General features: G+C 62.3%; 59 protein-coding genes, 1 tRNA gene and 1 pseudogene (1 of these 61 only partly in view). 34 read left to right on the top strand and 27 right to left on the bottom strand.

Going from position 1 to position 54,931, the window contains the following annotated elements:
- Positions 1 to 38: 38 nt before the first annotated feature.
- The 6 genes from EHF33_RS04145 to rho all read right to left on the bottom strand — a co-directional run bounded on the left by EHF33_RS04145 (position 39) and on the right by rho (position 6,332).
- Complete coding sequence (locus tag EHF33_RS04145; protein WP_124868150.1) at positions 39 to 821, bottom strand: alpha/beta fold hydrolase; 783 nt, start codon at positions 819 to 821, stop codon at positions 39 to 41.
- Positions 818 to 1,549: an alpha/beta fold hydrolase gene (locus EHF33_RS04140; protein WP_241191249.1), complete on the bottom strand. Its 732-nt coding sequence runs from the start codon at positions 1,547 to 1,549 to the stop codon at positions 818 to 820. Before EHF33_RS04140 ends, EHF33_RS04145 begins: the two co-directional genes overlap by 4 nt.
- An 84-nt stretch (positions 1,550 to 1,633) precedes the next feature.
- Complete coding sequence (pdxT, locus tag EHF33_RS04135) at positions 1,634 to 2,251, bottom strand: pyridoxal 5'-phosphate synthase glutaminase subunit PdxT (RefSeq protein WP_124868148.1); 618 nt, start codon at positions 2,249 to 2,251, stop codon at positions 1,634 to 1,636.
- Between the two features lie 128 nt (positions 2,252 to 2,379).
- On the bottom strand, positions 2,380 to 3,297 hold the full coding sequence (gene pdxS / locus EHF33_RS04130; protein WP_124868146.1) for a pyridoxal 5'-phosphate synthase lyase subunit PdxS: 918 nt from the start codon (positions 3,295 to 3,297) through the stop codon (positions 2,380 to 2,382).
- Between the two features lie 89 nt (positions 3,298 to 3,386).
- Positions 3,387 to 4,949, bottom strand: a complete 1,563-nt coding sequence (locus tag EHF33_RS04125) for a peptidoglycan DD-metalloendopeptidase family protein (RefSeq protein WP_124868144.1) — start codon at positions 4,947 to 4,949, stop codon at positions 3,387 to 3,389.
- A gap of 102 nt (positions 4,950 to 5,051) precedes the next feature.
- Positions 5,052 to 6,332, bottom strand: coding sequence for a transcription termination factor Rho (gene rho / locus EHF33_RS04120; RefSeq protein ID WP_124868142.1), 1,281 nt, complete (start codon positions 6,330 to 6,332; stop codon positions 5,052 to 5,054).
- Between the two features lie 363 nt (positions 6,333 to 6,695).
- Here rho and EHF33_RS04115 point away from each other — a divergent pair, with 363 nt between their 5' ends.
- From EHF33_RS04115 to EHF33_RS04095, 5 genes are all read left to right on the top strand, one after another.
- Positions 6,696 to 7,205, top strand: a complete 510-nt coding sequence (locus EHF33_RS04115) for an HD domain-containing protein (protein WP_124868140.1) — start codon at positions 6,696 to 6,698, stop codon at positions 7,203 to 7,205.
- 78 nt (positions 7,206 to 7,283) lie between these two features.
- The gene (locus EHF33_RS04110) at positions 7,284 to 7,760 is read left to right on the top strand and encodes a universal stress protein (protein ID WP_124868138.1); all 477 of its coding nucleotides are present in this window, start codon (positions 7,284 to 7,286) and stop codon (positions 7,758 to 7,760) included.
- A gap of 65 nt (positions 7,761 to 7,825) precedes the next feature.
- A tRNA-Glu gene (locus tag EHF33_RS04105) sits at positions 7,826 to 7,900 on the top strand.
- Between the two features lie 78 nt (positions 7,901 to 7,978).
- The gene (deoC, locus tag EHF33_RS04100; protein WP_124868136.1) at positions 7,979 to 8,656 is read left to right on the top strand and encodes a deoxyribose-phosphate aldolase; all 678 of its coding nucleotides are present in this window, start codon (positions 7,979 to 7,981) and stop codon (positions 8,654 to 8,656) included.
- A gap of 2 nt (positions 8,657 to 8,658) precedes the next feature.
- Positions 8,659 to 9,243: a Maf family protein gene (locus EHF33_RS04095; RefSeq protein WP_241191248.1), complete on the top strand. Its 585-nt coding sequence runs from the start codon at positions 8,659 to 8,661 to the stop codon at positions 9,241 to 9,243.
- Positions 9,244 to 9,428: 185 nt separating this feature from the next.
- Here the strand turns inward: EHF33_RS04095 and rpmF are convergent, their stop codons facing one another.
- The 4 genes from rpmF to EHF33_RS04075 form a co-directional block, all read right to left on the bottom strand.
- Entirely contained in the window at positions 9,429 to 9,611 is a 183-nt protein-coding gene (gene rpmF / locus EHF33_RS04090) for a 50S ribosomal protein L32 (RefSeq protein ID WP_124868134.1), read from the bottom strand.
- Positions 9,612 to 9,923: 312 nt separating this feature from the next.
- The gene (locus tag EHF33_RS04085) at positions 9,924 to 10,520 is read right to left on the bottom strand and encodes a TetR/AcrR family transcriptional regulator (protein ID WP_164473402.1); all 597 of its coding nucleotides are present in this window, start codon (positions 10,518 to 10,520) and stop codon (positions 9,924 to 9,926) included.
- A 258-nt stretch (positions 10,521 to 10,778) separates the two neighbouring features.
- Positions 10,779 to 11,234 (bottom strand): OsmC family protein, encoded by a 456-nt coding sequence (locus tag EHF33_RS04080; protein WP_124868130.1) that lies wholly within the window; start codon positions 11,232 to 11,234, stop codon positions 10,779 to 10,781.
- Between the two features lie 28 nt (positions 11,235 to 11,262).
- On the bottom strand, positions 11,263 to 12,582 hold the full coding sequence (locus EHF33_RS04075) for a hybrid sensor histidine kinase/response regulator (protein WP_124868128.1): 1,320 nt from the start codon (positions 12,580 to 12,582) through the stop codon (positions 11,263 to 11,265).
- Between the two features lie 230 nt (positions 12,583 to 12,812).
- Here EHF33_RS04075 and EHF33_RS04070 point away from each other — a divergent pair, with 230 nt between their 5' ends.
- The 8 genes from EHF33_RS04070 (at position 12,813) to EHF33_RS04035 (ending at position 20,386) form a co-directional block, all read left to right on the top strand.
- Positions 12,813 to 14,399 (top strand): ABC transporter substrate-binding protein, encoded by a 1,587-nt coding sequence (locus tag EHF33_RS04070; protein ID WP_124868126.1) that lies wholly within the window; start codon positions 12,813 to 12,815, stop codon positions 14,397 to 14,399.
- A 300-nt stretch (positions 14,400 to 14,699) separates the two neighbouring features.
- Positions 14,700 to 15,707 (top strand): ABC transporter permease, encoded by a 1,008-nt coding sequence (locus EHF33_RS04065; RefSeq protein ID WP_124868124.1) that lies wholly within the window; start codon positions 14,700 to 14,702, stop codon positions 15,705 to 15,707.
- On the top strand, positions 15,704 to 16,561 hold the full coding sequence (nikC, locus tag EHF33_RS04060) for a nickel transporter permease (RefSeq protein WP_124868122.1): 858 nt from the start codon (positions 15,704 to 15,706) through the stop codon (positions 16,559 to 16,561). The genes EHF33_RS04065 and nikC overlap by 4 nt, the downstream gene beginning before the upstream one ends.
- Before the next feature lie 170 nt (positions 16,562 to 16,731).
- Positions 16,732 to 17,253, top strand: coding sequence for an SHOCT domain-containing protein (locus EHF33_RS04055; protein WP_124868120.1), 522 nt, complete (start codon positions 16,732 to 16,734; stop codon positions 17,251 to 17,253).
- 71 nt (positions 17,254 to 17,324) lie between these two features.
- Positions 17,325 to 17,996 carry a response regulator gene (locus EHF33_RS04050; protein ID WP_124868118.1) on the top strand — a complete coding sequence of 224 codons (672 nt, stop codon included), beginning with the start codon at positions 17,325 to 17,327 and terminating at the stop codon, positions 17,994 to 17,996.
- A gap of 137 nt (positions 17,997 to 18,133) precedes the next feature.
- On the top strand, positions 18,134 to 19,294 hold the full coding sequence (locus tag EHF33_RS04045) for a sensor histidine kinase (protein WP_241191247.1): 1,161 nt from the start codon (positions 18,134 to 18,136) through the stop codon (positions 19,292 to 19,294).
- Positions 19,295 to 19,418: 124 nt separating this feature from the next.
- Entirely contained in the window at positions 19,419 to 19,709 is a 291-nt protein-coding gene (locus EHF33_RS04040) for an autorepressor SdpR family transcription factor (RefSeq protein WP_124868114.1), read from the top strand.
- Positions 19,706 to 20,386 (top strand): DUF1648 domain-containing protein, encoded by a 681-nt coding sequence (locus tag EHF33_RS04035; RefSeq protein ID WP_124868112.1) that lies wholly within the window; start codon positions 19,706 to 19,708, stop codon positions 20,384 to 20,386. Before EHF33_RS04040 ends, EHF33_RS04035 begins: the two co-directional genes overlap by 4 nt.
- A gap of 61 nt (positions 20,387 to 20,447) precedes the next feature.
- Here EHF33_RS04035 and EHF33_RS04030 read toward each other — a convergent pair whose 3' ends face one another.
- The 3 genes from EHF33_RS04030 to rocF form a co-directional block, all read right to left on the bottom strand.
- On the bottom strand, positions 20,448 to 21,977 hold the full coding sequence (locus tag EHF33_RS04030) for a B12-binding domain-containing radical SAM protein (RefSeq protein ID WP_164473401.1): 1,530 nt from the start codon (positions 21,975 to 21,977) through the stop codon (positions 20,448 to 20,450).
- Positions 21,978 to 22,104: 127 nt separating this feature from the next.
- On the bottom strand, positions 22,105 to 22,968 hold the full coding sequence (locus EHF33_RS04025) for an MDR/zinc-dependent alcohol dehydrogenase-like family protein (protein ID WP_241191246.1): 864 nt from the start codon (positions 22,966 to 22,968) through the stop codon (positions 22,105 to 22,107).
- A 41-nt stretch (positions 22,969 to 23,009) separates the two neighbouring features.
- Positions 23,010 to 23,894: an arginase gene (gene rocF, locus EHF33_RS04020; RefSeq protein WP_124868108.1), complete on the bottom strand. Its 885-nt coding sequence runs from the start codon at positions 23,892 to 23,894 to the stop codon at positions 23,010 to 23,012.
- A 132-nt stretch (positions 23,895 to 24,026) separates the two neighbouring features.
- Between rocF and EHF33_RS04015 the strand changes: the two genes are divergently transcribed.
- Positions 24,027 to 24,641 (top strand): DUF177 domain-containing protein, encoded by a 615-nt coding sequence (locus EHF33_RS04015; protein ID WP_124868106.1) that lies wholly within the window; start codon positions 24,027 to 24,029, stop codon positions 24,639 to 24,641.
- Positions 24,642 to 24,734: 93 nt separating this feature from the next.
- Positions 24,735 to 25,172 carry a cyclic pyranopterin monophosphate synthase MoaC gene (gene moaC, locus EHF33_RS04010; RefSeq protein ID WP_124872800.1) on the top strand — a complete coding sequence of 146 codons (438 nt, stop codon included), beginning with the start codon at positions 24,735 to 24,737 and terminating at the stop codon, positions 25,170 to 25,172.
- Positions 25,173 to 25,179: 7 nt separating this feature from the next.
- Here moaC and EHF33_RS04005 read toward each other — a convergent pair whose 3' ends face one another.
- Positions 25,180 to 25,605 carry an SCP2 sterol-binding domain-containing protein gene (locus EHF33_RS04005; RefSeq protein ID WP_164473400.1) on the bottom strand — a complete coding sequence of 142 codons (426 nt, stop codon included), beginning with the start codon at positions 25,603 to 25,605 and terminating at the stop codon, positions 25,180 to 25,182.
- Between the two features lie 163 nt (positions 25,606 to 25,768).
- Between EHF33_RS04005 and EHF33_RS04000 the strand changes: the two genes are divergently transcribed.
- The 5 genes from EHF33_RS04000 (at position 25,769) to EHF33_RS03980 (ending at position 29,365) form a co-directional block, all read left to right on the top strand.
- A complete protein-coding gene (locus EHF33_RS04000) occupies positions 25,769 to 26,065 on the top strand; it encodes a hypothetical protein (RefSeq protein WP_124868102.1) in 297 nt (98 codons plus the stop codon).
- A gap of 127 nt (positions 26,066 to 26,192) precedes the next feature.
- Positions 26,193 to 26,525, top strand: coding sequence for a DUF2087 domain-containing protein (locus EHF33_RS03995; RefSeq protein ID WP_124868100.1), 333 nt, complete (start codon positions 26,193 to 26,195; stop codon positions 26,523 to 26,525).
- Positions 26,526 to 26,529: 4 nt separating this feature from the next.
- The gene (radA, locus tag EHF33_RS03990; RefSeq protein WP_124868098.1) at positions 26,530 to 27,921 is read left to right on the top strand and encodes a DNA repair protein RadA; all 1,392 of its coding nucleotides are present in this window, start codon (positions 26,530 to 26,532) and stop codon (positions 27,919 to 27,921) included.
- 12 nt (positions 27,922 to 27,933) lie between these two features.
- Complete coding sequence (locus EHF33_RS03985; RefSeq protein ID WP_124868096.1) at positions 27,934 to 28,980, top strand: PIN/TRAM domain-containing protein; 1,047 nt, start codon at positions 27,934 to 27,936, stop codon at positions 28,978 to 28,980.
- A gap of 136 nt (positions 28,981 to 29,116) precedes the next feature.
- The gene (locus tag EHF33_RS03980) at positions 29,117 to 29,365 is read left to right on the top strand and encodes a CopZ family metallochaperone (RefSeq protein WP_277425531.1); all 249 of its coding nucleotides are present in this window, start codon (positions 29,117 to 29,119) and stop codon (positions 29,363 to 29,365) included.
- Positions 29,366 to 29,389: 24 nt separating this feature from the next.
- Here the strand turns inward: EHF33_RS03980 and EHF33_RS03975 are convergent, their stop codons facing one another.
- The 8 genes from EHF33_RS03975 to EHF33_RS03945 form a co-directional block, all read right to left on the bottom strand.
- A complete protein-coding gene (locus tag EHF33_RS03975; protein ID WP_124868094.1) occupies positions 29,390 to 30,820 on the bottom strand; it encodes a WGR domain-containing protein in 1,431 nt (476 codons plus the stop codon).
- Positions 30,821 to 30,990: 170 nt separating this feature from the next.
- On the bottom strand, positions 30,991 to 31,221 hold the full coding sequence (locus EHF33_RS03970; protein WP_124868092.1) for a DUF1206 domain-containing protein: 231 nt from the start codon (positions 31,219 to 31,221) through the stop codon (positions 30,991 to 30,993).
- Positions 31,222 to 31,363: 142 nt separating this feature from the next.
- On the bottom strand, positions 31,364 to 31,495 hold the full coding sequence (locus EHF33_RS21730; protein ID WP_277425530.1) for a hypothetical protein: 132 nt from the start codon (positions 31,493 to 31,495) through the stop codon (positions 31,364 to 31,366).
- Between the two features lie 3 nt (positions 31,496 to 31,498).
- Positions 31,499 to 31,543, bottom strand: a complete 45-nt coding sequence (locus tag EHF33_RS21855) for a hypothetical protein (RefSeq protein WP_420889955.1) — start codon at positions 31,541 to 31,543, stop codon at positions 31,499 to 31,501.
- 291 nt (positions 31,544 to 31,834) lie between these two features.
- Complete coding sequence (locus EHF33_RS03960; RefSeq protein ID WP_124868090.1) at positions 31,835 to 33,385, bottom strand: S8 family peptidase; 1,551 nt, start codon at positions 33,383 to 33,385, stop codon at positions 31,835 to 31,837.
- Between the two features lie 129 nt (positions 33,386 to 33,514).
- Entirely contained in the window at positions 33,515 to 34,408 is an 894-nt protein-coding gene (locus EHF33_RS03955) for a DUF4384 domain-containing protein (protein ID WP_124868088.1), read from the bottom strand.
- A 604-nt stretch (positions 34,409 to 35,012) separates the two neighbouring features.
- On the bottom strand, positions 35,013 to 36,050 hold the full coding sequence (locus EHF33_RS03950; protein WP_164473493.1) for a PQQ-dependent sugar dehydrogenase: 1,038 nt from the start codon (positions 36,048 to 36,050) through the stop codon (positions 35,013 to 35,015).
- Positions 36,051 to 36,253: 203 nt separating this feature from the next.
- Complete coding sequence (locus EHF33_RS03945; protein ID WP_124872796.1) at positions 36,254 to 37,381, bottom strand: 3-deoxy-7-phosphoheptulonate synthase; 1,128 nt, start codon at positions 37,379 to 37,381, stop codon at positions 36,254 to 36,256.
- A 135-nt stretch (positions 37,382 to 37,516) separates the two neighbouring features.
- Here EHF33_RS03945 and EHF33_RS03940 point away from each other — a divergent pair, with 135 nt between their 5' ends.
- Genes EHF33_RS03940 through EHF33_RS03920 form a run of 5 tightly spaced genes read left to right on the top strand, consistent with a single transcriptional unit; the run spans position 37,517 to position 41,066 of the window.
- Positions 37,517 to 38,644, top strand: coding sequence for an Ig domain-containing protein (locus EHF33_RS03940; protein ID WP_124868084.1), 1,128 nt, complete (start codon positions 37,517 to 37,519; stop codon positions 38,642 to 38,644).
- Positions 38,641 to 39,735 (top strand): hypothetical protein, encoded by a 1,095-nt coding sequence (locus tag EHF33_RS03935; protein ID WP_124868082.1) that lies wholly within the window; start codon positions 38,641 to 38,643, stop codon positions 39,733 to 39,735. The genes EHF33_RS03940 and EHF33_RS03935 overlap by 4 nt, the downstream gene beginning before the upstream one ends.
- Before the next feature lie 29 nt (positions 39,736 to 39,764).
- Positions 39,765 to 40,289 (top strand): dockerin type I domain-containing protein, encoded by a 525-nt coding sequence (locus EHF33_RS21030; RefSeq protein WP_241191244.1) that lies wholly within the window; start codon positions 39,765 to 39,767, stop codon positions 40,287 to 40,289.
- Positions 40,290 to 40,312: 23 nt separating this feature from the next.
- Positions 40,313 to 40,531, top strand: coding sequence for an RNA-binding S4 domain-containing protein (locus EHF33_RS03925; protein ID WP_164473398.1), 219 nt, complete (start codon positions 40,313 to 40,315; stop codon positions 40,529 to 40,531).
- Positions 40,532 to 40,544: 13 nt separating this feature from the next.
- Positions 40,545 to 41,066, top strand: coding sequence for a DUF1684 domain-containing protein (locus EHF33_RS03920; protein WP_124868078.1), 522 nt, complete (start codon positions 40,545 to 40,547; stop codon positions 41,064 to 41,066).
- A 7-nt stretch (positions 41,067 to 41,073) separates the two neighbouring features.
- Here the strand turns inward: EHF33_RS03920 and EHF33_RS03915 are convergent, their stop codons facing one another.
- The gene (locus EHF33_RS03915) at positions 41,074 to 41,721 is read right to left on the bottom strand and encodes a ComF family protein (protein ID WP_124868076.1); all 648 of its coding nucleotides are present in this window, start codon (positions 41,719 to 41,721) and stop codon (positions 41,074 to 41,076) included.
- Complete coding sequence (locus tag EHF33_RS03910) at positions 41,721 to 42,269, bottom strand: hypothetical protein (protein ID WP_241191243.1); 549 nt, start codon at positions 42,267 to 42,269, stop codon at positions 41,721 to 41,723. Before EHF33_RS03910 ends, EHF33_RS03915 begins: the two co-directional genes overlap by 1 nt.
- Positions 42,270 to 42,556: 287 nt before the next feature.
- On the opposite strand from EHF33_RS03910, the gene pdxR reads away from it, so the two are divergent.
- The 4 genes and pseudogenes from pdxR to EHF33_RS03890 form a co-directional block, all read left to right on the top strand.
- The gene (pdxR, locus tag EHF33_RS03905; RefSeq protein WP_241191242.1) at positions 42,557 to 44,011 is read left to right on the top strand and encodes a MocR-like pyridoxine biosynthesis transcription factor PdxR; all 1,455 of its coding nucleotides are present in this window, start codon (positions 42,557 to 42,559) and stop codon (positions 44,009 to 44,011) included.
- A 252-nt stretch (positions 44,012 to 44,263) separates the two neighbouring features.
- On the top strand, positions 44,264 to 45,382 hold the full coding sequence (locus EHF33_RS03900; protein ID WP_124868072.1) for a BMP family lipoprotein: 1,119 nt from the start codon (positions 44,264 to 44,266) through the stop codon (positions 45,380 to 45,382).
- Between the two features lie 65 nt (positions 45,383 to 45,447).
- Entirely contained in the window at positions 45,448 to 45,918 is a 471-nt protein-coding gene (locus EHF33_RS03895; RefSeq protein ID WP_124868070.1) for a helix-turn-helix domain-containing protein, read from the top strand.
- An 8-nt stretch (positions 45,919 to 45,926) separates the two neighbouring features.
- Positions 45,927 to 46,532 (top strand): annotated as a pseudogene (locus EHF33_RS03890) (IS630 family transposase); the annotation flags it as partial.
- A 90-nt stretch (positions 46,533 to 46,622) separates the two neighbouring features.
- Here the strand turns inward: EHF33_RS03890 and EHF33_RS03885 are convergent.
- The gene (locus tag EHF33_RS03885) at positions 46,623 to 46,931 is read right to left on the bottom strand and encodes a hypothetical protein (RefSeq protein WP_124868066.1); all 309 of its coding nucleotides are present in this window, start codon (positions 46,929 to 46,931) and stop codon (positions 46,623 to 46,625) included.
- A gap of 82 nt (positions 46,932 to 47,013) precedes the next feature.
- On the opposite strand from EHF33_RS03885, the gene EHF33_RS03880 reads away from it, so the two are divergent.
- On the top strand, positions 47,014 to 47,973 hold the full coding sequence (locus EHF33_RS03880) for a LysR family transcriptional regulator (RefSeq protein ID WP_241191241.1): 960 nt from the start codon (positions 47,014 to 47,016) through the stop codon (positions 47,971 to 47,973).
- On the opposite strand, the gene EHF33_RS03875 is transcribed toward EHF33_RS03880, so the two are convergent.
- Positions 47,970 to 48,593, bottom strand: a complete 624-nt coding sequence (locus EHF33_RS03875; protein WP_124868064.1) for a hypothetical protein — start codon at positions 48,591 to 48,593, stop codon at positions 47,970 to 47,972. The two genes, EHF33_RS03880 and EHF33_RS03875, sit on opposite strands and share 4 nt — an antisense overlap.
- Positions 48,594 to 48,795: 202 nt before the next feature.
- A complete protein-coding gene (locus EHF33_RS03870; RefSeq protein WP_124868062.1) occupies positions 48,796 to 50,091 on the bottom strand; it encodes a collagen-like triple helix repeat-containing protein in 1,296 nt (431 codons plus the stop codon).
- 369 nt (positions 50,092 to 50,460) lie between these two features.
- Between EHF33_RS03870 and EHF33_RS03865 the strand changes: the two genes are divergently transcribed.
- From EHF33_RS03865 to EHF33_RS03850, 4 genes are all read left to right on the top strand, one after another.
- Entirely contained in the window at positions 50,461 to 51,252 is a 792-nt protein-coding gene (locus tag EHF33_RS03865; protein ID WP_124868060.1) for an enoyl-CoA hydratase/isomerase family protein, read from the top strand.
- A gap of 131 nt (positions 51,253 to 51,383) precedes the next feature.
- Entirely contained in the window at positions 51,384 to 52,412 is a 1,029-nt protein-coding gene (locus EHF33_RS03860) for a phosphohydrolase (protein ID WP_124868058.1), read from the top strand.
- Positions 52,413 to 52,414: 2 nt separating this feature from the next.
- Positions 52,415 to 53,056, top strand: a complete 642-nt coding sequence (locus EHF33_RS03855) for a ribonuclease HII (RefSeq protein ID WP_124868056.1) — start codon at positions 52,415 to 52,417, stop codon at positions 53,054 to 53,056.
- 384 nt (positions 53,057 to 53,440) lie between these two features.
- A protein-coding gene (locus tag EHF33_RS03850) for a gamma-glutamyltransferase family protein (RefSeq protein ID WP_241191240.1) crosses the window boundary here: on the top strand, positions 53,441 to 54,931 show its 5' portion. The gene runs 99 nt beyond the window's last position; 1,491 of the gene's 1,590 nt are visible here — the first part of the coding sequence; the start codon lies at positions 53,441 to 53,443; its stop codon lies off the right edge, out of view.

The following is a 54,931-nucleotide window of genomic DNA, read 5'->3' as shown; positions in this document are numbered from 1 at the left end:
GACGGCTGTTGGCCTTCAACAGCTCCCCCCACCTTGACCTAGCGTCCTGCCAAGTCTTCCAAAAAGTCGAGCGTGTGCATGGCCACTTCGATCGGGCGCGAGTCGGTCAGGGCGTGGGTGCCGCCTGCGACTTCCACCGTGCGGGCACCGGGAATGCTGCGGGCCATTTCGAGGAGCGTCCACAGCCGAATCACCGGGTCGGCGGTGCCATTGATCACCAAAACAGGCGACTTGACCAGCGGCAACAGTGGGCCGGTGTCATGGTTGTACTGATCTTGGGCCAATTGATAAAAGCGCAGCGGGCCGGTGCGGACATACGAGGCCAAGCCGTAAGGCCACAGGCCCACCCGCTCACGCGGCAAGTCTAGAGTCAGCCGAATAATCTGCGCCGCCACGTTGGGGTTTTCAGGAATGCCGGTCGGAGCGCAGGCGATCAGCGGGCCGGCCAACTGCGGATAGCGCACCGCCAGATCAATGATGACCTCGCCGCCCAGCGAGTGCCCCAGCAGCGGCGAACCCGCCAGCCGGTTGGCCTGTATCCACAACGCCAGATGATCGGTGAGCTGCCCGATGTGTGCCGGATAAGCCAGCGTCCCCGCAGAGAAGCCGTGCCCCGGCGGGTCATACACCCAGACCTGCCGCCAGCGCGACAAGGTGCGGGCGATGCGGCGGTACATCCACGCCGCGCAGCCGAGTCCGGGAATCACCACTATGGCTTCTTTGTGGCCGTCTCCGTAGACGCGGGCGTGGGTGCGCAGACCGCGAATGGTGGTGAAATGAGAACGGCCTTTTTGGGTGGGGTCCTGAGCCGTATCGTTCATGTCTCTCCGGCCAGTGGCTGAGCCAGGAAGCCGATCACGGCGCGGTTAAAGGCGGCAGGCTGATCGACCATCACCACATGTCCGGCGTGGGCAATTTCGGTGTACCGGGCATTAGGCAGGCGCTGGGCCAGCAACTGGCCGAGGTGCGGCGGTACCAGCGGATCACGCGAGCCCCAGATGACCAAGGTGGGCACCTGAATGGTTGGCAGCAGCGCTTCCACATCGTCGCGCAGCAAATCGCGGGCTGAGCGGTAGAGATTGGGCAGGCCGGTTCTGAGTGAATCGCGCAGCACCACCGGCATAAAGCGGGGACGACCTGAAAAGCCCGCACGCGGCAAGTTGAGCGCCACTTTCCACCAAGCCGCGTGAAGAAGACCGCTGGCGCAGGCCAAAATCAGGCGACTGACCCGCTGGGGTGAGGCCGCTGCCACGTACAGCGCAATTTGGCCGCCCATGCTATGTCCCAGTACGGCACACGGCGGCAAATCGAGCTGCTCCATCCACGCGCCGATCAGCCGGGCCGCTTCCTGCACGCCGACTCCGCCGAGCAGTTCTAAAGTCAGGACTTCGTGGGAGGCGGCCAGCGCAGGTGCATTGAAGCGCCACCAGCGCCCCGAACCGCTCAGACCATGAATGAGAATGATCGGCGGCCCCGCGCCCTGACGGGTGTAGCGGAGAGTGCGCGTCCCTGAGCTGAACGTTTCGGTGATGATGGGAGGCGGGCGCACACCCAGGAAGATAGCGCAGCGGCGAGGCGCGAATACCGCTAATATGCCCGCTCCCCCAGTTCTTGAATGTTGCGTGTAGGTGCTCTAAAGTCCGCTCCCCACCGCTTGAGCGCTCCGGTTCATGTTCAAAAACAGTTCATGGATGCGGGCGTCTCCGGTCAGTTCGGGGTGAAAGCTTCCGGCCAGCAAATTGCCTTGGCGGGCCAGCACGATCTGGTCTTGGTGACGGGCCAGCACTTCGACGCCCTCTCCCACCGCCGCGATGACGGGAGCGCGGATAAAGACGGCGGGAAACGGCGTTTCAAACCCCGAGACGTCCAGAGGAGTGCGGAACGAATCCACCTGACGGCCAAAGGCGTTGCGCTGCACGGTGATGTCCATCAAATCGAGGCTGGGCTGCTCTCCAAACTGCGGCGGCGTGCCGTGAATGGTGCGGGCCAGCAAAATGGCTCCCGCGCAGGTGCCGAAGATGGCTCCGCCCGCCGCGTGAAACTCCTGAATAGCGCTGATAAGGCCGTATTCCACCATCAAATTGCCGATGGTGGTGCTTTCGCCGCCCGGTAAAATCAGACCAGACAGCCCCCCGAGTTGATGCGGCAGCCGGACTTCGGTGACGTGTGCGCCGAAGGTCTGGAGCAGGCGCTTGTGTTCGCGGAAAGCCCCCTGAAGGGCCAGGACGCCGACGGTGGGTGGTGAGTTCATTCAGGCTCCAGAGTAATTGCTGTTCGGGTGTGGCTGCTGGTTCATAGCTGAGATCAAGCTCAATGAAGAAACTGGGAGCAAGGCGCGGCGGCCTGCCCCCAACAGTCATACTCGGTAGAAACGAGGTCTTACCAACCCCGGCTGGCCAGTCTTTCTTCGGGAATCAGCGAATCGATATTGATGCCGGTCATCGGCAAGCCCAGATTCTCGCTGACCTCGGCCAGAATATCGGGGTTGTCGAAGTGGGTTACAGCCTTGACGATGGCGCGGGCACGCTTTTCAATTTGGGCGAGGTCTCCGCCGCCGCTCTTGAAGATGCCGCTGCCGACGAATACCCCGTCTAAGCCGAGCTGCATCATCAGCGCCGCGTCGGCAGGCGTCGCGATACCGCCCGCCGCGAAGTTGACCACCGGCAGCTTGCCGTACTGGTGGACATACTGCACCAAGTGGTAAGGCGCTTGGAGGTCGCGGGCCACCGACATCAGTTCCTCGCTGGGGCGGGCCTGAATGCCGCGAATCTCGCCTAAGATATTTCGGGCGTGCCGCACCGCTTCCACCACGTTGCCGGTACCGGCTTCGCCTTTGGTGCGGATCATGCTGGCTCCCTCACCGATTCGTCTGAGCGCTTCGCCCAAGTTTTTGGCTCCGCAGACAAACGGCACGTTGAATTTGCTTTTTTCAATGTGGTAGCTCTCGTCGGCGGGGGTCAGCACTTCGGATTCGTCGATGAAATCCACCCCGAGCGACTGCAAAATCTGGGCTTCCACAAAGTGCCCGATGCGGGCTTTGGCCATCACCGGAATGGTCACCGCGGCGATGATCTCTTTGATCATGCTGGGATCGCTCATGCGGGCCACGCCGCCGTCCTTGCGGATGTCGGCGGGCACGCGCTCAAGGGCCATCACGGCGGTGGCTCCGGCAGCTTCGGCGATGCGGGCGTGCTCGGGCGTCACCACGTCCATGATCACGCCGCCTTTGAACATCTCAGCGAAGCCGAACTTGATTTCAGGGGTGCCTTGCTGCGTCTGTGAATGTTGGTCAGTCATGGCACGAGCATAGTCCCAAACTGGCTCCCTCGCTAGGGCCAGAAGGCAGGCAGTGGGGGAGCCAGTTTGGGCACTTTTTGACCAGTAGGTTAAGGCAAAAATGCCAGCGGATCAACCGGCGTGCCGCCCAGTCGCAGCTCGAAGTGCAGGTGCGGCCCGGTGCATTCGCCGGTGCAGCCCACGTAGCCGATGAGGTCACCCTGCTTGACGCTCTGCCCAATCTCCACCGCTGTCTGATTGAGGTGGCCGTAGATGATGGTGAGGTTGAGATCAGCGTCGACGGTGTAAACATTGATGCCGTAAGCGCCCTCGCCACTTTTGGTGACTTCACCGGCTTGGGCGGCATAAATCGGCGTGCCGGTGGGTTCGACCATGTCGAGGCCGCCGTGAAACTGCTCGACGTGAAACTCAATGTCTTCCTCACCGAAGCGGCTGGTCAGGCGTGGGTGTTCGAGCGGCCAGCGGAGATGCAAATCGGGAGCATTTTGCTCGGCACTCAGCGCGGCCTGCATCTGCGGGCGCGGATCGCTGCTGGCCAAATCAAGCATCTGGGTTTTGATCTGCTGTGTTCTGGTCGCGTCCTCGGCGGCTTGCTGAGCGAGGAAGGCTTGGTACTCGGCTTCTTTGGCTGCCGCCTCAGCGGCTTGCTGGGCCGTCCAAGCGTCGTACTGGGCTTGGCGCTGGTACTTGGCGATCAGCGCGAGGCGCTCAGGACTTTTCAGCCACGCTTGGTAAGCGTCAAATCGGCGCTGGCGCTCGGCCAAGCGGGCAGCCTTCCACGCTTCGAACTGCTGATACTGGGCCAGCAGTACGGCGGCTTTGGCCTGCTGAATGGCCCTCAGGCGGCGGGCGAGCAGCTCTTCGTGCAGTGAGTCGGCGTAAATGCCCGGCAGCAGCAGCTCGTCACCGACGCTGAGTTCGGTGGGCAGTTTGATGGCGTTGGCGCGGGCTACGGCCAGCGGCGCGGCGTGGTAAGCCGCAATCAAATCCGCCGCCGTCTGGCCGGGCTTGATGCGGATCAGCAGGCCCGTCTCGGCGGTGGGAATGTTGAGCCGGGTTCCGACGGCCAGTTTATCGAGGCTGCCGAGTTCGAGGTTGGCACTGATCAGTTCGCGCTCCGAGAGATTGGAGCGCTGCATCAAATGGCTGAGGGTGTCTCCGTAAGCCACCGTCACCGTTTTGATGCTGCTGGGCCGGCGGCTCACGGGCAAGGTGGGCGGCAAGGCCACCCGCACCACTTGACCGGCACGGAGCGGCAGGCCTGAGGGCGTTTGCTCAGCGCCGCCTCTGAGCACCTTGAGGGCGCTCATGCCTACCCCGTAGCGCTCAGCGATCTGCCCCGGCCGCTCACGAGACTGGGCGATCACAAGAGCGCTGCTGGGGCCAGTGGGCAGGGCGGCCCGTCTCGGGGTCAAGAACGCCAGCGGCACGTGTGTCCCTTTGAGCTGCGTCAAATTCAGCGGATCGGCCAGCGGCGCACCAGCAAGGAAGGGAAACGGCGGTTTGGCCGCTTGAGCCGCTCCCAACAAAGCTAAGCCCAGCAGCGCCGCCTTGAGCTGGGTTTTGGTTTGTCGAACTGGAACGGCGTGCCGCAATGCGCCCCCAAAGACCTTGACGTGAGCAAAACATTTGAAATAACCGAACAAAATCAAGATAGAGCCAGTTTAACAGCACCCGTTTAAATCATTCAAGATCAAAAGAGTCAAAGTTCACAGCATGCTGAGTGGACTGAGGAGCTCAGGTGCTCGATTCGCTCAGCCGCCGCCCAACGTTGCCAAGAATTCCTGATTGTTGCGGGTTTTTCCCATCCGTGAGAGCAGCATTTCCATGGCGTCGGCGGGATCCATATCCGAAATGACTTTTCGCAGCAGCCACATTTTGTTGAGCACGGCGGGGTCGAGCAGCAGCTCGTCGCGGCGGGTGGACGACTTGGTGATGTCCATGGCCGGAAAAATGCGGCGCTCTTCCAAACGGCGGCTGAGCACCAGTTCGGCGTTGCCGGTGCCTTTGAATTCTTCAAAAATCACGTCGTCCATGCGTGAGCCGGTTTCGACCAACGCCGTAGCCAAAATGGTGAGGCTGCCGCCTTCGCGGATGTTGCGGGCCGCGCCCAGAAACCGCTTGGGCCAGTGCAGAGCGTTGGAATCCAGGCCGCCTGAGAGCGTGCGTCCGGTGGGCGGCGTGACCAGGTTGTTGGCGCGGGCGAGGCGGGTAATCGAGTCGAGCAAGATCACCACGTGGCCGCCGTCTTCCACCAAGCGGCGGGCGCGTTCATGCACGAACTCGGCCACCCGGATGTGGTGCTGCGGCGGCTCATCAAACGTCGAGGCGATCACCTGTGCGCCCTGCACACTCTCGCGGAAGTCGGTGACTTCTTCGGGGCGCTCGTCGACCAGCAGCACGATTACCGTGACATCAGGGTAATTGCGGGTAATCGAGTTGGCGATTTTTTTGAGCAGGGTGGTCTTGCCCGCTTTGGGCGGCGCGACGATGAGTGCCCGCTGGCCGCGCCCAATCGGCACCAGCAAATCCACCACCCGCAAGCTGACGCTGTCGGCCACGCCGGGTTCTTCCAAGACCAGTTGCTGGTCGGGAAACGTCGGAGTCAAGTCGTCAAAACGCGGGCGCAGCTTGGCGGTCTCGGGCGAGAGATTGTTGACGGCTTCGACCTGAATCAGCGAGCCGTAGCGCTCGTTTTCGCGGGGGCGGCGGGCGCGGCCAATCACCTCGTCGCCGCTGCGCAGCAGAAACTGCTTGATGATGCCCGCCGTAATCAGCACCGTGCGTGAGGAGGGATCGAGCAAGTCGCCCTGCAAAAAGCCGTAGCCGTCGGGACTGATCTCGAGGTAGCCGCGTGCCAGTGTCTGGCCCTCGCGCTCGGCTTGGCGCTCCATGATGGCCAGCGACAGCGCGTCTTTTTTGAGTTTGCGGTAATTTTCAATGCCCGCCTGAGCAGCAATCAAGTGCAGTTCTGGCAAGATCTTTTGTTGAAGTTCGTGGAAGGGCAAAGTTTCGGTGCCCAGATGGTCATTCACAGTGTGGCCTCGGCGTGCAGGTCGCCCGCAAGGGGGCGGAAGAATAAAGAGTAGGGGGAGTAGCTTAGCGCTTAGTTTAGCTGCACAGAAGCTGAGCAAGCAAAGGGGCGGCTCAACGCTGCTTAAAAGTATTCCCCAACGGCCTGAAGAATTTGACTCGAACAGGGTGGAGCGGGCAGGCCCCATACGGGTGCCGTTCTGCCCAAGAAGCGAGTAGACGTCCTGATAAGCGTATCGTCGGGAGCAGCACCCGTATGGGGCTACTCCTCCCGCTTTGCCCAAGACGCAGGCAGGCCCGGCAGCCACTCACTACTTGGTTTGCTGGACAAGATAAGGAGTGGCAAAGCCGCTAAACTGCTCGGCGTGTCCACGCGTTTTTTCGGCAAAATCAGCAGCAAGCTCGGCAAATTGCCCGGCAAAGTCAAGCGGCTCTCGCGCAGCCTGACCGCCAGCCAAGCCCAGCCGAACGATGCTTGGGCGCTGAGCTTGCTGACCCCGCCTGAAGCGCGGCTGTACCTCAGCATGGACGCCCGTGACCGCGAACATGCTTGCCGCGTCACGGGAGCGCTGCTGGCCGCCTATCCTGACAGCAGTCCTGAACTCAGCGCGGCGGCCCTGCTCCACGACAGCGGCAAATTGCTGCGGCCCTACCGCGTGCATGAGCGCGTTCTGGTGGGCTTGGTGCCCGGACGGGCCGCCCAGCAGTTGCCGTTTGGAGCACTTTATCTGCGCGGTCAGCATCCGGCCATCGGAGGCGAGTTGCTGCGCCGCACCGGGGGCCGGGAGCGGGTGGCCGAACTGGTCGAGCGTCACCACTCTCCCAAAGGCGACGCCGAAGCCGCGCTGCTCCACCAATTTGACGACTTGGAGTGAATTCAAGCCAGCTGAATCTTTTCTTCATCTTTGTATTCACTTCACGCTGCACTCTGTAAGGCCAGTTACGCTTAAGTCATGACCACTCCGATGCCAGCTTCTACACCCACGCCGCAACCGTTTGCCCGCGTCGCCATCGGCATTGACTTTTCAGCGAGTTCGGACGGCGCACTGCTGCTGGCCCGCTCCCGCTTTCCCGGCGCTGAGCGGCTGCTGATTCATGTGGTGGACGTCCGCGCCGCCGCCACGCCTGATATTTCGGGCGCGGGTCTGGTGCCGATGATGGCCTCGCCCGACTTGATCAATACCCTGACCCAAGTGGACAAGTCGCGCCTCGATAAGCTCACTGAAGTCGGCGAGTCGCATGAGATCGTCAGCGGCGACCCCGCCTCGGCACTGGTGGAAGCCGCGCAAGCTTGGGGAGCGGATTTGATCGTGGTGGGCAGCCATCAGCAGGGCACCATCGAGCATTTCTTTGTCGGTTCGGTGGCTGAGCAAGTTCTGAAAAAATCGCGGTTGCCGGTGTTGGTCATCAAAGTGGGCGGCCATTCCTGACATCCAAGAGCGCCGCAGATTGACAAGCCCTGCCCGCTGACTTAGACTAAGCGGCCTTCCTCTGTGGCCCCATCGTCTAGCGGTCAGGATGGTACCCTCTCACGGTATAGACACGGGTTCGAGTCCCGTTGGGGTCACCACAACAAAAGCCGCCACTTGCCAGTCCGGAAGTGGCGGCTTTTGTTTCGCCTTTCGGGGCCAGCCGCTATGCTCAGGGCATGACTGACGCTCCGCTCGATCTCGCGCCGTACATCGACCACACCTTGCTCAAGGCCACCGCCACGCCCGCCGACCTCGTTCAGCTCTGCGCCGAGGCGCGGCAGCACCACTTCAAGGCCGTCTGCGTCAACCCTCAGCACATTGCGCTGTGCGCGGGAGAACTCAGGGGCAGCGGTGTAAAGATCGCTACTGTGTGCGGCTTTCCGCTGGGAGCCACCACCAGCCAGCAAAAGGCCGAGGAAGCCCGCCTGAGCGTCTCGGCTGGGGCCGACGAAGTGGATATGGTCATCAGCATCGGCTCGGCCATCGCGGGTGACTGGGAGTATGTGCAGGCCGACATCGCCGCCGTGCGGGCGGCCACCGGCAGCAAGGTGCTGAAAGTCATCATCGAGACGTGTTACCTCAGTGACGAGCAAAAGGAGAGGGCCACCGAAGCTGCCGTTCAAGCTGGAGCCGATTTCGTCAAGACCAGCACTGGCTTTGGCACCGGCGGGGCCACGCTCGACGACGTGCGCTTAATGGCCCGCGTGATCGCTGGGCGGGCGCAGATCAAAGCGGCGGGCGGCGTGCGCAGCCCTGCCGACGCGGCGGCCATGATTGAAGCCGGAGCCACGCGGCTGGGCACCTCGGGCGGAGTGGGTTTGGTGTCAGGCGAGCAAAACAAAGCGGGGTACTGAGCGTGGCTCCCAGTCAACCAAGCATTATTTTGGCGTCCGGCAGCCCGCGCCGCCGTGAACTGCTGACCTCGCTGGGGGTCAACTTCACGGTGGAGGCCGCCGACTTGGATGAACACAGCGACCACACCGACCCGCTGGAAGTCGCCCGCGATCTGGCGCTGCAAAAGGGCCGGGCCGTCTTTACCCTGCACCCGGACGCCCTGGTGATCGCCTCGGATACGGTGGTGGCGCTGGGCTCAAAGCAACTGGCCAAGCCCGCCACCGCTGCCGAAAATGCTGAATTTATCGCCGAGCTGAGCGGCCAAGTCCACCACGTCTATACCGGCGTGGCCGTGCTGTCGCCGCAGGGCGAAGACGCTGAAGTGTCGGACACCCGCGTGTTTTTTCGGACGCTGACCCCCTCGGAAGTGCAGTGGTACGCCCAAACTGGCGAAGGATTGGACAAAGCGGGCGGCTACGGCATTCAGGGTCTGGGCGCGGCACTGATAGAGCGCATTGAGGGCGAATACAGCGGCGTGGTGGGTTTTCCGCTGAGCGTGGTGCTTGGCCTGCTGCGGCGACATGGGGTGAAGGTGCTGGGGGACTGAGGAGTGCAGGGTGAGGAAATCGGGGGCCAGCCGAGGTGCATTTTTATGAACGGCTGCTTCACCTCACCCCCGCCCAACCTCTCGGCTCGAGGGGGGCAGAAACTCAACCCACTCACGTCTTTTCTGCCTACTTCTCAAAACAAAAACAGCGCCCCATAGGACGCCGCTTTCGTTCTAAAATTGGTTCAGACGCTGATAATCTGGCGACCTGCGTAAAAACCGCAGCTCGGGCAGACATGGTGCTGCAACTTCTTGTTGTGGCAGTTGGGGCAGGGCACCAAGTTGGGCACCGTGAGGGCGTGGTGGCTGCGGCGCATATCGCGCTTGCTCTTGCTGGTTTTCTTCTTGGGAACGGGGTGCTTGGCCATGGTAATTTCTCCTGAGTCTTCGCCTGCGCCTGAGCACACTCGCTTTCGGCGGCGGAGTGCAAGTTGCGGCTGGTTGCAATTTCTCGCCTGCTTTTTACCCTTCGGGCAAGCTTAAAAGCAAGGCAACAGGGGGGAGTATAGCACGTCGGTGCTGGGTTGGGGAATGCCCGAACCTCATCAAATCACACAAGATTCGCCGCGCCTAAATGAGCATCCAGATTCCTTGAGCGCACTTAACGTCCTTGAAGGCGCTCCCTGACGACAACGACTCTATTTCGTGAGGCTGTTCCCAAACCTCGGGATGACCAAAATTTATTTTCCCGCGCCGTCCAAAAACAAACTCACCAACGCCTGCGCTGTGCCTTCGGGATCGGGGCTGGGCGCTCCACTGACCAGCGGGTAGAGCAGGCCCAGCAGCGCCCGCGTCAGCACCGCGCTGGGCAAGTCGGCCCGCACCTCACCGCGCTCGGCAGCGGTGCTCATCAGCTCACTCAGGCCGCCCATCCACAACTTGCGGTAACGCTGCTCAAAGTCGGCGCGGCGCTCGGCGGAGACGTGTTTGAGTTCGCCGGCCAGTTGCAGGCCCACCCGCTGCTGCGGAGCGCTGATGAGTAAGGCGTGGATCAGCGCGTAAAGCTGGGCACGCAGCCCGACTTGCTGCTTCGAGACCTCGGTAACGCCCGCCAAACCTGCCAAAGCGCCGTTGAGAATCGCCAAAAACAGGCCTTCCTTGTCGGCGTAGTGGTGGTAGAGGGCCGGTTTGGTCACGCCAACTGCCGCCGCCACCTCGCGCATACTGACGCCGTGATAGCCCCGCGCCACAAAAAGCTGCGCTCCTTCAGAGAGGATGCGCTCACGGGTACTGGCAGGTAAGGCGGCGCTGCTGGCGACACTCTCCAGCGTGCTCAAGCGCAGGCCGCCAGCGGAGCGGCTCTGAGGTGAAGCGCAGGACTTTTCAGCGCTGCGCCGAAACCAACTTTGAACGTCATTTGTAGAATTAGGCCGACCACGCAGCCCAGTAGAATCGGCAGCCGTTGGAGCTTCGCCAGCGATGCAAAAACGCGCCCAGCGGTGGTGTGGATAGCTGAGAGCGGTGCCAGCCAGCAGGTGAGGGTGTGAAGGGTCAGCAGTTCCATTGCAACAGAGTTTAGCTCAGCTGGAGCAAACTCAGGTTGTTTCGCTGCTTTCCAGCCGAGTTTCCACCACGATCTCGCTGTTTAAGCTGGCGGCCACCGAGCAGTATTTTTCGTGGCTGAGCTTGGCGGCGCGTTCGAACTGCTCGGCGCTCACGCCTTTGCCAGCGGCAATGTGGCGCAGGGTGATGGTGGTGTAGCGCTTGGGATCGCTCTGCGCCCGCTCGCCCTCCACTTCGATGCGGTAGCGGGCCAGAGGGGTGCGGCGCTTGTTCATCACTTCCACCACGTCGTAGGCGGTGCAGGTCGCCAGCGCCCCCAGCAGCGCTTCCATCGGGCTGACGCCGATCTTGGTGGCGCTGTTGTCGATCAGCAGTTGGTGGCCCGACGCCGAGACGCCGAGGTAGCGCTGCTCACCGAGCCAAGTCACCTGCATGGTTTTCGTGCTGACGGGTTGGACGTCCGGGGCGGCAGAATCGGCTAAGGTCATGCCAGTAGCTTACCCCGATGGCCGCTTTTTAATCAGGCGCTGAATTGCCGTCCAGAGACAGCACCTGGTCTTCGGCCTCGTCCCACGTCACGTCGGCGCTCACCTCGGCCCAGGTGCCGTCCCATTCCTCTTCGTCGTCGAGCGAAGGCAAGCACACTTCAAAAGTGGCTCCGCCGCCGGGGGTGTCCAGCACCTTGATCTGGCCGCCGTGCGCGGTGATGACCTGCTGCGCGATGGTCAGGCCCAGTCCCGCCGACCCCGCCTCCTTGCCCCGGTAAAATTTATCGAAGATGCGCGGCTTGACGTCGTCGGGGATGCCGGGGCCGTGATCGATGACGCAGATTTTGACTTGCCCGCCTTCTTCAAAAGCTTGCAGCTCGACGTGGTCGGCTCCGCCGCTGACCCGCACCGCATTGCTCACCAGATTGACGAAGACCTGAGTCAGCCGCCCCGGATCGCCCACGATTTCGAGTTCGGGCGTGCGGACGCTGACGCCGTAATCGCGCCCCACCGCCCGCAACAGTTCAGCGAGTTGCACAAAATGCGGCTCGATGCTCTGCACCAATTCGCCGCGTGAAAGCTGCAAGAGGTCGTTGACCAAGCGCGTCATGTTTTCGGCCACCCGCTGAGCGTCGTGCAGGGTCTGACTTGGCGCAGCGCCCGCCGCCGCGAATTCGCGCTCGACCCGCCGCAGATAGCCGAGGAGGGCGGTGAGCGGAGTGCGGAGTTCGTGGCTGGTTTCAGCCAGAAACGTCTTTTGGAGGTTGAGAGATTCTTCGAGCTGCTGAGCGGTTTGTTCGAGTTTGAGGCGGCCTTCCTCGGCGACTTTGCCCAGCCGCTCCACTTCACCCAGCCGCACCTGCAAAGCGGCGTTGAGTGCCCGGATTTCACCCTCGGCCAGTTCGCGCCGCGAGCGCTCGGCGGCTTCGGCAATGGCGCGGCGCACCGCCGGCGCGAGGCGCTCTAAGCGCTGCTTGAGGACATAATCGGTGACGCCGCGCCGCAGGGTATCGACGGCCACTTCCTCGCCCATCGCGCCGGTCACGATGATAAAAGGGAGGTAGGGTTTGGCCTGCCGGGCCGCTTCAAACGCCGACAAACCGTCGTAGCCCGGCAGTGAGAAATCCGAGAGCACCAGATGCGGCGAGAACTCCTTGAGGGCCTCCAGGTAGCTCTCGGCGCTCTCGACTTGCCGCAGCACCGGAATCCATGGCAGATCAGCACCTTCTAAAGTGATGGCGACGAGTTCTTGATCCAGCACATTGTCTTCGAGGTGCAGTACGCGCAGCTCACCGCCGGGCAGCGGGAAACTCAGCGCGGGCGGGTAAGTGTGGGCAGGCTGAGACATTGCCGTGCATTTTACGCTGGCAAGCTGACCGGCAAGTGTAGTGCCAGTCTGTGCCGCCAAGCCAGCCGGGGCAAGTTGGTGAGGTCAAACCGGCGCGTTCAGGTCAGCGCAGTGAAGCGTTTACGGCGGCGCGGTCGTTGTGTCACACTAACTGCTATCCGGGCCTCCTTGGTCGGGTGCATTTTGTTTTTGGGTCATTGTTCAAGGTTTTTGTTCAAGGAGGACACCCCATGCACCGAACCACACACCGCCTGAGAAGTACCCTCGCGCTCGCCCTCGCTCTGAGTTTGCCGCTGGCCGCCGCGCAGTCGGGCCGCGAAAGTACGCTGGTGCTGGGCGGCGACTTTTCCGATCTGATCACGCTCGATCCGGGCGTCTCGTATGAGTTTACCGGCTCGCTGCTGGCGGGCAACCTCTACGACACCCTGGTGGCCTACGAAGGCAACAACCTGACCACCCTGCGCCCGCGTCTGGCCAGCAGTTGGAAGGTCGCGCCCACCGCCACCGGCTCCCGCATCACCTTCACGCTGCGCGACGCCAAGTTCAGCACAGGCAGGCCCGTCACGGCGGCCGACGTGGTGTACTCGCTCAACCGCGTCATCTCGCTCAAAACGCCGTCAAGCTTTTTGCTGACCGACGTGGCCAACATCAAAATCGGTTCGGTGACAGCCCCCGACGCCAAGACGCTGGTGATGGACATTCCCAAAACTGCCAATCCCAACATCGTGCTGGCGCTCCTGACTTTCAATGTGGGCGGCGTGATCGACAGCGCGGAGGCCAAATCCCACGAGCAAAACGGCGACTTCGGCACGGCTTGGCTCAAAGACCACTCGGCAGGCTCGGGGCCGTTTGCCCTCAACCGCTGGGACAGAAGCGCTCAGGTGGCGCTGGACATCAACCCCAATGCCTTTCGCAAGTCGCCCAACATCAAGCGGGTGATTTTGCGCTACATGCAGGAATCCGCCGTGCAGCAGTCGGCGCTCAACTCCGGCGAAATCGACGTGGCCTGGGACTACACTCCCGACGCCTTTAATGCCGCGCTGAAAAATTCCAAGCTGAAGGCCCTGAAAACCGGCACCTTTCAGCTTCAGTATCTGGGCATGAACTCCGGCAAGGGCGCAGCGTTCGAAGACGCCCGCGTGCGCCAAGCGGTGCGCTACGCCACCGACCAAGACGGCATTATCAAGAGCTTGTTGCAGGGGCTGGGCCGCAAAACCCAGACCATCATTCCGATTGGACTGGCCGGATCCAACAGCGCTTTGCCGTACACCTACAACGTGGCCAAAGCCAAAGAACTGATGGCGGCGGCGGGCAAGAGCGGCGGCTTCAGCGTGGATTTCTCGATTCCCACCGGCTCGTGCGCGGGTGGCGTGCCGTGCCAAGACCTGGCCGCCAAGGTGCAGTCGGACTTGGCCAAAATCGGCATCAAGGCCAACATCAAGCAGATGGTGAGTGCTGACCTCTACACCATGTACCGCGCCCAAAAAGCCGAACTGATCTTGGCTCCGTGGAGTCCTGACTACGCCGACGCGGACGGCAACGGCACCCCGCTGGCCGACTTCAACGCCAAGTCGCTGGCCTGGCGCAACGTGTGGCAAAACGACCAAGCCAGCAAACTGGCCCAAGCCGCCGCCATCGAAACCGACGCGACCAAACGGGTGGCGCTCTACAAACAGCTCACCGAGCTGGTGGCCAAAGACGGCCCTTATGCCATCTTGTATCAGCCGTACAAGCCGGTCGTCACCAGCGTCAACGTGGTGGGGTTTGACCGCAATGCCAACGGTGACGTGCGCTTTGAGAAAGTAAGCAAGAAGTAGCAGGGACGTTCGCTTTGCTTATTCCCCTCTGCTGCCGAGCTTGCCGAGTCAGCGGAAGGCGTGAATGGGCAAAGCGAACTTCTTTTTCACATCATACGGATTCCGGCCATTCTGTTCTCTTTCGGAAAAGTACCGAAAGCCAACTCCATTCTGGAATCCGTACTTTTTCCTACTCCCGCTGTCTTGGGCAGAGCGGCACCCGTATGGGGCCTGCCCGCTGGTCGGGTTTCGCAGTTATTACTTAACTGTTCAACCGGAATCTGTATCACTCGCGGCTCACCGCCTTCTGAGGAGACTCCTTTGCTGATCTACATTCTCCGGCGGCTGGCGCTGATGGTCTTCGTGCTGTGGGGCGTCACGCTGGCGGCTTTTCTTATTTCACATGCCCTGCCCGCTGATCCGGCGGCGGCGGCGCTGGGCAACAATGCCCGCGAAGAGCAGCTTCAAGAGTTCCGCGTCAAAAACGGACTCGACAGACCGCTGGCCGTGCAGTACGGCGTGTACATGGGCAAGCTGCTTCAGGGCGACCTCGGCACTTCGCTGCGAACCCAAAACAGCATCACGGCGGATTTGAAACAGTTTTTTCCGGCCACGCTGGAGCTGACCCTCGGCGCAGTTGTTTTCGCGGTGCTGATCGGCTTGCCGCTGGGCATTTTGGCGGCGCTGCAACATGGCAAAGCGCTCGATTTGCTGGCCCGTATTTTTGCGCTGTTGGGCGGAGCGACCCCAGTGTACTGGCTGGCGATTTTGGCGCTCAATATTTTCCATGAGCGCCTCGGCTGGCTGCCGGGGCCGGGCCGCATTGACGCCTACAGCCTCGCCCCACCAGTTCACACCGGCCTGGTGACCATGGACGCCATTCTCGCCCGTGACCCGCAAGTGCTGGTGGATAGCCTGCGCCACCTGATTTTGCCGGGGCTGGTGCTGGGCGCGTTCTCAGCGGCGCTGCTGACCCGAATGACCCGGAGTGCGCTGCTGGAAGTGCTTTCGCAGGACTACATCCGCACCGCCCGTGCCAAGGGCCTCAAGCAAAACCGGGTCATTTGGCGACACGCTCTCAAGAACGCTGCTCTGCCGCTGCTGACGGTCTTCGGCAGTTTGTTCGGCAGCTTGCTGACCGGCGCAGTGCTGACCGAAACCATCTTTTCGTGGCCGGGTATCGGCAGCTACGCCACCACCTCGGCCATCAGCCTCGACTTTCCGGCGGTCATGGGCGTAACGCTGGTGGCAGGTCTGGCTTACTCAGTGGTCAATTTGCTGGTTGACCTCGCCTACGCCACCTTCGACCCGAGGATCAGCTTTTCATGACCACCACTTCACTCAAACCCCGGCGCACAGAAAACGCGGCTCTGCGCAAACTTCGGCGCAACAGTGGGGCCATGCTCGGCTTCGTGTTGTTGGTGCTCTTGGTGGCGTCGGCCCTGCTCGGCCCGCTGTTCTTGGGCAGTCCGGGAGCGCAGGACTTGGCCGCCCGGCTCTCTGTTCCTTCGGCGGCGCACTGGCTGGGCACCGACCAACTGGGCCGCGACGTGCTGACCCGCGTGCTCAGCGGTGCCCGCATCTCGCTGGGGCTGGGCGTCGGAGTGATGCTCTCGGCGCTGATCGTCGGTTCGTTGATCGGCCTACTGGCGGGCTTGTTGGGCGGCTGGTGGGACGAGGCCCTCATGCGCCTCACCGACATCTTTTTGGCGTTTCCGAGCTTGATCTTGGCGATGGCCATTTCGGCGGCGCTGGGGCCGAACCTGACCAATGTAATGATCGCGGTGGCGTTGGTATCGTGGCCGACTTACGCCCGCTTGATCCGCGCTCAGGTGCTGGCCCTGCGTGAGCGCGAGTTCGTGGAAGCTGCCCGTGCTCTGGGCAGCTCGCAGACTCGGGTGGCGCTGCGTCATCTGCTGCCCAATTCGTTTGCGCCGCTGCTGGTGCAGGGCAGTTTCGATGTCGGCAGCGCCATTCTGACAGCGGCGGGCTTGGGCTTTATCGGCTTCGGCGCTCAGCCGCCCACCCCCGAATGGGGAGCGATGGTGTCCGAGACGCGCAATTACATCGCCCAAGCGCCCTGGGCATCGAGCGCCCCCGCCGTGGCCATTTTGCTGACGGTGCTGGCCTTCAACTTGATTGGCGATGGCCTGCGCGACGTGTTTGATCCACGCGGGCGCTAGACGAGAGAAGTTGCAACTCAAATCCCCCACTGGCAACGGCGGGGGATTTGAGTTGAGCGCCCGCATTCACACCACGTTCACACGGCCTCCCCGTGCTGTTCACGCGCCGCGATTTACCTTCTGTGTAGGCAAGGCAGGCACCAAAGCCCGCCGCCACAGGAGAAAACAACATGGACGTCATCATCAACAACCCCGCGACCTCGGCCCAACCTCAGTTTCAACCGCAACAAGCCCAGTACGCCCCCATCACCCAGACGCCTTACGGCTACGGCCCTGGCTACGGCGAGTACAAGGACAATCATGGTCACGGCGGCCCCGGTTTCTTGTTGCCCTTCTTGCTCATCGGCGGGTTTTTGTTCTGGCGCGGCAAAAACAAGCGCCGCCGCATGACGCAGCGCTGGCAAATGGTGGGCGGCCCCAGCAGCCAAGGCCCCACTGTTCAGGAACGCGGCGACGCCGGCAACACGGGCTCCGACTTCGTGGACGACATCCGCGAGAACTTCAGGCGCGGCAAAGAGCGCTTCATGAGTGACGGAGCACTGAGCATTGCCCGCGAACGCTACGCCAAAGGCGAAATCAACGCCGATGAGTATCAGGCCATCGTTCGGGCGCTCGGTGGCGACTCTGGCAATTCGTCCGGCAATCAAGGCCGCGCCAACATGGGCAAAAACAGCCCGCCTGACCTCATCTGATCCGAACTGAACGCGCCCCCTTCATCCTGGGCGCGTTTTCCTTTTCCTCCTCCCCCATACTGAGGCCCAAGATGTCCGCCACCATTTTGATCGTAGAAGATGAAACCCGCCTCGCCGATATTCTGGAACAGTATCTGCGGCTGGGCGGCTTTCACACCGAACGGGCCGCCACCGGGCCGCGTGCGCTGGAGCTATGGCGGGCGGCGCGTCCGGCGCTGATCTTGCTCGATTTGATGCTGCCTGAAATGGACGGCCTTGAGGTGGCGCGGCGGGTGCGGGCCGAGTCGGAGGTGCCGATCATTATGCTGACCGCCCGCGACGAGGAAGTCGACCGCTTGGTGGGATTGGGCATCGGGGCTGACGATTACGTAATCAAGCCGTACAGCCCGCGTGAAGTGGTGGCGCGGGTGCGGGCGGTGCTGCGGCGTGCCCAGAATGCTGCGCCGGTGTCCAGCACGCTGCACGCTGGGCAACTCACGCTCGACACCGCCGCCTTTGAAGCCCGCTGCGGCGAGGAGATTCTGGACGTGACGGTGGCCGAACTGCGCCTGCTCACCGCGCTGGCTCAGGCGGCGGGCGCAGTCAAATCGCGCTCCGAACTGCTCTCGGCGCTGGGCGGCCTAGACCGGGGCACCGATGAGCGCACGGTGGACGCCCACGTCAAGAACCTGCGCCGCAAAATGGGCGTGTGCGGTGAGGGTCTAGAAACGGTGCGCGGCGTCGGCTACCGCTTGAGGAGCTGATGGCAAGGCGCTTTGCTCGCCCGCCGCGCTTTGATTCCCAGCCAGTTGAACAGTTTTTGAGCGGCGAGTGGGCGGCGAGGCGGCGGCAACACCGGCTTACAAAGAGACAACGACGGAGTACTGGGCTGCGACGGCGTTTGACCCGCACTTTCGCGCTCTTGGCCCTGTTCGCGGTGGTTCTGACATCTTTTTTGACGGTGAATGCTGCCTTCCGCGCCCTCAACACCGTAGCGCCCGAGTTGGGACTGAGCAGCCTCAATTGGAAGAACTCGCCGTATTCGCCTCAGTCTCCCGAGGCTCCAGTCCGGACGGCCCAGCAGCGTGCCGACACTCAGCGCTGGCAGGAGTTGGGCCGCGCGGCGGGCAAAGCCTTGTGGCGCAGTTCACTCACGTCAGCCTTTTTCAGCTTCTTGCTGGCGGTGGTTCTGGCCGCCATCGTCACCCGCCAGATTACCCGCCCCCTCTCGCGGCTTGCCGACGCGGCGCGGCGCTTGGAAGCTGGCGAGCGCAACTTGCAGCTTTCCATCCCGCCCCGCCAGGACGAGGTGCGTGACCTAACCCTGACCTTCAATTCACTGACCACTAGCTTGGGCCGCCAAGAAGCCTGGCGGCGCGGCCTCATGGCCGATATCGCCCACGATCTCCGCACCCCGCTGTCGGTGCTGCGCTCGGAAATTGAAGCCATGCAAGACGGGGTCAATCCTACCGACGACGCCGGACTGCTGCGCCTGCACGGTGAAGTCTTGCTGCTGGCCCGTCTCGTCACCGACCTTCGCACCTTGAGTCTGGCCGAAAGCGGCGCGATGGATTTTCATGTGCAAGTTCTTGACGCTGCCGAAGTGCTGCGCGACTTGCTGCCGGGTTATCAGCGTCAGGCCGCAGAAGTCGGCGTGACGCTCACTTTGTCTGCGCCCGCTCCCGTTGCGCTCTGCGCTGACCCTGACCGCTTGATGCAGGTGCTTCACAACCTGCTGAGCAACGCCCTGCGCTACGCCGCGCCCGGCCCAGTTGAGCTGAGCGCTTACCTAGAAGGCCAGTGGGCTTGCCTGCGGGTGCGTGATCATGGCCCCGGCTTCAAGCCCGACGACCTCTCCCGCGCCTTCGAGCGTTTTTACCGTGCCGACGCCTCGCGCACCCGCGACCCCGGCGGCCTCCGCAGCAGTGGCTTGGGTCTGGCGATTGCCCGCGCCCTCACCGAAGCGCAGGGCGGGCAGATCGAAGCAAAAAACCACCCGGCGGGCGGAGCGGAATTCACCGTGCGGCTGCCGGGTGGGGAAGTGGGGCGAATTGCGCCTTAAAGGGCCGATCCTTCGATCATTCCTGTGCAAGTGGAAAGAGATTTGGCCGCTTGACTTCCCAAGGCAAAGTGATTACTATTTCGGTAATTGGCGAATTAGCCAAATAACAAATTAGGGAGGCTGGATGAATGAAGTTTTTAAAGCATTGGCCGATCCCACCCGCCGCGAGATTCTGCGCGAATTGCGCAGCGGTGAGCGCACGGCGGGTGACCTCGCCGACCTTTTTCCGCTGACCAAAAGCACCCTTAGCGGCCACTTCGCAGTGTTGAAAGCCGCCGACTTGGTGCAAACCGAAAAGCGGGGCACGACCGTCCTCTATCGCCTCAACACCACTGTCTTTCAGGATGTACTGACGGGTCTGCTGGGCCTGTTCGGCGAGCCGGAAGCTCATTTAAAAGGAGAGATGAAGCCATGAACGAACTGCTGCCGGAACGCGCTGTCTCCACTGGCAAAGACTGGCCCACGCTGCTGACGCTGGCTGCCAATGCGGGACTGATCGCCTGGCTGTGGAACCGGATTCCCACGACGGTGGCGGTACACTGGAATCTTCAGGGCGAGGTAGACCGTTACGGCGGGCGCTTTGAAGCGCTGGCCCTGGTGCCGCTGATTTTGCTGGCCGTCATCGGGGTGATGTGGGTTGCCCAGAGATTGACGCCGAACAATGGCGCGGTGATGCGGGTGGTGCGGATAGGACTGGCGCTCTTCGGTCTGACTTTCACTGCCCAGTACGCCCTGGGCTGGACCCCCGAACGGGCCGTCTTGGTGGGGCTCGGCTTCTTCTTCGTGCTGCTCGGCAATGTCATGGGCAAGGTGCAGCCGAGTCCGTGGGTGGGCTTCCGTACCCGCTGGACCTTTCTAAGCAAACGGGCCTGGCACCAGAGCCAGCGCCGCAGCGGCGTTTTTCTGGTCTGCTACGGCCTGCTGAGTCTGGTTGTCGGCTTGCTCATTCCTGGCGCGTGGCTCTTTCCCTGGGTGATGCCGCTGGCCTTCATGCTGACGCTGTTCGGCGGCCTGGGCTGGCTGACGTACCTGTCGTATCTGGACTACAGACAGGACCCCGACCCTGAGCCGATCCGCAGCGTTCGGGGATAAATAGTCAGCAAAAGGTGCGGCTCCTGTAACGGAACGCCGCGCCTTTTCATTTTGTTGAACGCTAAATCGCCAGCCCCTCGTGTTGCCCGCTTGCGCCGCGCACGATCTGGCCCGCCGGAAGCTCGATGCGGCTTTCGTTGGCTTCAAATTCGTCGCTCCAGCCGACTTCTTCGAGTGCTTTTTTCCATGCGCCGATGCTCTCGTTGCGGTAGATCTGATACGCCGCCATGCCGATTTCCGGCCCGCCACGGGCGATCACGCTTTCGACCCAGGCCCATTTGGCTGAGACGTTGCGGAGTTCGGCGGTGGTGCGGAGTTCCTTCTGGATGCGCTTGAGACGCCCTTCAATGAGCTTGACGCCCGCAAACGAATCCTGAAAGTGAGGCGTGTGGCGCTTGGGCACGAACGGCGAGATGCCCAGCGCGATTCGGTTGATCTGGGCCAGCTCCTTGGTAAAAGAAATCAATTCGCTGATGTCGTCGTCGTTCTCCGGCCCCAGTCCGATCATCATGTAAACCTTGAGGCCCGAGAACTTGAGGTCGCGGCTGATCTGAGCGGTCTTGAGCAGGTCCTCGGTGGTGATGCCCTTTTTCAGCCAGCGGCGCAGGCGTTCAGAAGGCGCGTCGGAGGCCACCGTAAAGGTCCGCAGGCCGCCTGCCTTCAGAATCTCGGCCAGTTCCTCGTCCACCGTGTCGGCACGGATGCTGCTGACGCCCAGCTTGACGCCCCGCTGGGTCAGGGTGCGGCCCACATACTTGGTGTGCGGAAAGTCCGAGAGCGCCGCGCCGACCAGTCCGACTTTGGTGGCCCAATCGGGAATGTGTTCCAGCAGTTCGTCACCGCCGTTGTTGCGGTTGGGGCCGTACATAGTGCGGGCCAGACAGAAGGTGCAAGGGCGTGGGCAGCCGCGCTGCGCTTCGATCAGGAACATGTTGGAGAGTTCGCTATTCGGCGTCACGATCTGCGAGTAGGCGGGCAGCAGTTCCTTGGGCGCGGTGGCCCAGTTCGGCTCGACGGTGTGGCGGGCGGGCAAGAAGATGCCGGGCATCCCGTCCACCAGGTCGTAAAACTCTTCACGGGTACTCGACGCCCGTAGCGCCTCGCTCACCATCGGCACGATCTGTTCGCCGTCACCGATCACGATCAAATCGGCAAACGGCGTCAGCGGGTAAGGGTTGGAACTGGTCAGCGGGCCGCCGATCATGACCACGGCATCGGTGTCGTCGCGCTCGGTTCTGAGGGGGCGCAGGCCTGCCAGATCCAGCGTGCGGATGATGTTGGTGAGGTCAAGCTCAAAGCTGACACTCATGGCAAACAGTTCGCAGTCGCCCGCATCCTTGCCCGTTTCCACCGTCGGCAGGGCCTGGTTCTGCTTTTCAAACAGTTCCACATCGTCGGGCAAAAAGGCCCGCTCGCAGGCGACGCCGTCTTCGAGGTTGAACATCCGGTAGATGACCTGAAAACCCAGCGAGGCCATGCCCACCGAGTAGCGGTTGGGAAACACCAAGGATACGCGAATGGGGGCCTGCTTGAAGATAGTGCCGATTTCCACGTCCAGCAGCGGTTTGATATGGGTACGCCAGTAGCTCAAAACTCCTCCGGGGGTGAAGCGCGGCGGAGTCATTAGGTCTCACTCTGAGCGCGTCACAGCTTTTTATCTTAACGGGTGGGGGTGGGGGAGAGTGGGGGCCAGCTTGGGTTTTGCTCCCTATTTGGGTTTATTGGGGCCACGCTACGGTCAACGAAATTGGGCGCGGCCAGCTGGACAGCCGCTGATAAGTCTCAGGAAGCTGCTCCGCTTCAATCCGGGTCTCAAACAGCCGATCAAGCAAGAGGTCAGGGTGCGCCCACAACCACTCGGCGTAGCTGTGGTAGTTCTCGCCGTCGCTAGACGCCACCACGCTCAGTTCCCGCCCATGAAACTCGGGTGGCAAAGTGAACGCGCCCCAATTGCCGTCACTCAATATGCAGGCGCGGCCATCACGGCGCAGACGGCTGAGGAGTTCCGTGAAGCCGGCGGGTGCGGCGCTGCACTCAAATCCCAGATCAAACTCAGTTTCGGTCAATTCACTGGGCTCAGCCGTCTGCTGCGCTCCAAAAGCCTGTGCCAGTGCTCGGCGATCGGCGTCCGGTTCAATCACGGTAACGTTTCGTACCCCGCGCCGAGTCAGGTTGAACAGGGTCAGCAAGCCGAGCAAACCTGCTCCGGCGATGAGCACGCGCTCGGTGGGCTGCGGAGCGAGTTTGCGAACGCCTTTGTGGGTTTCCTCGCCCAGAATGACGGCCAACGCGCTCAAGTCGGAGATGTGTGCAGGTACCTGAATCAGCGCCTCTGCTCGTTGGAGGCTAGCGCTGACGTGGCCCGCTGTGCTGATGACCCGCGTGCCCAGCGGCAACGCAGCCCCTTTGCCCACTGCCGTTACCCGTCCCAGTGTTTGATAGCCGAGTGAGCAAGGGTAATGAGCAGGTGAGTGACCCAGCGCCACGCTCAATTCGGACGCCACACTCACAGCGCTCAGCTGCGTTTGCACCACGACTTCACCCTCAGCAGGCGGTGGAAGTTCGGCGATGTCCCAGCGCAAGTCACCGGCCTTCTGTACTCTCAGCCGCCTCGCCTGCACCGTTACAAAATCCGCTGTCCCAGCAAACTCGCCGCCATGCCCACCATCACTTCGGCGGTGCGGTTGCGGGTGTCCAAAATCGGGTTGACTTCCACGATGTCTAAGCTGGTCACGCGGCCCGACTCGGCGAACAGCTCCATCAGCAGGTGGCCCTCGCGGTAGCTGAGGCCGCCGGGAACGGGGGTGCCGACGCCGGGGCAAACGGTGGGGTCGAGCGCGTCGGCGTCAAAGGAAATGTGCAGGCGCTCCAAATGGCTCAGGCGCTCCAAGGTTTCCTGGGCAATCCGGGTAATGCCGAGCTGATCCACGTCTTTCATGGTGTAGGTCTTGATGCCCGCCTCGGCCACCAGTTCGCGCTCGCGCTGATCCACGCTCCGCAGGCCGATCATCACGATGTCTTCGGGCCTGACGTGCCAGCCGCCCGCGATGTTGCTCAGGCGGTCGTCACCCAGACCGACCAAATGCGCCACCGGCATCCCGTGAATGTTGCCGCTGGGGCTGCTGCTGGGCGTGTTGAAATCGGCGTGGGCGTCGACCCAAATGACCCCGGTGCGCCGTCCCCGCGCCGCGCCCGGCACCGTACCCATGCTGACGGAGTGGTCGCCGCCGAGGCTGATCGGAAAAGTGCCCACGTCGAGGTCGCGCAGCCGCTGATATGTTCCGCTGCACGCGCTGAGGATTTCGTCCAAAAAGACAAGCCCCTGATCTTGAAATTTATCGGTGGTTTCCGGCACGGTGACCGGCACGTCGCCCAGATCGGTGACAGTGTGACCGAGGCTGCGCAGAGTAGAAGCCAGATGCGCGTTTCTGAGGGCCGACGCGCCCATGTCCACGCCGCGCCGTCCTGCGCCCAAATCCATCGGAATGCCCAAAATCGAAATATCCATCCGTTGATGGTAAGGCTCAGTGGGCAGTATGCCTTGGGGCTGCATCAATACTCAGTCTTTGGTGGGCAGAGGCGCGGCTGAACTGAATATTCACTCGCCGTATTTTTGGCGGCGCGGCTTTATTATGCGTGGATGACTTCTTCACTTTCCCCCCGCGTTCACCTCGGTACTCTGCTGCGCCAAATGGGCGATGTCAGCGCCAGCGGCGAACTCGCTGAACTCCATTACGAACAGGGCGGCGACCAGCAGAGTATGCGCTTTGCCAAACCCGCACCTTACCGCGTCAGTGTCAACGCCCTGCAAGGCAATGAATTTTGGTTGCAAGGCCAGTTCGAGCCGACGCTGGAAATGGAGTGCGCCCGTTGCCTGCGCCCGGTGGCTGTGCCGCTGAGCCTCAAGCTCGGCACCTTGATGCGCTATGACCCTGCTGCCCAAACGCCTTACCTGGAAGAAGCCGACACCGGCGAGGAAATTCTGGTGTTTGGCGAACCCGATCTCAACTTGAGCAACTACCTGGCCGAAACCACCTTGCTCGAAGCGCCGCTGAGTGTGCTGCACGACGCGGCCTGCAAAGGGCTGTGCCAGGTCTGCGGCCACGACCTCAACGAAGGCCCCTGCGAACACAGCGTGGGCGTGCCGATCGAAGAAAGCAGCGAGCGATTCTTGGAGGCCGAGCACGAAGGCAAGCAGCACGCCAGGCAAACGCCGTTCGCGGCGCTGCGCGGGCTTGAGTTGCCGGATGAATAAGCGGCAGATGGAGCAAGTAAGGGCCGAACAAGCAGGAGCGCGGGCGTGAGCAGCGTCCCCGAGCTGACCCATTTCGTAGACGGGCAGCCGCGCATGGTGGACGTGACCGGCAAAGCCGCCACCCACCGTGAGGCGTGCGCTGAAGCCTGGGTGCTGCTGCCGCCCGAAGCCCGCACCGCGCTGGAGGGAGGCCGCAATCCCAAAGGCGATCCTTTGGTGGTGGCGCGGCTGGCGGGCTTATCGGGCAGCAAGCGCACCGCCGATCTGATTACCCTTTGCCACCCCATTCCGGTGACGGGAGCGCGGGTCGAAGTGACCTTGGAGCAGCGCGGCGTGCATATTGTGGCCCACGTCAAAACCGAGGCTCCAACCGGCGTGGAAATGGAAGCGCTGACGGCCGTGACGGTGGCGGCCCTCAACGTCTACGACATGCTCAAAGCCGCCAGCAAAGCCATCGAAATTCAGGACGTGCGCCTAGTCTCTAAAAGTGGCGGCAAAAGCGGTGATTACCAGCGCGCAGAGCAGCCGTAATACAAACTCAAAGTTGCGGCTGCTCGGTTGCCCAGTCCGCCGTGAGCTGCCGGTAGTGGGCCTGCAAGCCGGGGAGCGCCGGAGCGAGGGCCAGCGCGGTGAGAAGCGAGCCGTCAATCCGCAGTTGGCCGGAGGTCATGGCCGCCACCGGATTGAGTTCGCCGCGCCAGAAGCGGTCGATGGCGTCGCCGCTCAAGTGAAAGGTGAGGTCGGGTGTCGGCGTGTCCCCAGCCTCTGGGCCGCTGCCCGACCTCACTACAGCCTTGCCGCTGCGGCCATCCACGCTGAGACTCAGTTCGGGGTCGCGGAACTCGAAGGCGACGACCAATTGTCGCGTCACCAGCACATTGGCCTGCGAACCGTCTGCTGAGGCGTAGACCGCTGTCAAAAGCTCTTGAAGTTGGCTGGCAGAAAAACGCAGCGAAGAAGGCACGTTGGGTATTTTCGCAAAGTTCGCCTCGCCCTTTGCACGGGGGCTTACACAATGGCCGTAAAGAGTATTCGCACCGACAATTGCCTTGTAACAAGTCCGACACCCCCGGCGGCTGGGTTGCGGTCTGCTGTGGAGGCAAGACCACATTACAGGAGGTACACCCATGAATGAGCAACTGAGTCAGACCCTTCAGGCAGCCAAAGACGGCGTCGCCAGCATTCCCGCAGCAGCAGCAGTGAGCAACGTCACCAGCTGGCACAGCGCCCTGAGCGGCGTGCCCGGTGCGGAGACCTTGGTCGATCACTTGGCCAAACTGAAATCTGCTCTGGAAAGCGGCAAGCTCGACGAAGCCGCCAAAATCCTCCCCGGACTCGGCAGCGAGACCGAGAAGTTGGCCGCCGCCGCACCTGCCGCCGACAAAGATGGCCTGATGCAGTTGGCCAAAGCCCTCAAAGGCTGATTCCAGCTTCACCAGCTTTCTAAGAAGGGCCGCTTCCAAGGGAGCGGCCTTTTCTCGTGTCTCCAATACCCCGCCTACCCGAACCACCTTCCAGTTTGCCCGCTCCAAACCCGCTAACATAAAGGTTATGACCAAAAGCATCGCCGCCTTTCAAGACGACCACGGGCGGATTACCACTTGGCCCAGCAACCGCCGCCGCGTTCACCAACTTGCCGTGCTGAGTCACCTCTCCGCCCAGCTCGAAGGCGGGCACCTCTACACCGAAGCCGAACTCACCACCTTCCTCAACGAGCAGACCACCTTGGAAGACGTTTCGGTGCTGCGCCGCGAGTTGGTGGAAGGCGATTACCTGATGATGGAAAACGGCACCTACTGGAAAGCCGGAAGCCGCCCTACCGGGACTGTGCCCACCCCCAGCCCCCAAGCCGAAGCGGCGATGCACAAGCCGATTGTGAAGTAAAGCGGTGGCCCGCGTTCAAACCAAATTCGTTTGTCAGTCGTGCGGCTATCAGTCGCCCAAAACGCTGGGCCGCTGCCCCAACTGCCAAGCCTGGAACAGTTTCGAGGAAGAAACCCCGATGCTCAGCAGCAAAGGCAAAGCGCTGGGGAGCGGATACGGCGGCATTACCGGCGGCAAACTCACCGCGCTTTCCAGCGTGGGGCGGCGCGAAGAACCACGTTTGTCCAGCGGCATTCCCGAATTTGACCGGGTGCTGGGCGGCGGATTGGTGGCGGGCGGCGTCATTCTCATCGGCGGCGAACCGGGCATCGGCAAATCCACTTTGCTGCTGCAAGTCGCCGACAAGCTCTCCAGCAAGGGCCAGAGTGTGCTGTATGTGGCGGGCGAGGAATCTTTAGAGCAAATTCGCCTGCGGGCCGACCGGCTGGGTGTGACTGGCGACATTCAGCTCACCCGTGATACGCGGGCCGAACACATCGCCGCGCTGATGCAGGAACACAAACCCGCGCTGTGCATCGTGGACAGCATTCAAACCGTGCAAATTGAAGGCGACGGCGCGTCTGGCGGGGTGGCGCAGGTACGTGAAGCCACCAGCTTGCTGACCCGCGCCGCCAAAGAAACCGGCACTGCTACGGTCTTGGTCGGCCACGTCACCAAAGACGGCACGGTGGCTGGGCCAAAAGTGATGGAGCATATCGTGGACACCACCGTCTTTCTGGAAACGGTGGGCCAGTACCGGCTGCTCCGGTCGGTCAAAAACCGCTTCGGGCAAGCCGGTGAACTCGGCGTGTTTGAAATGCGCGGTGAGGGGCTGATCGCGGTAGACAATCCCAGCGCCGCTTTCCTGGCCGAGCGCCCCGTCGGCGTGCCGGGCAGCGTGGTGGCAGCCACCCTCGACGGCCACCGTCCGATGCTCCTAGAGGTGCAGGCGCTGGCGGCCAAAACGCCGTACCCCAATCCGCGCCGCGTGGTGGTCGGCCTCGATCCCCGCCGGGTGGACGTGGTGCTGGCGGTACTGGAAAGACGGCTCAACCTCAATTTGGGTGGACTGGACATCTACCTGAACTTGGCGGGCGGCCTCAAGGTGCTCGATCCGGGCCTCGATTTGGCGGCGGCGCTGGCGGTGTATTCGGCGGTGGTCGGCAAGGCCCTGCCGGAGAACGTGGTGGTGTTTGGCGAAGTCGGCTTGGCAGGTGAGGTGCGGGCGGTGCAAGGCCACCTGCGCCGCGCCGAAGAAGCCCGCCGCACTGGCTATGACCGCTTGGTGGTGCCGCCGGGCAGCGAAGATGGACGGGCGTCCGGCAGTGGCGCGAGCGGCAGGAGTGGCGGCGTCAAAAGTGTCGAGGACGCCCTTGCGGTGGTGTGGCAAGCCGCCTCAGGCCGAAGTGGCGTGTAGAGTGAGGAGTGAATGTCTGCTGTTCGCTCTTTGACTTTGCTGGTGGGACTTTTGCTTGGGTGGGCCGTGAGCCGTTGGCTTCCGGCTGGCCCTTCGCCCAATACTGAGCTGACCAATACCTTGTCGCTGATGCTGGCGGGGGTGCTGGGCGGACTGCTGTTGTCTTCGCGCATGGAACGGCGCTGGGCGGGTACTGCCGAGCAGTTTGGCCGCTGGTACGCCAATGTTTCGCCGCGCACCGTTACGGCAGCGACCTTCGGGCTAGTGATTGCGCTGCTGGTCAGCGTGCTGCTCAGCAACTTGCTGGGCGGCGTGCCGGTGTATCAGTGGTGGTGGAACGTCGTGATTACGGGAGTGCTGGCGGGCTTTTTCGTGCCGTTCGCGGTTCGCAACGCCGACGCTTTTTCGGGCTTGAGTCCGGCTCCGCGCAAAAAGCAGGGCGGCAAGCTCCTCGACAGCAACGTGATTATTGACGGGCGCATCGTAGACCTCGCCCGCGCCGGCTTCGTGGACGGCGAACTGATCGTGCCGAGCTTCGTGCTGCGCGAACTGCAACTGCTGGCCGATCACGGCGACCCGCAGCGGCGCACCCGTGGCAAGCGCGGCCTCAACGTTCTAGAGGAGCTGCGCCAGGTCGCTCACCTGCGGGTCGAAGACTGGGACACCACCGAACTCAGTGCCGTGGACGACAAATTGGTGCGCCTCGCCCGTGAGAGCGGCGCAAAACTGATGACCAATGACAGCAACCTCAGCAAAATTGCCAAGTTGCATGGCCTGACGGTGCTGAGCCTCAACGAAGCGGCGGTGGCGCTGCGTCCCCAGCTTCAGCCCGGCGACATCCTGAGCGTGATTATCAGCAAGGGCGGGCAGCAAGCCGGGCAAGGCGTGGCCTACCTCGACGACGGCACCATGATCGTGGTGGAAGACGGCCAGAAAATGCGTGGCCGCAGCGCCCGCGTAATCGTGGTCAACAATGTGCAGACCAACGTGGGCCGCATGATTTTCGCCAAGCTCGACAAAGACGGCGAAGTGCAGGGCAATGAAATCGCTCCGGCGTGAGCGGAGTCAGAAGGGCGGGACGGATTGGCTTTGGGATTCCTAGCCTAAGGGAGGCGAAATCGCGCTTTCTCCCAAACCAAAGGCGTCTTCACCCTCTGCTGAAATGCCCCCTTCGACGCGCAGCTACACTGGGGCCATGACCCAACACCCCAACGCTCCACACCCAAGCGGCCCCCAACTGGACAACACCGAACTGATGGTCACGGGGATGACCTGCGCTCACTGTCAGAGTGCGGTTACCCGCGCCCTAGAGGGCGTTCCCGGCGTCAAAGAAGTTTCGGTAGACCTCAGCAGCGGCCTCGCCCGTGTGCGCGGTGAAGCCGACCGGCAAGCCCTCCTCGACGCGGTGGAAGAAGAGGGCTACAAGGCGACGCTCCAACTCTAAGACATTGCATCTTCTGCTGAGCAATTACTCTTCAAGCTGGCGGATTTCTCCGACGACACGGTAAAATCCGCCCGCATCTTCGAGTTGGTCAACCACGTAGCTCACGCCCATTCGGCGCAGGGTGCGGGGAAACTGCACGTTCCAATCTTGGAAGGTCTGGCTGTTGCGCTCTGAGTCGGGCTTGACCCTCAGCTTGCCACCTTCCTGAACCACTTTGAGCACCACTTGTCCGGCGATTTGCGAAGTGACGGCAAAGGTCGTCGCTGGCGCTTGGGTTTGAAGAGTGGCGGCCATTTTAATATCGCGGGCGGTGACTTGAATGCCCTGTTTGGCGTTCTCAATGGCCTGAGCGCTGACATCCAAAGCGGCCAAAGTGCCTCTTGAAGTCACGATATAAAGCCGCTCTCCGCTGTACTGCATACTGAGCGCCGCGCCGTAACTGGTGCCGAGTTTCCACAGGCGCTCTCCGGCTTTATTAAAGCAGTAGACGGCTGAACTGCTGTCGCCCGCGAAAACGAATTCGCCTTCTGGACTGGTCGCGCACGAGAAAACAGCCGCGTCACAGCGGTAATTTTGAACCGCCTGACCCGTTTTGGTAAAGCGCTGAATCTGGTTGTTGGAGGTTCCGGCGTAGAGGTCGCTGCCTTCTTGCCAGCCGAACAAGACGCTACCGCTGGTTTTGTGGTGCCACAGCGGGAAGCCACTCTCGCGGTCAAGCTGGCCGACGCCGCCGGAGTGCCCGTAATACACCCCGGCCTGATCCACCCTGACCATCCAGGCCATGTGGGCGTTTTGGCCGATTTGTGCCCACTGCTGCTCGCTTTCGGCGTCGAAGGCGTGAACGCTGCCCTGACTGTCCCCGACTCCCAACATCCCGCCCTGTAGATCCATCCACAAAATCGCACTCTGGCTTTCGGCTTCGTAGGCCACGAAGGGCAATTTGCCGCTCAAATCGTAGACATTGCCGTCGTCGCACCCGGCAAAGGTGCGGTGCTGGTCGCTCACCAAGCACTTGACGCCTTCGGGCAACTTGAACGAGCGCTGCACTTCGCCCTCAGGTGACAGGGCGTAGACCTCGCCCGCATCGTTGCCCACCCAAACGTTGTTTTGATCCGCGAAAATGCCGAACGCCGCGCTGGACGTGTTGAATTTCCACACCACCGGAGCGGCGGATTTGGTGGTGGAAGCCGTTTCGGTAATCTCCCGGCGAACGACGCTGCGCTTTTGGCGAACGCCCTGCACGGCTTCCTTGTAGCCTTTGCGGACTTTCTCTTTGATTTTTTTGGCGGCCTCGGCTTCGGCTTGTTCGGCGGTAGCAAAGCCTTTGGTGCTGGTCTGTCCCGGCGTGCCGATCCGGCCAAAGCGCAGGGTCAGGGTGGTTTCTTCCACACTCACTTCGTAGAATTTATGTTCGCTTCCGACTTCATCCGAGAGTTCAAGGTACGTTTTTGACATACTCCGAGCATAACGGCTAAGCGCATTGGCAGTCACACTTTGATTGGCCTGACCACTAGGGTGAGAAAGCGTGGAACCTCCAAATTGTTCAACCGGAATTCGTCTCAGTTCACCACTGTGACGCGGCGGTACCGTGCCTGAATGACGCATCACATGCCGTAACACAGCGTTCACAAAGCCACCGCGCCCAGCAGGAACTGTTTGGCAGGCTGATGACGCAGCCAGCCCAGTGCCTCCGAGGTGCCGACCACGATGCTGCCCTGATCCCGCCAGGCAGCCACCAGCAAAAAGACGCCCATGATCGTTAGCAGTAGCCTACGCGCCGCCACGTCCACCTCCCCAATACGTTCTAGGGTGCCCTGATACTGCGCTCCCGCATCGCTAAAAACCATACGCTTCATGAATTTGGCGCTGTAGGCGCTGTACAGCCGCAACTACCAGCAACGCCACGCCAGCCAGACCCAGCAGCAGCTGGCCGCCCGGCAGGTGCAGCACCTTCGAGGCGGTCTGGACCTGACTGTTCTGGCTATAGGGAGCGCTGCCCTAGGCCGCCGGGCGGGCGCTGAACACGGCCAGGGTCAGGTAGAGATCGCCGCTGATCAGGTATCCCGCGCTTTTGGTTAGCCCCTTGGCTTCCGTTCCCTGGTGTTCCGGGTTCAGAACTGCCCGCAGCACCTGTCACAGCATGTAACCGATCAGGCCCACCACCAGCAGCCACAGCAAAACGCGGCCCGCCGGAAGATCCTGAAGGGTTCTTCGATCCCGCTATCACCCTTGGGGTTGAGGACAAAGAGCGCACTCCTAAAAGCCGTTTGAGATGAAGAAGTTATGAAAGCAATGAGAATGGGATTCCAGATCCGTTTTTGATTCGGAGTTGAGAAATGAGTGCTGACAGGTTGATGTGTTGGTTGCGTTTCCTCGAGTGGAATCGTGAGTTCGGGAAGCAGGCTCAAGTTCCCTCTCCGGTCAGAGTCCTTCCGAATTCACCTGGGGTGAGCTATCGAGGCGGGTGTTTCAATCGCCCTGGTGGCCTTTGCCGCCTTTCTTGCCGTGATCTTTACCGTCTTTGGGATCTTTTGGCTTGGGGCCTTTGGGCTTCTTGTCCTTACCGTCGGCGGGGGGTGCCGGAGTGGGGGCGGCGACTGGTGGCTTGGGCGTTGGGGCCGGAGCGACGACTGGCGGTTTGGGTTGCGGCGTCGGGGCTGGCTTCACCGGAGCGGGAACCGGAACTGGGGGCTTCGGCGGGCTCCCCGCCTGCACCCCCAGGCGAGCGAGCGCTCCCGGTAGATTGATCAGGCCGTAGCCGCTGGCGTTGTTGCGGCTGCCTTTGTTCGAGGCACTTTGAAATAAAGCGGTCTTGAGGGCTACCATGCCCAAACCGGGCTTGGCGCTCAGCAGCACCGCGACCACGCCCGCCGCGATGGGGGCGGCCTGCGAGGTGCCGGAACGTGAGCCGTAGCCCTGGCCCGGATAGCTCGACGTGATGTTCTCGCCGGGAGCCACGATGTCGGGCTTGATGAAGGTGCCGCTGTAGGCCCCCGTCCAGGTGACTGGGCCACGCGAGCTGAAGGAGGAAACAGCGCCCGCCTGATTGACCGACCCCACCCCGATCACGTCAGGAATATTGCCGGGGCTGCCGGTGCTTCCCGCTGCCGGGCCAAAGTTGCCGATGGCGAAGACTGGAATCACTCCGGCGTCGAGCATGTTCCGTACCGGCTGCACGAATTCCTGATAGGTGCCGGGCAGCCCCAGACTCATGCTGACCACATTGGCCCCGTCGGGCGTGTCGGGATTGCCATCGGGGTCGATGACCCACTGCATCCCGGCGATGACCTGGGCAAACGTGCCCTGCGACTTCGGCAAGACCAGGGCGCTGATCAGCTTGGCGGCGGGCGCGACGCCCACGCTCTTGCCGACCAGCAGACCAGCGGTGTGGGTGCCGTGCTGCTCGGAATCGTGCGGGGCACTGCTGATCCGCTCGCCATCTGGGCCGAACTCGGCAAAACTCAGCAGCTTACCGGCCAGTTCGGGGTTGTTTGGGTCAATGCCGGTGTCGAGGTGTCCAATCCGGATGCCCTGCCCACGAAACCCGGCGGCCCAGGCCTGCGGCGCACCGATGGCCTGAAGGTGCCAGGGTGTGCCAGCGGGCGCGGTGGCCACGCTGAGGGCGCTGGCACGCGGCACCGTGACCTGAAAGTTCTCGAAGACTTCCTCGACCATCGGCAGCTTGGCCAGCGCCTGGGCCTGAGCGGGGGTCATCTTGAGGTACACCGAATGGTCGAGCCACAACTCCGCGCCCTTGCCCTTGGTTTTGAGCAACTTGTTGAGGAGGGCGTTGGCTGAGCCGAGTTTTCCGAGGGTGTTCTTGAGCTGCTTCCGCAGTTCCTTGGCGCTTTTCTTACCCGGCTGCGCGTCAAACTTGAAGCGCACTAGCACGCCGATGGTGGCGGCGTCATGGCGGTTGGCTTTTGCCTGGAGCTTGGGCGAGAGTCGCCCGGCCTGTGCAGAGTTCAGGGTCAGGGCACTGAGACTCAGGGCAAGCAGTAAGGCGGCGCGTCTTTGCATTTTCCGACTGTAGCGGCCCGGAGCTGACGCCCGCTCATCTCCGGCTGATGAAGTCTTGTGGCTCAGTCAGGGACGACCAAAAAGGGGAACCCCGTTTCAAGGATTCCCCGTCTCCAGCATTTAAATGCTTTAGTTCGAGCTGACTACGCTGACTTCAACCTTGCCTGCCGTGTTCTTGATGGTCAGGGTGGTCTTGGTGCTGCCCTGCGAGAAGTGGGCCACTGCCGAGTCGCGTTTGAGGGTCTGGTCGTCTTGCACATACCCGGCCTTGATGAGCTGGGCACTGTAGTACTTGAGCAGGTCGTCGACCTGGGCGCTCGAACGGAAGATGTAGCCTGAACCGTTGTCCACCTTGGTGGGCCGGGCGTACTTGGCGTCGGTGTAAGGCCGGATGGTGATGGTGGTCGTTGTGGTTGTCGTGGTGGTAGCGGGAGCCGGTGCTTGCGCTACTGGCTTGGGCACCACGTTGAGCAGCGCCACATCAGTGGACCAGCTCTTGTCGGGCACCGGGTTGACGACAATCGAGAGCGCTTGCGCCAGGTTCTGTTGGCCCTTGACCGACACTGTGGCGAGCTTCTGGTCGCTCTTAAAGCTCGACAGGCCGCCGAGGTCGAGCTTGGTGGTGCTCGCCAGCGCCAGCACCTTGCTGATGCCGACTGGCCCGGCAATGTTGTAGACGAACTTGTCGCCCTTGTCGGGGAAAGTCTTGACGCTGCCTGCCTTGATGAAGTTGTCGCCGCTGGTGTAGTTGTTCGGCAAAATCTGATCGATACTGCCGTCTGAGGACACACTGAAGAGGTAGACGTAAGCGTCCTGATCGACGGTGGTATAGACCCGGATGGCGTCATCGATGGCGTAGTTGGGGGTCTTCTTGCCGGTGGCGTCACGGTCGGTCCAGACCTTGACCTGCACATCGCTGGTCACTGGGTTGACGATAATGCTCTGGGCACTGATGGTGGGCGTAGCGTAAACACTGCCAGTGGCGGCCAGCAGCAAGCTGAGCGGAAGCATGATCTTTTTCATGAGAGGAGCTTAGGGCTTGGGCCTGACCTCAAGCTGAATGTACGTGAAGATTCACTTGGGAAAAGGGGGAGGTAGCTCTGATGGCCTGACAAAAATGCCCCTCATCAGTCAGGCATTCTCATTTGTTTTGACCAAGAAGTACGTCTAGTAGGGACGCCCACACCTGATTCTAGGCAGTATTGCCCACCGTCCGGCTGTCCGCCCAGATCGGCAATGTTCCTCCACCCACCTTCGCGCAACAACAGACCGACCTCCTCGTTTACGCGCTGGGTCGCTTGGAGGATAGCTGCGAGCTGTTGTACCGTAGTAGCGCCGTCTGCTTAAGGCGGCACAGTTGTTCGCCTATTAAGTACAGCAAGATTACCGTTTCGGGATTCCGCGTCTTGGGCAGAGCGGTTTCTTGACCAGAGCAGCGCCGATGACGACGCTTGGTCGCACCTATTGAACCTGCACGCTCCGCTCGATTTATTTAAAGATAAACATTGGCGTACTTAGAGGTTCTACAGCGTTCAAATTGCCTTTCTCCCGGTATCTACTCTCCAGAATCTCGTACCACAGAATGAACTAAAAACTTACAGAGCGCTGTGCCGAGTATCAAGCGGCATTACGGCTGGTAAGTAATGCGGTAGACCTTGCCGCCATCGTCGTCGGTCAGCAGCATCGAGCCGTCGGGCAGGGTCAGCAAGTCCACCGGGCGGCCCTTGCTGCTTTTCCCACTGATAAATCCGGTCATGAAGTCCTGCACTTTGCCGGATTTGGGATCAACCGTCACCACGCGGTAGCCGCTCTTTTCGCTGCGGTTCCAGCTTCCGTGCAGGGCCACGAACATTTGCCCCTGATACTTGCTGGGAAAGACTTTGCCGTCGTAGAAGGCCAGACCCAGGGGAGCGCTGTGGGCGGTGGTCAGGGCAAAGGCGGGCGTGGCGGCTTTGCAGACGTCGGCATTTTTCTTGCCAAAATCTTTGTCCCAGACTTGAGGCTGTCCGGTCTCGGTGGTGTAGCAGTACGGCCAGCCGAAGTTGCGTCCCACTGCCAGCTTGTAAAAGCCTTCCGGCGGGTAGTTGTCACCGAGTTCGTCGCGCCCGTTGTTGGTGGCGTAGAGCGTGCCGCCGTACCATTCGAGTCCCACCGCGTTTCGCAAGCCGGTCGAGAAGGGCTTGCCGTTTTTGCCGTCCGCGTCGTAGACCCACACGGCGGCGCGTTTGTCGTTGCTCTCCTCGCAGACATTACAACTGCTGCCCACCGCGACATACATCTTGTCGTCGGGGCCAAACACCACCGTGCGGGTGGAGTGTCCACTGCCGCTAGGCAAATCCACCAGTTTTTCCGCAGGGCCAGCCGCCTTCTGGTCGCCGGATTTATAAGCAAAGCGGATCACTGAGTCGGTGTTGGCCACGTAGAGGTAGCCGCCATGAAAGGCCAGACCGTGTGGCTGATTGAGGCCCGAGGCGAAGACCGTCTTGGTTTCGGCCTTCGTTTTGCCGCGCATCACGTAAACTTTGCCGGCTCCGGTGTCGCTGAGGAACACGTCGCCATTAGGAGCGAGCGCCATCAAGCGCGGGCGCTCAAAGCCGTCGGTGTAGGTGGTGACGCTGAAACCCTGCGGCACGGTAAAGCCGCCGGACGAGGTGCCGGAGGCCATCGGCGCGGGGGCTTTGACGGCGTCTTGGTTGCTGGTCGACTGGGCGCAGGCTGAAACGCTCAGCAGCAGCGTGCAGGCGACCAGTTGAGTCGTGGTTCTCATCGATTGACGAAGCATGACTTTATCCAATCACGCCGCCGTGAGACGGGACTCCCAACTGGCTAAATGCAGGGCAAAGTCGGCAGAGTTGGCAAAGCGCCGAGTTAGCGCTTGCTGCCCAGTCCGTCCACCGCCGCGCCGCGCAAAAGCGCCTCGGTTTCATCCCAGCCGATGCAGGCGTCTGTCACCGAGACGCCGTACTGCAAGTCGGTCAAATCGGCGGGAATGCTCTGTTTACCGGCATTGAGATGGCTCTCGATCATCACCCCGCGCAGGGCCGCGCCGCTGCGTTGATCACTGCTGTCTTGATTACCGCTGTCCCGACTATTCTGGCGCTGGGCAAGAACGTCTTGCCAGACCAGATGCTGGCGTGTGTGATCCGAGCCGCTGTTGGCGTGCGAGCAGTCCACGACCACGGCGGGTGTCAGGTGGGCGAGCTGCATCAGGCGGGCCGCCTCACTGACCGAGTCTGCGCCGTAATTGGGGCCAGCCGAGCCGCCGCGCAGCACCACGTGGCCGTCAGGGTTGCCCCGCGTATGCACGATGCACGCGCGGGCGTCGTCGGTGATCGTAAAAAAAGCGTGCGGGTTGCGGGCCGCCACCGCCGCGTCCACCGCGATTTTGAGGTTGCCGCTGGTGCCGTTTTTGAAGCCCACCGGAGCCGACACCGCGCTGGCCATGACGCGGTGGGTCTGTGACTCGGCGGTGCGTGCCCCGATACACACCCAGCTCAGCAAATCGAACAAATACTGCGGCACGAACGGATCGAGCAGTTCGGTGGCCACCGGCAAGCCGAGGTCGTTGATGGCCAGCATCAGCTCACGGGTGCGCCTCAGCCCGCCGCTGAAGTCGTAAGCGCCGTTGAGGTGCGGATCAGTCAGGTAGCCGCGCCAGCCGACGGTGGTGCGCGGCTTATCGACGTAGACCCGCATCACGATTTCGAGTTGCCCGCTGAGTTCGCTGCGCAGGGCCGCCAGCTTGTGGGCGTAAGTCAGGGCCTGCCCAGCGTCGTGAATGCTGCACGGCCCAGCGATAACCAGCAGGCGCGGATCGGTGCCGTGCAAAATGCCGCGCACCGCTTCCCGCGCGGCAAAAACCGTGCGTTCGGCAGCGGCACTCAGCGGGTAGGCGTCTTTGAGTTCGCGTGGGCTCAGAACCGTTTCAAAAGCGCTGACGTGCAAATTTTCGGTGGCACTTTGGTGAGGTGCAGTCGGGTTGGAAGCTGAACTCATTGGCATGGTTTTTCCTCAAGGTGGTGGGTGATGGAGTCGGGGGAGGGCAAGTCAATCTGCCGGAGTCTACAAAAAGCCCCGGCCGCTGCGCCCGCGTTGTCTTCCCTTCTCACCCGCAACCGTTAAACTCTTGCCATGAACCGACTGTTCCCCGCCCTCGCCGGGGCCGCGCTGCTTCTGAGCGCCTGCGGCAGTAGCACCACACCCAGTGCTACGCCCACTTCCAGCCGAGATATCCTCAGTTTCAGCAGCGCGTCGCTGGGCACCGCTTATGTCGGCGAACCTTACAGCGGCAGCGTCGCGCCGGTGGGCGGCACCGGCCCCTACAGCGTCCGGCTGACCAGCGGCACCTTGCCCGCCGGACTCAAGTTCGCGGGCGGCAGCAGCGCGGCGATCAGCGGCACGCCGACGGCCAGCGGCAGCGCCACCTTTAGTTTAGAAGTCACGGACGCCAATCTCAGCATCAAAACCCAGACCTTTAATTTGTCGGTGGCTGACTTGCCGCCGCTGGACTTTGTGCCCAAGTTGCCCAGCGGCGAGGTGCGCGGCGAAACCCGCATCCCCATCACGTTGATGGGACCCCGTGGCGTGCGGGCGGCCCGCTTCACCTGGGTCTTGCCCGAAAATACCCTGGTGACCGGCGTGCAGTCGCTCGGCGGCCTAGAGGCGGGCCGGCCCCTGGTGTTCTGGAAACAAAACGGACGCAACCTGACGCTGGATTTCGGCTTCCGGTTGCCGCCCAAAAACGCTTCGCAAGTGGCGATGGTCAGCCTCAAGCCGGTAAACGACAAAGCGGTGACGCTGCCCACCCTCGTTCCCACCACCACCAGTTTTCTGTTGGCCCAAGACGGCAGCGGCAAAGTCCTGCGCGAAGTCAAGCCGCCTGAGCCGGTGACGCCGCCGACGCCTGCGGTGAGCCCTGCCGCCGACAGCTCAACCGGGAGTCCAGCCGCCGCGCCCACGCTGCCCGCGCCAGCCAGCGATAAAGCCGGTTCAGACAAAGCTGCCACAGATAACGCCAGTACAGATAAACCCGTTACCGATAAACCCAGTACCGACAAACCCACCACTGATCCGGCCAGCGTGAAGCCGGACGCCACAAGCCCGGACAAGACAAGCCCAGATACGACGAAGCCAGCCGATGCGAAACCAGCGCCCAGCGATCCGGCCAAGCCAACTCCGCCTCAGGCCGACCCTCCTAAGACCGACCCACCCAAAACGGACGCACCCAAGACCGATGTGCCCAGTGGAGACGGCAAATGAAGCGCCACCTTCTGAGCGCCGCGCTAGTGGCTGGGCTGAGCTTGGCCGCCGCCACCAACGCCCCAAAACTGAGTTTGGAGCAGCAAGCCGTGCGGGCTGACGTGATCGTGCGGGCCACTGTGGAAGCCTCCAGCAGCGTGCAGGAAAGCGGGCAGACTTGGACGGTGTATCCGCTGACCATTTTGGAAACGGTGGCGGGCGACGCCCAGAGCCTCCCGCAGTATCAAAACAAGCCCAGCCTGTGGGTGCTGAGCGGCGTACAGGACGCGCCGGTGTTGCCCAGCGGCGACAGTATGCTGCTGCTCTACAAAGAGCGCTACGACAGCCCATTGGTGGGATTTAATCAGGGCAAGTACACCTTACAAAGCGCTGGCGGCGCGGCGGCCAAAGTCGTTACCGGGTTGCCGGACGGCACGCCGGGGGTGACGTCCAGCATTCCGGCTGTGGGCGCTAATCCGCTAAGCACGCCGCCAGCCGCCACGACTGCTTCAACTGGTGCCGCGCCCAACACGAATGCTCCCGTGCCGGTTGCTGCCAGTGCTGCACCGGCGGTGGTTGATCCAGCAGTTCCCACTGTGGTCGCTCCGGCGGCTCCCACTCCCCCTGCTCCTACCAGCGCAGGGCCAGCCGCTTCTGCTCAAGGTGATTCGCTCCAAGCTTCGGCTTCAGCTTCTCCATCAGCAGTAGCGCCCAGTGCGTCCGCGCCGGCCAGCGACCCCGCTCCGAGCAGCGCTGCTGCCACGCCTCCTATCGTGCCCACCGTGTCTGAAGCTTCGGCCACCGCTTCGGCAGGCTCGGCAACGGCCAGCGCTCCCAATACGGCTCCAGCAGGTCAAGCGCCAGCATCTCCAGCAGCGCCTTCGGCGGCGGCCACGCCAAGCATTCCGACGCCGCCAGTAGCCGAGGCCAAAACCACCGACTCGACGCCCGTGCCAGCGCCGAATAATCCAGCGCCCAATAGTCCAGCGCCCACTCCCTCAACGGCTGCGCCTGCTGTCCCCAACGTCGCCGCGCCGCTGCAACCCGGCCAGATGACGCTGGAAGCCTTCCGCAAACTGGTGCTGGAAGCGCGGGCCAAGGTGGGCAAATGAAGCGCTGTCCGTTGTGGGCAGGGTTCCTTGTGGCCGCTGTAGGCCTGAGTGCGGCGCAGGCCGCTCCCTCATTTGCCAGCGTGGCGCTGCGGCCCGAAGGTGCGGCGCTGCGCCAAGAAGTGCTCTCGGCGCTCTCGGCGCTCAGCACCCCCGACTTTCCCATCACGCTGGATGACAGCGCTCAGGGCGGGGGAGCGGTTTTGGTGCTCGGCGGCAGCGTGCCGTTTAACCCTGATTTGTCTTCGCGCACCCTGACGGTGAATAATGTACGCCGCACCGAACTCAACCCCAAAGGGCCACTGCCGCTCTCGGGGGCGGTGCGGGCCGAGATCAGCAGTTTGCTGGGCCTGAGTGAATTTAGCCCGCAGGCCGCTCGCCGCAAACTCAGCGGGGCCGATATCAACGGCGACGGCAAAGTAGATTTGACCGACTTGGCGCTGCTGATGGGCAATTACGGCAAAACTGGCGGTGGCTTGTCAGGCGACCTCAACCGCGACGGCCGCGTGGACGAAAGTGATTTGAACTTATTTACCGAGGAGTATTCCATCCCATGAGCCAGAAACCCACAAGCAAAAACATGCTCCCAAAAACTGAAACTGCCGACCTTCCCGAAACCATTGACCTGCAAGACTTCCTCAAGTTGGAAGGCTTGGTGGATACCGGCGGCGAAGCCAAATTCCGCGTGCAAAGCGGTGAGGTCAAGCTCAACGGCCTCACGGAAACCCGCCGCCGCAAAAAGCTTCACCGAGGCGACGTGGTTGAAATCCACGGCGCGAGTCACACGGTAGATTGGTGAAAAGGGGAGAGTGGTGAGCGCTTGGCTTGATGATCTGCTCTCTTTTCGCGCCCGCAAGGACGCCCACTTCGCTTCTGGGCGCGGCCCCTTGCCCAAAGACGGCAACTTTGATGGCCTGACCTACTTTGCTCCCGATCCCACTTGGAATCTGAGCTTGGAAGTGCAGCGCTTGCCCGCCGAAGCCGCTGAGCTGGCCACCACCACTCAAGGCGAGGTGCAGCGCTTCGTGACTTGGGGCGAAGTCGGCTTGCCCAACGGCGAACGTTTGACCCTTTATGCCCGAGAAGGCGACGACGCGCCCGCCACGCTGTTCGTCCCTTTTCGGGATGCTACCAGTGGAAAGGCGACTTACGGCGCGGGCCGCTACCTCGACGCGCCGCTGTTAGGTCATCAGGTAACGCTGGATTTCAACCGCGCTTACCATCCGTTTTGTGCTTACAGCGAGGCTTGGACGTGTCCTTTGCCGCCTGCTGCCAACTGGCTGCGGGGCGCGGTGCAAGCGGGCGAAAAGTTGGCGAGCGAGTCGGCTTACTGAACGGCGTTCAGCGCGTGATGACCGCGTAAAACACCTGATTGACGCCGCTCTCTGCCAGCGCGTCGCGGCAAGCCTTCAGAGTCGCGCCGGTTGTCATCACGTCATCCACCAGTAAAAGCGTCTGCGTGATCTTCCCACTGACCATCAGCCCGCTGCTCTGCGCCGCAAATGCGCCGATGAGGTTGCTCAGCCGCGCCTCGCCGCTGAGTTTGGCTTGCTGGGTGGTGTGGCGGGTGCGCTTCAAGCTTTCCTGATACGGCAAGCCGAGTTCGGCGGCCACCTGTCTGGCCAGCACTTCGGCGTGATTGAAATGCCGCTGGCGCTGGCGTATCCCCGACATCGGCACGGCGCTGACGGCCCGCAGCTTCCATTCGCTCGGCACGCCGCTGGCAATAGCCTGCCCCAGCACGGCGGCGAGGTCGCGGTGGCCGCTGTATTTGAGTTCGCGGGCGGCGCGGCGCAGCACGGCTTTGTGTTCGCCCAGCACCACCAGATGCGGCGTCACAGCATTGCTCAGCATCGAGTGGCGCTCCAAACGCGGGTGCAGTCCAGCGCAGCAGGCTCGGCACAGGCCCGCTGCGCTGCCCAGCGGCTGAGCGCAGCCCGGACAAGGGCGCGGCAGCAAGGCCCGGAGCGCAGAGCGCAGCCCATCCATCAAAACTCCTCCTGCGTCAACCGCCCCGCCGCTTTGAGTTCGTCGGCAAACAGCGGCACCGGCTCAGCTTCTATTTTGCTCCACGCTTCGTCAAAGCCGTGCGGGCTGGTATACAACGCGGCCAAGGCGAGGCAGGCGTAGTAATGCCGCACCACCCGCTGCACGCCAACTGGCCCTAAGCGGCCGCGTTCGGCGGAGCTGAGCAGGGTGATAAAAATGTCAGGCTGCTCCAAAGCCGGGTGCCCGCCCTGACGAATGGCGGCGCGGATAAAGTCGGCCACCTGCGCCGGATTGTGCCAAAAGCCGAACATCAAAGTATCGGTCAGCGTGTCCAGGCGGGCCAGCGTTCCCGGCGGGCAAGAGCGCGAAATCATCTGGCGGGCCAGGCTCTGGCGCTCGTTGCGTGCCAGGCCGTACTGCCCCAGCGTCAGTTGCAGCGTGGCGGGCCGCAGCGCTTCGCCGAGCAGTTGCCGCAGCCGGTAGGCCATCAGGTAATGCTGATATTCGAGCAGCAATTCATTGACCGGGCGCGGTGTGGAAGAAGGCACGTCAGAAAGTGTAGAGCGCACCAGCCAACCCAACCGTGAGCCCCGCCGAGTCTGAATGCGGGCCAGCCGTCATTCCTGGCGGGCTGATCTTGGTGGACTGAACCCAGCGCCGCTTTGGTCAGCTCAGACCACTTCCACATTGGCTCACTTTTTGGTGGCGCTGACCTCTGAGGCCGTCCACGTTGTGAGCAGCTTCTATGAGCAACTCTCCCTCAGCACAACCTGGACGCGGTGCCGACCGCAAGCGGGACTTCTTTCCGAGTCCGTCCATTCTCTATCATGCAGCCGTGTGGCCCTTGTCTCCCGCTTTGCCCGCTGAACCCCAACACGCCCGCGTGGCCCGCGCTCTGCGTGAAGCGGTTCGGGACGGGCGGCTGATGCCGGGGCAAAAGCTGCCGGGCAGCCGTGAACTGGCCCGCACCTGGAATCTGGCCCGCAACACCGTCACCGACGCGCTGGAGCAGCTCGCCGCCGAGGGCTACTTGGACATTCGGCAGCGCAGCGGCTGTTATGTGGCCGACTTGCCGCCGGGCGCAGCCGTGCCTGCTCCGGCTGGCCCGCCGCTGGTGCTGAGCGCTTGGGCGCGGCGCACGCTGGAAGGGCAGGGCCGCTGGTCGGCGGGTGCGGGCGCAGTTTCTTCGCCTGTCAGCGGGCTGGACTGGATCGATTTCCGTCTCGGCCGGCATTCCAGTGGACTTTTTCCCTCGGCGCAGTGGGCGCAGTCCCTCTGGACACAGTCGCTTTCCAAGCAGGCTCACGACGCTTCCTACACCCCGCCCGACCCACGCGGGCCGCTCATCACGCGGCTGGCGCTGTGCGAGTGGCTGCGCCGAGAACGCGGAGCGCGGGTCACGCCCGAGATGATTTTGCTGACTGGCGGAGCGCAAGAAGCCCTCGACGCTCTCTCGCGGCTGCTGCTGGAAGCGGGCCGGGTGGCGGTGCTGGAAGACCCCGGCTACCTCGGAGCGCGGGCCGCCTTCTCAGCCAGCGGAGCCAGTATCTGGCCGCTGGAGGTGGACACTCACGGCGCGTCGGCAGAGGATTTTGTGGCTGACCTGCCTGCTCAGGCGGTGCTGGCTTACCTGACCCCCGGCTGTCAGTTTCCCAGCGGCGTGACCCTTTCGGCGGCCCGGCGCTCGGCGCTGCTGGCGTGGTCGCGCCGCAGCGGTGCGTGGCTGCTCGAAGACGATTACGCCGCTGATCTACACTACGCCGCTCGCCCGCCCGCCTCGCTGCAAGGCCAAGCGCCGGAGCGGGTGCTGCTGCTGGGCAGCTTTAGCCAAAGCCTCGCGCCCGCGCTCAGGAGCGGGTATCTGGTCGCTCCGGCGCACCTGATCGAAGTGCTGACCCGCACCCGTCCGGTGACCCAGCGCACTCCGCCCACCCTCGACGCGCTGGCACTGGCCGAATTTTTGTCGGGCGGCGGTTACGCCAAACACCTGCGCCGCGCCCGCAGCGAACTCAACCGCCGCCATGAAGCGCTGCTCTCAGCGCTGCGTGAGGGTCTCCCGGCGCTGCGCCCACGTCCCGCCACCGCCGGAACCCATTTGTACTTGCCGCTGCCACCTGGCTGGCGCGAGCAAGACCTTCAGCGCCGGGCGGCTGAGGCGGGCGTGGGCCTGAGCCGGGCAGGCGAGTACCGCCTCAGGGCCGGAGAAGAAGCCCTCTTGTTGGCCTTCGCACACCTGACCCCGGTAACAATTCGGCAGGGTGTGGAGCGTCTGGCGCTGGCTTTGAGGTGACGGGCGCATGGGGAGGCTGCCAAAGACTTACCGGCCTACTTGCCTTGCTGCTCGGCTTCCTTCAGCGCCTGCTGAAAATCACACGCCGAAGGAGCCAGCTTCCTTTCTCACAAGCGTTCAGTTTTCTCTCGGTGGAGGTTGGGGTCGTGTTGAGTATTTCAGCCCGCTGGGCGGCGCAATACTTGATTTCAGTCCACTTCATGGTCGCTCTCCGTCACAAGCTTGTCAGACAAGCTCAGTGAAGATGCGCACATGGCTCTCTTTCCCCGTTTGATCGCTGCTTTCTCGCTCCTTGCTTTATCTGCCGCTGCTCAGTCCGCTCCTCTGAGTGTCGGCATCGCGCTGGATACCGGCGGCAAAAATGACCATTCGTTTAACCAAGCGGCTTGGGAGGGAGCGCAGCGGGCCGCCAAAGACTTCGGCGTCAAGGTGAGCTTATTTGCTCCCAAAGAGGACGCGCAGGGTTTAGCCGGTCGGGGTGCGGAACCGCTGGCCCAAGCTGGGGCCAATTTGGTGGTCGGCGTTGGATTTGCCAACAAAGACAGTGTGGAGCAGGCTGCCAAAAACTACAGCGCTGTTAAGTTTGCTGTCGTGGATGATCTGCCCAGCGGCCCCAATACCGTCGGCCTGCGCTTCCGTGAGCAGGAAGGCTCGTTTTTGGTGGGCTATATCGCTGCCAAGTCCAGCAGCACCGGCGTGGTGGGTTTCGTAGGCGGCCAGGATGTGCCGGTGATTCACAAATTTCAAGCGGGATTTACTGCCGGCGTCAAATTTGTGTGCCCCAACTGCCAGGTCATCTCGGCTTACATCGGCAAAACCCCCGCCGCTTGGAATGATCCGGCAACGGCCAAGGCGCTGGCCGCGTCCATGCAGCGGCGCGGTGCGGACATCATCTTTGCGGCCGCTGGTGGAAGCGGAGCGGGCGTGGTGGCGCAGGTCAACGCCGCCCAGTGCCTCAAAGCCAGCGCTTTACCGGCGGGCGTCACTTTTAAGAGCGATTTGTTCGCAGCGGTGGCCAAGTCGGCCAGCTACACCTCAAGCTGCGCCGGAAACACCCGCCCCGCCTTTTTTATCGGCGTGGACAGCAATCAGAATTATTTAGGCGACACCGACCGCAACCCCAAGACGCTCAATCACGGCCTGACCAGTATGGTCAAACGGGTGGACAACGTAGTTTATAGCCTCATTCAGAACGTGGTCAAGAAGCAGTCGTGGCGAACGGGCGATCAAAGTTACGGCCTGGAAAATGGAGGGGTCGGTTACGCGCTCGATCAGTACAACCGCGCCCTGATCACTCCGCAGCTTGAGGAGGTGCTGGGCAAAGTGCAGCGCCTGATCGTCTACCGCTCTATTCAAGTGCCGGTCAAATAAAGTGCCGGTCAAAGAGAGAAGAATCTAGTGCATGACCACAGGCATGCCTTCAGGTAAACTGAGGGATGGGACGACGGAAACAGTGGGTTGTGCAGCTGAGCGACGATGAGCGGCAGCAACTGACGGACATGACTCGGAAAGGCGTGCACAGTGCGCGGGTCGTGGCCCGCGCACGCCTCCTGCTCCTGAGCGACAGAGGCCTGCTGGATCGGGACGTGGCCGAGCGCCAAGGCGTGAGTTCTGCCACCGTCGCGTCGATCCGCAAGAAGTACACCGAGGGCGGCCTCCAGGCTGCCCTCCACGAGAAAGCACGGCCCAAACAGCCGCCCAAACTGAACGCGCAGCGGACGGCGATCTTGATCGCCGAAGTGTGCTCGAGTCCCGACGGCCGGGAGAAATGGACGATGCAACTGCTGGCCGATCGTCTGGTGACCCTGGGTGTGGTGGACAGCATCAGTGACGAGACCGTACGGAGAACACTGAAAAAAACGCACTCAAACCGTGGCAGGTTCAAAGTTGGTGTGTCGCCCAGGTAGGTGCGGACTTCGTGTGGCGCATGGAAACCGTGCTGGACACCTATGCCCAGCCCTACGATGCCTCACGGCCTGTCATCTGCTTCGATGAAAAGTCATATCAGCTGTTGGATCATGTCCGAGAGCCACTGCCACCCGTGCCGGGATCCCCAGCACGGGTGGATCATGAATACAAGCGGTATGGCACCGTCAATTTCTTTGTCGCTCTGGAACCACACACCGGTCAACGCACAGTCACGGTGACCGACCGACGGAGCAATGCGGACTTTGCTGAGCAGCTCCAGTGCCTGGAGCTGCGCTATGCGGTTGCCGAGAAGATCGTTCTGGTGCTGGATCAGCTGTCCACGCACAGTCCAGCAGCGCTATATCAACATCTTCCGGCAGAGGAAGCTCGGCGGCTGAGCCGACGCTTCGAGTGGATCTACACACCAAAACATGCGTCCTGGCTCAACATGCGGGCAGGCCCCATATGGGTGCCGTTCTGCCCAAGACGGCGGAATTGGAGTGGTCAGCCTTGCAACGCCAGTGTCTGGGTCAGCGCTTGGCGAGTAAAGAGGCCGTCGAGCGTGAAATCCACGCCTGGGAAACAGACCGCAACGCGCGGTCTGTGCGCGTGAACTGGCAGTTCTCGACACCCACAGCTCGGGAGAAACTCAAGCGCCACTATCCGACTCGCAAATAGCTATAGACATGCCTGTGGTCATACACTAGCGCTGAAACTCTCGTTCCAGCCACGCGACTTGGCCGCCCTGCGCCGTCAAGGCTTGGCCGGCCAGTTCCAAAAAAGATTGCCGTGCGTCTTCGGCGGCTTCGCGGGTCACGCCGTAAGCGGCAGGGTCGGCCAGCACCGCCCGTAGCGTGTCCAGCACCACCACTTGCGGCAAGTGCTGAGCGCCCACCACCATATCGGCGCGGTAATGCACCAAGGAGTCGAGCGCAAAAAAAGCCGGTTCGCTGGAACAGCCGCCCACATAAGGCAGGCTGGTGGGGGCAGGAAAAGTGATCATCGGGGTCATGCTCCCAGTTTAAGCACCCCAGCCGAATTGGTCAGCCAAACTGACCGGCCAAATATCCTACCCAAGACCGTAAAGTAAGCAGGTGTCCAACGAGAAACTGCCCAAAGCCGCCCCTCGCTTTGCCGAACTGCCCACTGAGGGCCGTTCCGCCATCACTTTGGCGCAGCTGCGGCTGTTCGTGGCCGTCTCGGACGAGGGCAGTTTTTCGGCGGCTGCGGCGGGGCTGGGCATGTCGCAAAGCAGCCTCAGCGAAGGCGTCAGGGCGCTGGAAGCGGCGCTGGGCCACAGCGTTTTGCTGCGAACCCGCAGCGGCGTGACCCTGACGCCCGCTGGGCAGCAGGTGATCGGCTACGCCCGCGACGCCCTGATGGCGGTGCAAGATTTGCAACTGGCGGCCAATCCCTCGCGTACCCTCAGCGGTCAACTGACGGTCACTACTTACCGCAGCATCGGTCAGCAGTTGTTGGCTCCGGCGCTGGGCCGCCTGCACGCTGCCCACCCCGATTTGCATATTCGGGTGCTGGACGCGGTGCGCGACGGCGCGGGCGGCGTCAAATTCATCAGCAGCGGTGAGGCCGATGTGGGCCTGATCGAAGCGCCCAGCGACCCCGGACTGCTTTTCGAAGCCTTGTTGCGCGACCCTTACCTCGCCGTGCTGCCTGCCAAGCAGGCTGGGCCGCTGACCTGGGAAAGTCTCAAGGCCCAGCCGCTGCTACTGCCGCCGCTCAGCAGTCCGGCCAATCAACCGGTGTTGGCATTTTTGAGGCGGCACCAAGCGCTCAGCCGCAACATCACCGAAGTCGACGAAGACGACGTGATTCTCTCGATGGTCGAGTACGGACTGGGCATCACTATTTTTCCGCGCTTGGCGATTGGTACACTGAGCCGCTCACTGACCACTGCCGCGCTGCCCGAACCGCTCGAACGGGTCATCGGGCTGGTCATCAGGCCGGGCCGCGCCGCTTTGCCGCATGTTCGGGCGCTCTCTGAAGCGGTACGCGCTCAGTTGGCGGAGCGCAAAACAGAGGAGTCGGGAGTTTAAAACAAAAATTTGACGCCCAAGCGCCCGCGTGCGCCCGCGCCGTTGGCACTGCCTTTGCTGCTGAACGGTGAGCGGTAACTGACCTCGGCGTAAGCGGCAATGCTGTCGGTCAGCAGGTAATCGCTGCCCAGTACGAGTTGCGCGGCGTAATCGGTAGCGTTGGTGGGAGCCGGAACGGTAGTGCCTCCTGTGGTCGGGGGCGGGACGGGAGCTGCTCCCGAAATGGCGCTGCTGGTCAGACCCAAGCCCGCGCCCAGATACGGCTGAAATTTGCTCTCCAGTTTGGGCCGGTAGAGCAGCAGCGTATCCACCGAGAGGGCTCCTGACTGGGTCGCGTAGTCCACGCTGGCCTGTGCGCCAAACGGGCCAAAGACTTGCGAGCTTCCCACCACGATGCCGTAAGCCGTGCCGCCGCCGCTGAGCGAAGGCGCGATGCTGGCTCCCGCGTACAAGCGGCTACTGAGCGGCGCGGGAGGCGGCACGGGTGGTAGAGCGGGCGTGGCCTGATTGGTTGGAGTAGGCGCGGGAAGCGGCGTGGACGAAGTGTTTTGCGTCGGTGTGGTTTGGGCGGCGGCCTGAGTCAGCAGGGTCAGCAACGCGGCGGCAAGAATGCGGGTCATGAACGTAAAACCTCCGGCAAAGCTCAAGGGAAAATAGCCTGAGAAGGTGGGGCGAACAGCTTGGCAAGCCTGATTATGCCAAGGGCAACAGATGAGCAGCGCCTTGCCAACTTCAGGCAGCAAAAACCGGAGCGCCGCCTTTACAGGCCGCTCCGGTTCGCTCCTGCTCAGCGTTGAGTAGGAGCGCGTGAAAAAGCTAGATTTAGAAGTAGTACTTCAGGCCGATCTTGGCGGCGGGCGAGAAGGACTTGCTGGTCGAGGTGGCGGCCGCGTCGGTGTTGTTGGTGCCGCTGCCCTTGTTGCTCAGGTAGTACTTGCCGTCGAACTCGCCGAAGGCGCTCAGGTTGCCGACGACTTTGAAATCGGCTCCGATGATGCCGTTGACGTAGTAATCGGTGGCCTTGGTGCTGTCGGTGGCGCTGACGGCGCTGCTGCTCAGGCCGAAGCCCGCGCCGACGTAGGGCGACAAGCGGCCCACGCCCAAGGCGTACATGGCGTTGACATCAGCCTGAATGGCCTGGGTCTGGGGAACATAGTCCACGTTGGCCCGCACGCCCAGCCCAAAGAGGACTTTGCTCGCGCCGACGGTCGCGCCGAAGCTGCTGACAAACGGTACGCTCTTGCCAAAGGCACTGCCTTTCTCGCCGCTGAAGATTGCGCCGGTGCTGACGCCCACATACAAGCCGCTGTTGCTCTGATCGTCGGCCATCATGGTCATGTCGCTGCCCATGGTGTCGCCGATTACAACGGTGGTCGCTGGGGTGGCGGGCGTGGTGGTGACGGTGCTGTTGGTGGTGGTGCTGGTGGTGCCGCGTGCTTCCAGCGCGGAAACGCGGGCAGTCAGGGCGTCCACGTTGGCGGTGCTGCCAGCGGGGCCAGCCGGGCCTTGTGGGCCAGCGGGGCCTTGCGCTCCGGCGGGGCCAGCCGGGCCGACAGGGCCAGCTGCGCCGTCAGCGCCAGCGGGGCCGGCGGGGCCTTCGGGCATGTTCTGCATGGCAGCTTCCAAGGCGTCAATGCGCGAGGTGAGCTCATCCACACTGCTGGTGTCGGTCGTTGCGCTGTCCATCGCTGCGATTTTATCTTCGAGCGCGGTGACGCGGCCTTGCTGATCGGTGGAGGCTTTTTCGAGGTCGTCCACACGGCTGCCGATGGCGGCCAACTCGGTGGAGACGTCCTGCATGCCCTTGGTGATGGTGGCCAGGTCTTCGGCGCTCAGTGCGGGAGCGGCCTGAGTCAGTGCGCCGGTTTGCAGCAAGCGGGCAAAGATCAGGGCGGCCTGATAACGGGTCAGGTTCTCATTGCCCCGGAAGGTGCCGTCGGGGAAGCCCTGAATCAGGCCCTTTTGGGTAATCAGGTCGACGGCGTCTTTGGCCCAGTGACCGGCAGGAATGTCGGTAAAGTTGGTGACCGTCGCGCTGGTTACAGGCGCGGTGTCTTGTGCGCCGGCGACTCCCAAAGCAAGGGCCATCGTTGCAGCAATCATTACAAATTTTTTCATCTTCTCTCCTCGAGTATCTTCGTCGTGTTTGCTTTTCAGCTCACGCTCTCGCTCTTTACCGTAGTCAGGTTCTATGAGCGGCCAGTGAATCTTCGCTGCCCATGGCCTAACCATGAGCTGATCGTGTTTGCCCATCCCTTTCACTTCAGCGGCGGACGGCTTGGTGTAAAGCACATGCTCTACCGCTTGTGAGACAGTGTTTTACGTTTTCTGGCGCTCACTTGACCAGCCCAGGAGAGCCTCTGAAGGGGACTGAACCTGACGGGAGATGTGCAAAGTCCTACGACGAATCTCACGCTCTTGTCTGGTCAGGCCAGCCGAATTGGCGGCGACTGAATTTGCGAGGAAGGCTGTGAGAAGATAGCAGGCATGCTAGATGAACTGGATTTTAATACGCTGGTGATCGACCAACACGGCGACCTCGCCGTGCTGACCATCAACCGCCCGCAGGCGCTCAACGCCCTCAGCGGCGAAACCCTGATCGAACTCGTTGAAGCGGTAGAAGCCATTGCCGAAAACGCGGAGATCGCCGCCCTCATCATCACTGGCGGCGGTGACAAGGCGTTTGTGGCCGGAGCCGATATCGGCGAACTGAGCCGCTTGGAAGGCGTTTATGCCGGGCGCGAAGCTTCGCTGGGCGGGCAAAACGTGATGCACGAAATTGCCTCGCTGCCGTTTCCGACGATTGCGGCCATTAACGGCTACGCGCTGGGCGGCGGCTTGGAACTGGCGCTGGCCTGCGACGTGCGGGTGGCCTCGCACACGGCCAAGTTGGGATTGCCGGAAGTCACGCTGGGTCTGATTCCCGGCTACGGCGGCACCCAGCGCCTCGCCCGCTTGGTGGGGCCGGGCCGGGCGCTCGACATGATGATGACGGGCCGCCAGGTCGGGGCCGACGAAGCCTTGCAAATGGGTCTGGTGAATTATCTGGCCGAAAACCCGCTGGAAAAAGCCCGTGAAGTCGCTCAGATGATGACCAAAAACGCGCCGATTGCCCTCTCGCTCATCAAAGAAGCGGTGCGGCGCGGCTTGACCGGCAGCCTGGAAGAAGGTCTAGAAATCGAAGCGGACTTGTTCGGGATGGCGGCGGCGACTGCCGATTTCAAAGAAGGCACGGCGGCTTTCTTGGCCAAGCGCAAAGCCAATTTTCAAGGCGAGTAAATAGAGCCGCATCAGTGCTGAAGCCGACGAACCGAGTGCGGCCAAAGTCAGCATAAAACAAGCTCCCGGGCGTTAGAGTTCGGGAGCTTGCCTTTTTCCGCTTCCACTTTCCCTCTCCAGCAGGAGTCCGTATGAGTGACCAGAAATTTACCCTCAACGTCAGCGGCGGTGCGCTGCATGACGTGGCAACCCGCCGCAAAGCTGCGCCCAGAGCCGTTGAATTTGCCACGCCCCGCGCCAAGCTGATCGAAGAAGCCGACCGCGCCATTCGCGCCGACCTCGCCGAGTTTCCCCGCGCTCTGGCTGCTTACGACGCTTTGCAAAGCGATCCCGAAGCGCTGGCCGATTGGGACATGGCCAATTACATCACCATGCGCAAACTCGGCTATAACGATCACGGGCGGGTTCACGCTTTTATCACCGGCGCGGCCAGCCTCGCCATCCTGGAACTGCTGCTCGAAGGCGGCGTCAAGCCCGACATCATCGAGAGCGGCATCGGCGAAGTGGACGACGTGTACCTGACCATCATTCTCGGCACCATGCTGCACGACATCGGCAATCAGATTCACCGCGCCTCGCACGAGCAGCACGGCGTGATGCTGGCGCTGCCGATCATCGACCGCATCCTGAAACCCATCTACGAAGACGTATTCAAACGCACTAAGATTCGCAGCTTTATTCTGGGCTGCGTCAACTGCCACGACCTCAACCCGCCGCCGCTGACCATCGAAGCGGGCATCACGGCAGTGGCCGACGGTACCGACATCACCAAGGGGCGCGGGCGCAAGGCTTTTGCGCTGGGCAGCGTGGACATTCACTCGATCAGCGCTTTGGCGGTCGACCAGGTCGTCATCGAGCGTGGGCAAAATAAGCCGGTGCGGATCAACGTGACCATGAACAACTCCGGTGGCATTTTTCAGGTGGAAGAAGTGTTGGCCCCCAAAGTCATTCGTACGCCGCTGAGCAAGTATGTGGAGCTTCACGCCCGCACCCGCCCGCAGGGAGACGAGCAGATTGTCAGCCGGGTGCGCTTAGAAAGTGATCATTTCGTGGTGGATCTGGACGGCGGCGAAACAGTTGACGTTGGGGTCAAAGACAGTCAACTGGAAGCTGCGCAGGCGGTGGCCGGGTCGCTGGGCACCGGCGTGGAGAGCCATTAGCGGTGCCTGCTTACCCGCCCGTCACTCCCGATTGGAGCTATGAGCGTGCCCACTGGCGGCGCGGCTTTTTCCGGGTGGCTGGTGTAGATGAAGCTGGACGCGGCGCGTGGGCCGGCCCGTTGACGGTGGCGGCGGTGATTTTGCCGAATAACCTGGGCGATTTGCCGTTCCGCGACAGCAAGCAGCTTCGCCCCGCCGAGCGCGAGGAACTGGCCGCCGAGGTGCGCCGCGTGGCGCTGGCCTACGCCGTCGAACACGCCGCGCCCGAAGAAATTGACCGACTCAACGTGCTGGGAGCCACCCACGCCGCCGCCATGCGGGCCATTGCCCGCCTTGATCCTAGGCCGCAGGCGCTCGTTACCGATTACCTCAAGCTTCCCACCGACTTGCCGTACTCGGCCCCGGCCCGCGCCGACGCGCTGAGCTATTCGGTGGCGGCGGCCTCGCTGCTCGCCAAAACGGAGCGCGACGCGCGGATGCTGGAGCTGGACGCCGAGTATCCGGGCTACGGCTTCGCGGCGCACAAGGGCTACGGCACCTCGCAGCACCGGCGGGCGCTGGCCGAGTTGGGTGTCAGCTCTGTTCACCGCCGCACGTTTGGGCCGATTGCGAGGTTGTTGGAGCCGCGTTTGCTCGAAGAGTGAACACCCTCTTTGAGGCTGTGGCTGTCGAATAGAGCATTTGTCAAAAAAGGAAGCTCTTTTTTGACCGAGCGGGCAGGCCCCATAAGAGTGCCGCTTTGCCCAAGAACCAACGGGAGTGGAAGAGAGAGGATTTAGGAGGAGAGTGCATTTTGGTTCCTCTCCTGCCAAAACTTTCTGCTTGTCATTTTGGTGAGTACTGCAAAGGCAGATCAATCAAAAACGCTGCGCTTGTCTGCTTCCCAACATCCAAATAAACGAGTTATCCGGACGCTTTCAAGTGATTATGCTGAGCGCAGCCTGGAATGCCGTCGTGGGCAGCATTTGTACACGCAGCAAACCTTAATCATTTTTAATTTGCTCAGTTCCAACTCCCTAGACTGAGGCATGAACCCCAATAATCCCTATCCTTCAACTCGTCAACCTGTTTTGGCACGCGGCGGCATGGTCGCCACTTCGCAGCCCCTCGCCGCACAAGCGGGTTTGTTTGTGCTGCGGGAGGGCGGAAGCGCCGCTGACGCCGCTATCGCCACCGCCGCCGCTCTGACCGTACTGGAGCCGACCAGCAACGGCCTCGGCGGCGACGTTTTCGCTTTGGCTTGGCGCGGCGGCGAGCTTCACGGCCTGAACGCCAGCGGCGCGGCTCCGGCCCGCTGGAATATGGACACCCTCGGCGGCAATCCAATTCCCCGTCACGGCTGGACGCCCGTCACCGTGCCGGGCGGGGTGCGCGGCTGGGCCGACCTGCACGCCGAGTTCGGCAAGCTGCCGTTTGCCCGCTTGCTTGAGCCCGCCATTCAGTATGCTCGCCGTGGCTATCCGCTCAGCCCCGAAGTGGCCCGCCACTGGGCGCGGGCGGCGCAGTCGTACGGTTTGCTGAAAGGCCCGGAATTTGCCGAGTGGTTCAAGGTGTTCATGCCGCAGGGTTTCACGCCTGTTGCTGGAGCGGTGTGGGCTTCCGAAGACCACGCCCGCACCCTCGAGCGGATTGCCGAGAGTCACGGAGCCGACTTCTACGACGGCCACACCGCCCGCGCCATAGATGATGCCAGCCGGCAAGCGGGCGGTTTTCTGAGCGCCGACGACCTCGCCCAGCACGCTTCCGAGTGGGTCACGCCGATCAGCGCCGCTTACCAAGACCACGAAGTCTGGGAAATTCCGCCGAGCGGGCAAGGCATCGCCGCTTTGATCGCCCTGCGGCTGCTCGACGGCATGGATTTGCCCCCGCAGCGGGACGATCCCCGCGCCCTTCACGCCCAAATAGAAGCCATCAAACTGGCTTTTGCCGACGCCCACAAATTGGTGGCCGATCAACGCCACAGTGAGGTGCCGGTGGAGTTTTTGCTCTCCGAGGCCCACCGCCAAATGCTGCGTCAGTCCATCACCGACACCGCCCACGACCCCCAAACCCGACCTCCCAGCAGCGGCGGCACGGTCTATCTGGCGACGGCAGATGGTGAGGGCAACATGGTCAGCTTTATTCAGAGCAACTACATGGGCTTTGGCAGCGGCGTGGTGGTGCCCGGCACCGGCGTGGCGCTTCACAACCGGGGTCACAACTTCAATGTGGAAGAAGGACACGCCAACCGCCTCGCGCCCGGCAAGCGCCCTTACCACACCATCATTCCCGGCTTCCTGACCCGGCAGGGCCAAGCGGTGGGGCCGTTCGGGGTGATGGGCGGGTTTATGCAGCCGCAGGGCCACGTGCAAGTCGTTCTCAATACTGTTCGCAGCGGCCTCAATCCGCAGGCGGCCATCGACGCCCCGCGCTGGCAGTGGCTGGCCGGCAAAGAAATTGAAGTGGAATACGAAATGGGCCAGCCGGTGATCCGCGAATTGATTCGGATGGGCCACACCGTGCGGGTACAAACCGAGAAG

The sequence above is a fragment of the Deinococcus psychrotolerans genome (genome assembly GCF_003860465.1).
In the GTDB taxonomy this organism is placed as follows: Bacteria; Deinococcota; Deinococci; order Deinococcales; family Deinococcaceae; genus Deinococcus; species Deinococcus psychrotolerans.
This window is presented reverse-complemented; position numbering and strand designations above follow the sequence as displayed.

Excerpts from the sequence above, each read along its gene's own strand:
- EHF33_RS04145 (WP_124868150.1), bottom strand. The coding sequence starts at position 821 with ATGAACGATACGGCTCAGGACCCCACCCAAAAAGGCCGTTCTCATTTC.
- pdxT (WP_124868148.1), bottom strand. The coding sequence starts at position 2,251 with ATGAACTCACCACCCACCGTCGGCGTCCTGGCCCTTCAGGGGGCTTTC.
- pdxS (WP_124868146.1), bottom strand. The coding sequence starts at position 3,297 with ATGACTGACCAACATTCACAGACGCAGCAAGGCACCCCTGAAATCAAG.
- EHF33_RS04110 (WP_124868138.1), top strand. The coding sequence starts at position 7,284 with ATGACCACTCCGATGCCAGCTTCTACACCCACGCCGCAACCGTTTGCC.
- deoC (WP_124868136.1), top strand. The coding sequence starts at position 7,979 with ATGACTGACGCTCCGCTCGATCTCGCGCCGTACATCGACCACACCTTG.
- rpmF (WP_124868134.1), bottom strand. The coding sequence starts at position 9,611 with ATGGCCAAGCACCCCGTTCCCAAGAAGAAAACCAGCAAGAGCAAGCGC.
- EHF33_RS04080 (WP_124868130.1), bottom strand. The coding sequence starts at position 11,234 with ATGACCTTAGCCGATTCTGCCGCCCCGGACGTCCAACCCGTCAGCACG.
- EHF33_RS04075 (WP_124868128.1), bottom strand. The coding sequence starts at position 12,582 with ATGTCTCAGCCTGCCCACACTTACCCGCCCGCGCTGAGTTTCCCGCTG.
- EHF33_RS04070 (WP_124868126.1), top strand. The coding sequence starts at position 12,813 with ATGCACCGAACCACACACCGCCTGAGAAGTACCCTCGCGCTCGCCCTC.
- nikC (WP_124868122.1), top strand. The coding sequence starts at position 15,704 with ATGACCACCACTTCACTCAAACCCCGGCGCACAGAAAACGCGGCTCTG.
- EHF33_RS04055 (WP_124868120.1), top strand. The coding sequence starts at position 16,732 with ATGGACGTCATCATCAACAACCCCGCGACCTCGGCCCAACCTCAGTTT.
- EHF33_RS04050 (WP_124868118.1), top strand. The coding sequence starts at position 17,325 with ATGTCCGCCACCATTTTGATCGTAGAAGATGAAACCCGCCTCGCCGAT.
- EHF33_RS04040 (WP_124868114.1), top strand. The coding sequence starts at position 19,419 with ATGAATGAAGTTTTTAAAGCATTGGCCGATCCCACCCGCCGCGAGATT.
- EHF33_RS04035 (WP_124868112.1), top strand. The coding sequence starts at position 19,706 with ATGAACGAACTGCTGCCGGAACGCGCTGTCTCCACTGGCAAAGACTGG.
- rocF (WP_124868108.1), bottom strand. The coding sequence starts at position 23,894 with ATGGATATTTCGATTTTGGGCATTCCGATGGATTTGGGCGCAGGACGG.
- EHF33_RS04015 (WP_124868106.1), top strand. The coding sequence starts at position 24,027 with ATGACTTCTTCACTTTCCCCCCGCGTTCACCTCGGTACTCTGCTGCGC.
- moaC (WP_124872800.1), top strand. The coding sequence starts at position 24,735 with ATGGTGGACGTGACCGGCAAAGCCGCCACCCACCGTGAGGCGTGCGCT.
- EHF33_RS04000 (WP_124868102.1), top strand. The coding sequence starts at position 25,769 with ATGAATGAGCAACTGAGTCAGACCCTTCAGGCAGCCAAAGACGGCGTC.
- EHF33_RS03995 (WP_124868100.1), top strand. The coding sequence starts at position 26,193 with ATGACCAAAAGCATCGCCGCCTTTCAAGACGACCACGGGCGGATTACC.
- EHF33_RS03985 (WP_124868096.1), top strand. The coding sequence starts at position 27,934 with ATGTCTGCTGTTCGCTCTTTGACTTTGCTGGTGGGACTTTTGCTTGGG.
- EHF33_RS03980 (WP_277425531.1), top strand. The coding sequence starts at position 29,117 with ATGACCCAACACCCCAACGCTCCACACCCAAGCGGCCCCCAACTGGAC.
- EHF33_RS03975 (WP_124868094.1), bottom strand. The coding sequence starts at position 30,820 with ATGTCAAAAACGTACCTTGAACTCTCGGATGAAGTCGGAAGCGAACAT.
- EHF33_RS03970 (WP_124868092.1), bottom strand. The coding sequence starts at position 31,221 with ATGAAGCGTATGGTTTTTAGCGATGCGGGAGCGCAGTATCAGGGCACC.
- EHF33_RS03960 (WP_124868090.1), bottom strand. The coding sequence starts at position 33,385 with ATGCAAAGACGCGCCGCCTTACTGCTTGCCCTGAGTCTCAGTGCCCTG.
- EHF33_RS03955 (WP_124868088.1), bottom strand. The coding sequence starts at position 34,408 with ATGAAAAAGATCATGCTTCCGCTCAGCTTGCTGCTGGCCGCCACTGGC.
- EHF33_RS03950 (WP_164473493.1), bottom strand. The coding sequence starts at position 36,050 with ATGGCCTCCGGCACCTCGTCCGGCGGCTTTACCGTGCCGCAGGGTTTC.
- EHF33_RS03945 (WP_124872796.1), bottom strand. The coding sequence starts at position 37,381 with ATGAGTTCAGCTTCCAACCCGACTGCACCTCACCAAAGTGCCACCGAA.
- EHF33_RS03940 (WP_124868084.1), top strand. The coding sequence starts at position 37,517 with ATGAACCGACTGTTCCCCGCCCTCGCCGGGGCCGCGCTGCTTCTGAGC.
- EHF33_RS03935 (WP_124868082.1), top strand. The coding sequence starts at position 38,641 with ATGAAGCGCCACCTTCTGAGCGCCGCGCTAGTGGCTGGGCTGAGCTTG.
- EHF33_RS03925 (WP_164473398.1), top strand. The coding sequence starts at position 40,313 with ATGCTCCCAAAAACTGAAACTGCCGACCTTCCCGAAACCATTGACCTG.
- EHF33_RS03915 (WP_124868076.1), bottom strand. The coding sequence starts at position 41,721 with ATGGATGGGCTGCGCTCTGCGCTCCGGGCCTTGCTGCCGCGCCCTTGT.
- EHF33_RS03900 (WP_124868072.1), top strand. The coding sequence starts at position 44,264 with ATGGCTCTCTTTCCCCGTTTGATCGCTGCTTTCTCGCTCCTTGCTTTA.
- EHF33_RS03895 (WP_124868070.1), top strand. The coding sequence starts at position 45,448 with ATGGGACGACGGAAACAGTGGGTTGTGCAGCTGAGCGACGATGAGCGG.
- EHF33_RS03885 (WP_124868066.1), bottom strand. The coding sequence starts at position 46,931 with ATGACCCCGATGATCACTTTTCCTGCCCCCACCAGCCTGCCTTATGTG.
- EHF33_RS03875 (WP_124868064.1), bottom strand. The coding sequence starts at position 48,593 with ATGACCCGCATTCTTGCCGCCGCGTTGCTGACCCTGCTGACTCAGGCC.
- EHF33_RS03870 (WP_124868062.1), bottom strand. The coding sequence starts at position 50,091 with ATGAAAAAATTTGTAATGATTGCTGCAACGATGGCCCTTGCTTTGGGA.
- EHF33_RS03865 (WP_124868060.1), top strand. The coding sequence starts at position 50,461 with ATGCTAGATGAACTGGATTTTAATACGCTGGTGATCGACCAACACGGC.
- EHF33_RS03860 (WP_124868058.1), top strand. The coding sequence starts at position 51,384 with ATGAGTGACCAGAAATTTACCCTCAACGTCAGCGGCGGTGCGCTGCAT.